This is a genomic window from Streptomyces sp. NPDC050145 (genome assembly GCF_044460245.1).
GTDB lineage: Bacteria > Actinomycetota > Actinomycetes > Streptomycetales > Streptomycetaceae > Streptomyces.
Window position 1 is genome coordinate 217,877 of record NZ_JBITJS010000011.1, and the last position, 56,740, is coordinate 274,616.

Sequence of the window (56,740 nt, forward strand, 5' to 3'; positions counted from 1 at the left end):
CGACGATCGCGGGGCGCGGGGCACCCGAGGGACGGCGCGGGCACGCCGTCGCGCTGGTCGCGGCCGGGATGTCCGCCGGAATCCTGCTCAGCCGGCTCGTCGGCGGCGCCCTCGCGGACGCCGTCGGCTGGCGCGGGATGCTGCTCGCGTTCGCCGCGCTCGTCCTGGCCTGCGCGGCCGCCGCCCGGCTGTGGCTGCCCGCCGAACGCCCCGCGCCCACCGGCACGTACCTCGCGACGCTCGTGGCGCTGCCCGGACTGCTGCACCGCCACCGCGCCCTGCGCCGCGCCGTCCTGAACGGCAGCCTCTGGTACTTCGCGTTCAGCCTGGTCTGGGTGGCGCTCACCGTGCGGCTCGGGCAGCCCCCGTACGGCCTGGACGCGGGGACGATCGGGCTCTACAGCCTCGCCGGGGTGCTCGGTTTCGCCGCGCTGCCCGTCGCCGGGCGGCTCGGGGACCGGTACTCGCCGCGCGTCGTGATCGCCGGGAGCATGGCCGTCGCGGCGGTGGGGGCGGCGCTGCTGTGCACGGGGCTCGACCGGCCCGTGGTCACCGCCGCCGGGCTCGCCCTCGTCGACGCGGGGTGCTTCACGGCACAGGCCGCGAACCAGGCCCGCATCCTCGCGATCGACCCGCGCCGGGGCGGCAGCCTCAGCGGGGTCTATCTCCTGCTCTACTTCCTCGCCGGCGCCCTGGGCGCCGGCCTGGCCAGCCCGCTGATCGAGGCCGGCGGCTGGACGGCCGCCGCGCTCGCGGTGCTCGCCGCGCTCGTCCCGGCGGGCCTGCTCGCCCTGCGCCGCGACGAGCGGGGAAAGACGAGCGCGTGAAACCGGTGGCGCGGGACCGACCGTGAGCCCCGGCAGGGCTCAGTGCTGGTCCTGACCGCCCTGGCGCTCCGCCTTCTCCGCGTGCATCTTCTTCACGCGGACGGTCTCCTTGCGGACCTCCGACTGCGTGGCGCGCTCCTTCTGCAGCCACTCCGGGTTCTCGTCCTTCAGCGATTCGATCTGGGCCGTGGTGAGCGCCTCCGTGACACCGCCGCGGGCCAGGCCCGCGATGGAGATGCCCAGCTTCCCCGCGACCACCGGGCGCGGGTGCGGGCCGTCGGCGCGCAGGGCGACCAGCCACTGCGGCGGGTCGGCCTGCAGCGCGGCCAGCTCGGCGCGCGAGACGACACCCTCCTGGAACTCTGCGGGGGTGGCGTCGAGGTACACACCCAGCTTCTTCGCCGCGGTGGCGGGCTTCATGGTCTGGGCGCTCTGGTGCGAAGTCATGAGGTCAAGGGTATCGAGCGCGGCGGAGAGCTCCGACCACGCCGGGTAGCCTGGGCTCTGTGACAGGCACGGAACAGACCCCCGCGGCGGACCCCTCGGCGACCCCCGGGTTCCGGCTCGCCTACGTACCCGGAGCGACCCCCGCCAAGTGGGTGCGGATCTGGAACGAGCGGCTGCCCGGGACCCCCCTGACCCTCGTCCCCGTGGCCGTGGCCGACGTGGACGGTGTGCTGCGCGGCGGGGAGGCGGACGCCGGTCTGGTGCGGCTGCCGGTGGACCGTACGTTCTTCAGCGCGATCCCGCTCTACACGGAGACCACCGTCGTCGTCGTGCCCAAGGACCACGTCGTGGCCGCCGTCGAGGAGGTCACGCTCGCCGATCTCGCCGACGAGATCGTGCAGCACCCGCTCGACGACGTGCTCGACTGGGAGCGCCCGCCCGGGCAGCCGGCCTTCGAGCGTCCCGCGACCACGGCCGACGCGATCGAGCTGGTCGCCGCCGGGGTGGGCCTGCTGATCGTGCCGCAGTCGCTCGCGCGGCTGCACCACCGCCGCGACCTCACCTACCGGACCGTGACGGACGCGCCCGGCTCCGCCGTGGCGCTCGCCTGGCCGGAGGAGCGCACCACGGACCAGGTCGAGGACCTCATCGGCATCGTGCGCGGCCGCACGGTGAACAGCTCCCGGGGCCGCACCCAGCCCCAGCCGGAGAAGAAGCCCCAGAAGGACAAGAAGCCCCAGAACAAGACCCAGAAGAAGCCGGCCACGTCCGGCCGCCCCCGCCCAGGCGCCAAGCAGCCCGGCCCCCGCCGAGGCGGCAAGCCCCGCAAGCGCTCGTAGTACGCCCCCCAGGGGCGTGGGGCGGTTTCGATCAGCAGCTCAGGCGCCAAGCCAACGGGTGCCCGCCGGGGCGGCAAGCCCTGCAGCACGCATAAGACGTCCCCTGGGGCGCACGAAGTGTGCCCTCAGGGGCGCGGGGAACTGCGCGAGAAGCCCCACCGGGCGGCACCCGGCGACGCACCCCAACAGGGCAGACGCGCCCCCCCGGAAACTTCGCTCAGGCGCTGAGCAGTCGGGTGCCCGCCGGGGCGGCAAGCCCTGCCAGCACGCATAAGACGTCCCCTGGGGCGCACGAAGTGTGCCCTTAGGGGCGCGGGGCGGTTTCGATCAGCGGCTCCGCCGCGTGGGCGCGAGAAGCCCCACCGGGCGGCACCCGGCGACGCACCGCAACATGGCAGACGCGCCCCCCAACCCCCGCTCAACCCGCGGAGCGCCCCGTTCGCAACCCGTCCATCACCAGATCGAGCAACCGCGCGGCCCGAGGCTCCCAGTCGGAATGCGGATCGATCTGCCACAGCCCGGCGATCGCCAGCATGAAGTCGTCCGGGCTGACGCCGGGGCGAATCGTGCCCGCGCGGTCGTTCGCCGCGAGCAGCAGCTCCAGCGCCTGCGTCAGCGGGCCCTGGGCCAGCGACTTGAACGCGCCGCGCGCACTCGTCGCCGCGCACAACGCCTCCGCGAGGCCCGCCTTCGCCATCGCGTACCGGGCCAGCCGGTCCATCCACTCGCGCAGCGCCACCTCGGGCGCCCGGGTCCGCAGGAGCTGCTCGGCCGCGTCGGCGACCTGCTGCACCTCGTAGCGGTACACCTCCAGGACGAGCGCCTCACGGCTCGGGAAGTTCCGGTAGAACGTGCCCTGGCCGACCCCCGCGAGCCGGGCGATCGTGCTGAGCGGGGCCTGCGCCGACCGCGTCAGCTCGGCGAGGGCCACTTCGAGGATGCGCGCGCGGTTGCGCTGCGCGTCCGCGCGCTGCGCGGGGCTCTTGTCCGGCTGCTGCCGCACGCCTCCTCCTTCGACCGTGGCGCGGAAACGTCCTTGCTGGGCGGGACAGTTGTCGATTACGTTACTGAACCGCAGAACGGACAACTGTCCGCTTAGCCCGCACTCTAACCCCGGCCCGGGCCGGCGACCACCGTCCGGCCCCCGCCCCCGCACCGCGCAGATGCGCAGATTCTCCTCGCAACAGACCCGCGAAAGAAGGCTGTTCATGCCATCGGCCGACCCCGCCACGTCCAGCGTCATCACCCTGCAGATCAACGGGGAGAAGCACACGCTGCCCGTGGACCACCGCACCACCCTGCTCGACGCCCTGCGTGAGCGGCTCGACCTGACCGGGACCAAGAAAGGCTGTGACCACGGACAGTGCGGTGCCTGCACCGTGCTGGTCGGCGGCCGCAGGACCGTCGCCTGTCTGCAGCTGGCCGTCGCCGCCGAGGGCCGGGAGATCACCACCATCGAGGGCGTCTCCGAGGGTGACGAGCTGCACCCGGTGCAGCAGGCGTTCGTCGACCTCGACGGCTACCAGTGCGGCTACTGCACCCCCGGCCAGATCTGCTCCGCGCTCGCCGTCATCGAGGAGCACGCGGCCGGCTGGCCGTCCGCCGTGACCGAGGACGTGAGCCCCGAGGCGGCACCGCCGCCGCTGACCCCCGAGGAGATCCGCGAGCGCATGAGCGGCAACCTGTGCCGATGCGGCGCCTACGTCTCCATCGTCCGGGCCGTCGCCCAGGCCGCCGCCGCGAGCCAGAAGAGCCAGAAGGAGACCGTCGCGTGAGGGAGTTCGGATACGAGCGCGCCCTGGACGTGTCCGGAGCCGTCGCCCTCGCGGGCGCCGACCCCGAGACCCGCTTCCTCGGCGGCGGCACCAACCTCGTCGACCTGATGAAGGCGGGCGTCGAACGCCCCGGCCGGCTCGTCGACGTACGCGAACTGCCCCTGGACCGCGTCGAGTCCACGCCCGACGGCGGCCTGCGCATCGGCGCCACGGTCACCAACAGCGACCTCGCCGCCCACCCGGACGTGCGCCGGAACTACCCCGCCCTGACCCAGGCCGTGCTCGCCGGCGCCTCCGGCCAGCTGCGCAACATGGCGACCGTCGGCGGCAACCTGCTCCAGCGCACCCGCTGCGGCTACTTCACCGACGTGACCAAGCCCTGCAACAAGCGGAACCCCGGCAGCGGCTGCCCCGCCCTCGCCGGCGAGCACCGCAACGCCGCGATCCTCGGCGCGAGCGACGCCTGCGTCGCCGTGCACCCCTCCGACATGGGCGTCGCGCTCGCCGCCTTCGACGCCGTCGTCACCTACGAGACCGCCGACGGGCCCGGGGAACTGCCGCTCGCCGACTTCTACCGCCCGGTCGGCGACACCCCGCACCTGGAGACGGCCCTGCCGGCCGGCGCGCTCGTCACGGGCCTCGTCCTGCCGCCCGCGCCCGTCGCCGCCCGCTCCCGCTACCGCAAGGTCCGCGAGCGCGCCTCGTACGCCTTCGCGATCGGCTCCGCGGCCGCCGCGCTCGAGGTCCGCGACGGCGTCGTCCAGGACGCCCGGCTCGCGTTCGGCGCGGTCGCCTCCCGCCCCTGGCGGGCCCGCGCCGCCGAGCAGGTCCTCATCGGCGCGCCCGCCACCGGCGAGACCTTCGCCGCCGCAGCCGACGCCGAGCTCGCCGCCGCGCGGCCGCTGTCGCAGAACACGTACAAGGTGCCACTGATGCGTAATCTCGTCGTGGCGCTGCTCACCGAACTCACCGAGGAGGCCGCCCGATGACGACCACGGCGAAACCCGACGCGGTCGGCGTCGCGCGCACCCGGATCGAGAGCCACGACAAGGTCACCGGCGCGGCCCGCTACGCGAGCGAGATCCCGTTCACCGACCTCGCGCACGGCTGGCTCGTCCTGTCCACGATCGCCCGGGGCCGGATCACGGCGATCGAGGACGCCGACGTCCGCGCGATGCCCGGCGTCCTCACCGTCCTGCACCACGGCAACGCGCCGCGGGTCAGCGCCGAGTTCTTCGGCGCGCTCGGCCAGCCCGACCCGATCGTCGAGGCGTTCCAGCACGACAGGGTGCCGCACGTCGGCTGGCCCGTCGCGCTCGTCGTCGCCGAGACCTCCGAGCAGGCCCGCGAGGCCGCCGAGGCGCTCGTCGTCCGCTACGAGACCGAGCCGCACGACGTCGTCTTCGCCGCGGACCGGCCCGGCACCTACACGCCCGAGGGCCGCGAGGACTCCAAGGGCGACCTGGCGGCCGAACTCGCCGCCTCCGCCGTCGTCGTCGAGGCCTCGTACACGACCCCCGAGCAGCACCACAGCGCCATGGAGCCGCACGCGGTCACCGTCCGCTGGGACGGCGGCCGCCTGGAGGTCTTCGACGCCAACCAGGGCAGCAAGTGGGTCGCCGACGACCTCGCCCGCATGTTCTCCCTCGACCCCGAGACCGTGCACGTGCGCTCCGAGCACGTCGGCGGAGCCTTCGGCTCCAAGGGTCTGCGGGCGCACCACATCGCCGCCGTCATGGCCGCCACCGAGCTCCAGCGGCCGGTACGCATCTCGCTGACGCGCCGCCAGGTCTTCGCGATCACCGGCTACCGCAGCCCCACCGCCCAGCGGGTCCGGCTCGGCGCCGACGCCGACGGACGACTGCGCGCCTTCGAGCACGAGGCCCAGTGCATGACCTCGAACCTGCGCGAGTTCGTCGAGGCCAGCGCCGGGTACGGGCACGTCATGTACGCGACCGACGCGCTGCGCACCGTCGACCGGGTCACGCCCGTCGACGTGGCGACCCCGACCTGGATGCGCGCGCCCGGCGAGGCGCCCGGCTCCTTCGCGGTCGAGTCCGCGATCGACGAACTCGCCGAGCGGCTCGGCCTGGACCCGATCGCGGTGCGCGTGCGCAACGAACCGACGGCCGGTCCGCTCTCCGGCCTCCCGTTCAGCAGCCGCAACCTGCTCGGCTGCCTGGAGGAGGGCGCCCGCCGCTTCGGCTGGAGCGAGCGCGACCCGCGCCCGCGCGCCCGCCGCGAGGGCCGCTGGCTCATCGGCACCGGTGTCGCCGCGTCCGCCTTCCCCTCCAACGCCGCGCCCTCGACCGCGTCCGTGACCGCCGAACAGGACGGCACGTTCACGGTGAAGATCTCCGCGGCCGACGTCGGCACCGGCGCCCGGACCGCGCTCACCTCGATCGCGGCCGACGCCCTCGACGTGGCGCCCGAGCGGGTCCACGTCCGGATCGCCGACAGCGACTTCGGGCCGGCCTGGGTCGCCGGCGGCTCCATGGGCACCCGCTCCTGGGGCTGGGCCGTCATGGCCGCCGCCGCGGAGCTGCGCGAGAAGCTCGTCACCGGGGTCGAGATCCCGGCCGACGGCATCACCGCCCGCACGGACACGGCCGCCCTGATCGCCGCCCTCGCCCAGAAGGAACGGCACGCGTTCGGCGCCCAGTTCGCCGAGGTCGCCGTCGACGTCACCACCGGCGAGGTACGGGTCCGGCGGCTGCTCGGCGTCTTCGCGGCGGGCCGCATCGTCAACCCGCTCACCGCGCGCAGCCAGTTCGTCGGCGGCATGACCTGGGGCCTGTCGATGGCGCTGCACGAGGAGGCCGTCCGCGACGAGGCGTCCGGCGGTCACGTCGGCGCCGACTTCGCCGGGTACCACGTCGCCGCCAACGCGGACGTGCCGGAGATCGAGGCCGTCTGGATCGAGGACCCGGACCCCGACGACCCCGTCGGCATCAAGGGCATCGGCGAGATCGGCATCGTCGGCACCGCCGCCGCCATTGCCAACGCGGTGCACCACGCGACCGGCGTCCGCCACCGCGACCTGCCGATCCGCCCCGACCGGGTGCTGCTCGCCGAGGCCGGAGGGGACGCCCCGCATGCTTGACCTCGCCGGGCCGCTCGGTGAATGGGCCGCGCAGGGCCGGGAGTTCGCCGTCGCCACCGTTGTCTCGGTGAGCGGCAGCGCGCCCCGGCCGCCCGGCGCGGCCCTCGCCGTCGACGCGGCGGGCGAGGCGATCGGCTCGGTGTCCGGCGGCTGCGTCGAGGGCGCGGTGTACGAACTGTGCGCCGAGGCGCTGCGCGACGGCACCGTGCGGCGCGAGCGCTTCGGGTACAGCGACGACGACGCGTTCGCCGTGGGACTCACCTGCGGCGGCAGCGTCGAGGTGCACGTCGTCCCGGTCCGGGCGGACTCGCCCGGCCGGGCCGCGCTCACCGAGGCGTTCGCGCTCGCCGCGCGGGGCGAACCGGTGGCGCTCGCCCGGGTCCTCGACGGGCCCGGCGAGCTGCCCGCCGACGGCCGCGTGCTCATGGTGCGGCCCGACGGTTCGACCGCCGGCGACCTCGGTTCGGCGGATGACGCCGCGCTCGCCGCGCAGACCGGCGCGCTCCTCGACCTCGGGCGGACCGGGGTGTGCGCGGTGCCGGAGAGCTCCGCGCGCTGCGGCGGCGACGTCTCTCTCTTCGTGGAGTCGTCGGTGCCGCCGGCGCGGATGATCGTGTTCGGCGCGGTGGACTTCGCCGGGGCGCTCGTCCGGGTCGGCAAACTGCTCGGCTTCCACGTGACCCTGTGCGACGCGCGCGCCGTGTTCGCGACGCGCACCCGCTTCCCGGAGGCGGACGAGGTCGTCGTCGAGTGGCCCGACCGCTATCTGCGGGCCACGCACACCGACGAGCGGACCGTGCTGTGCGTGCTCACGCACGACGCCAAGTTCGACGTGCCGCTCCTCGAGGAGGCGCTGCGCCGGCCGGCCGCGTTCATCGGGGCGATGGGCTCGCGCCGGACGCACGAGGACCGCCTGGAGCGGCTGCGGGAGGCGGGCCTGACCGACGCCGAACTGGCACGGCTCCGCTCGCCGATCGGGCTCGACCTCGGTGGCCGTACGCCGGAGGAGACGGCCGTGTCGATCGGGGCGGAGATCGTCGCCGCCCGCCGGGGCGGGACGGGCGCTCCGCTGAGCGGCTTGGCGGGGCCGATCCACCGCACATGAGCGGAGCGGCCCGGTAGGATCCGGGCGGGCGGGTGTAGCGCAGTGGTCGTCGCGCCTCACACAGCATGAGAGGAGGACGCCGGTTCGAATCCGGCCACCCAGCCCACCCGAGCGAGGAAGCCGCGGGTCGACGCGGCGTCACACCGGCAGCAGCCTCCCCACCAGCGCGCTCAACTGCCGGGCGTTGCGGCACTCGTACATCGGCACCACGTCCGCGTACACGCCCGCCGCGGAGTCCCCCGTGTCCCAGAGCGACTTCGGCTCCGGGTTCAGCCAGTAGGTGCGGCGGGCCGTGCGGGCGATGCGGCTCAGGGACGGCACGTTCGGGTTCTGCTGGTTGTTGCGGGCGTCGCCGAGGACGAAGACCGTCGTGCGCGGGCCCACCGCCGCCTCGTAACGTTCGACGAACTCTCCCAGCGCCGTGCCGTAGTCGCTGCTGCCGTGCCACCCCGTGATCGCCGCCTCCGCCGTGATGCGGGCGCCGAGGCCGTCCGGGTCCGCCGTGCCGTGGTCGAGGAGGCCGGTGACCTCGTCGATCCGGTTGACGAACGCGAACACGCGGACCTTGCTGAACTGGTCGTGCAGGGCCTGGACCAGGAGCATCGTGAAGTTCGCGAAACCCGCCACGGAGCCCGACACGTCGCAGAGCAGCACCAGTTCGGGCCGGGCCGGGCGGCGCCTGCGCAGGACCGGGCGCATCGGCACCCCGCCCGTCGACAGCGAGCCGCGCAGCGTGCGGCGCAGGTCGATGTGGCCGCGGGCCGCCCGGCGCCGGCGTGCCGCGAGGCGTGTGGCGAGCTTCCGGGCCAGTGGATGGACGGCCCGGCGCAGTTCGGCGAGCTGGGCCTTGCCCGCGTACAGGAAGTCGGCCCGGTCCGCCGTCCGCACCGCCATGCGGCGCGCGATCTCGTCCGTGCCGCGCCGCTCGGCGACCCGGCGGCGGGCCTCGGCCCGCACCAGCTCGCGGAAGTCCTCGATCCGGGCCCGGACCTCGTCGGCCGCGATCCGGTCGGTGAACGCGCCCGAGGCGGCGGACCCGGAACCCGCCATGATCCGGGCCAGCAGGGTCTGCGGGCGCAGGCGGTCCAGCGTCTGGTGCGCCGAGTACCCGTCCGAACCCGGCGTCGAGCCGTAGCCGCCGAGCCCGTCCACCGCCTCGGCCGCGAGCCCGGCGAGCGCCGCCCGGTCGTTCGCCGCGAGGGCCTCGGCGAGCCGCTCGCGCAGCTCGTCCCGGTCGAAGCCCTCGCCCGGCTGCCCGGGGGCGCCGATCCCGCGCGGGAAGTACAGCTCGAAGACGGGGTCGAACACGGCCCGCTGGCCCTGGTCGTGCAGCAGCGCCGAGGCGAGGCCCTCGCGCAGGTGCTCCCGGTTGTCGAGGCCCAGCTCGGCGACGGCACGCGCCGCGTCCACGCTCTCGCCCGTGCCGATCCGGACGCCGTGCGTGCGCAGGGCCCGTACGAGATCGGTCACCCGGTCGGCGACCGACGGGGCGGTGCTCACACGGCGTCCAGGTCGAGCTTGGCGGCGGCCGTGCGCACGTCCTCCTGGTGCTTGAGGACGACGCCGAGCGACTGCCGGACGACCTCCTCGTCGAGCCGGTCCGCGCCGAGCGCGAGGAGGGTGCGCGCCCAGTCGACCGTCTCCGCGACCGAGGGCGCCTTGCGCAGGTCCATCGCCCGCAGTGCGCCCACGACCCGGACCAGCGACTCGGCCAGCACCGCGTCGAGTTCGGGCACCTTCAGCGCGACGATCCGGCGCTCGAGCTCGGCGTCGGGGAAGTCGATGTGCAGGAACAGGCAGCGGCGGCGCAGCGCCTCCGACAGCTCCCGGGACGCGTTCGAGGTCAGCACCACGAACGGGCGGCGCTCCGCGGTGATCGTGCCCAGCTCCGGCACCGTCACCTGGAAGTCGCTGAGCACCTCCAGGAGCAGGCCCTCCACCTCGACGTCGGCCTTGTCCATCTCGTCGACGAGCAGCACCTTCGGGTCCGTGCCCCGGATCGCGGTCAGCAGCGGCCGCGTCAGCAGGTACTCCTCGCTGAAGATGTCCGAACGCGTCCGGTCCCACGTCTCGTCACGGCCCGCCGTGATCCGCAGCAACTGCTTCGCGTGGTTCCACTCGTACAGCGCGCGGGACTCGTCGACGCCCTCGTAGCACTGGAGCCGCACGAGCCGGGCGTCGGTGATCTCCGCGACGGCCTTCGCCAGCTCGGTCTTGCCGACGCCCGCCGGGCCCTCGACGAGCAGCGGCTTGCCGAGCCGGGCGGCGAGGAAGACGGTGGTGGCCACCGCGGGCGAGGCGAGATAGCCGGTCTCGGCCAGGCGCGCGGTGACATCGTCCACGGACGCGAACAACGGGGCCTCCAGCGTGATGCGATACGGAATCCCAGCTGACCAGCACGGACGCCGCCCCACAAGGGGCGCCGCCGCTTCATGGTGAACGTCACGTCAGGCGGGCCGCCGTGTCACCCCCGCACCGCCAGCCGCAGACTCTCCTCATGGAGGGGGTCCCTCATGTGGGGCAGGACCGGGTCCGTGAGGCCGTTCCACCAGGCCGTGTCGCCCTCTATGCGGCGCAGGAGGATGCCCTCGCGGATCGCCCAGGGGCACAGGGTCAGTTCGCGGACGTCCATCAGCTTCATCGCCGTGTGTCCTACCAGCGCCCCGGCGAGCGACTGGGCCGCGCGGGGGGCCGAGATGCCGGGGAGCGCGGCGCGGTCGGGCGCGGGGAGCACCGAGAGTTCGGAGATCGCGGTGCGCAGCGCCTTGCGGCTCAACCGGCGTTCCGTGAACGGGCCGTGGCGGCCCGGGGCCGCCCCGCACAGCCGTGCCAGCTGCGTGAACGTACGTGAGGTGGCCGCCACGGTGAGCGGGCCCTCCCAGCGGATCCGCGCGGCCACGTCCCGGAGCTGGTGGCGGACGTGACGGCGCAGCGCCTTGAGGGACTCCTCCGTCGGCGGGTCCTCGTCCTGCGGCAGGTGCTCGCGCGTCAGCCGGCGCGCCCCCAGCGGCAGCGACACCGCGAAGCTCGGCTCCCGGCCCCGCCCGAACGCGACCTCGAGCGAGCCGCCGCCGATGTCGAGCACGCCGAGCGGTCCGGCCCGCCAGCCCAGCCAGCGGCGCGCCGCGAGGAACGTCAGCTCCGCCTCGACCTCGCCGGGCAGCACCCGCAGCCGCAGGCCCGCGCCCTCCTGCACGGCGCGCAGCACCTCGTCCCGGTTCGGCGCGTCCCGGACGATCGCCGTGGCGAACGCGAACGGCTCGTCGCTGCCCCAGCGCCGGGCCTCGTCCCGCGCTCCGGCGACCGCCTCGACGATCTCCGACACCGCCTCGGGGCCGAGCCGCCGGTCGTCGTCGACCCGGTCGGACAGGCGCAGCCGCCGCTTCGCCGTGTGCACCGGCAGCGGCGCCCCGTCGGCCGCGTCCGCGATCGCGAGACGCACCGTGTTCGACCCGACATCCACCACACTGATCCGCATGATCGTCGGAGTACCCCTCTGCTCGCCGGTCAATGCCGTGCCGTCGACGGCGTGTCCAGCGCCGAGAGTAGCCAGGTCCGGGAGGCGGCCGGGTCGATGACCCCGTCGATCTCCAGCGCGGCCGCTGCATTGACCGCCTTGCCGTGCTCGTACAGCTCGGCGACCCGCTCCTGGAAGGCACGCTCCCGCTCGGCCGGGTCGTCGATCGCCGCGAGCTCCCTGCGGTAGCCGAGCCGCACCGCGCCCTCCAGACCCATCCCGCCGAACTCGCCGCTCGGCCAGGCCGCCGTCGCGAGCGGCGCCCGCGTCGACCCGCCCATCATGGCCATCGCCCCGAGCCCGTACGCCTTGCGCAGCACCAGGCACACCAGCGGCACGGTGAGCCGTGCCCCGGCCACGAACAGATCCGCGAACTGCCTTACCGTCGCGGTGCGTTCGGCGTCCGGGCCGACCATGAAGCCCGGGGTGTCGCACAGCGAGAGCACCGGAAGCCCGAAGGACTCGCACAGCCGCAGGAAGCGCGCCGCCTTGTCGGCCGCGTCCCGGTCCAGAGCGCCGCCCAGATGCCCGGGGTTGTTCGCGATCAGCCCCATCGGCCGGCCCTCGACCCGGATCAGCGCCGTCACCACGCCCACCCCGAACCCGCGCCGCAGTTCGAGCACCGAGCCGGCATCGGCCAGCCCGTCGACCGCGGCCCGCACGTCGTAGGCCCGCCGCCGGTTCTCCGGCACGACATGCCGCAGGAGCCGCTGGTCCGGCGCCTCCCAACTTCCCTGCGGGCCCTGGAAGTACGACAGGTAGGCGCGGGCCGTCCGCACCGCCTCCGCCTCGTCGGCGACCGGCAGGTCGACCACCCCGTTCGGCACCTGCACCGACAGCGGCCCGATGTCCTCGGGCCGGTGCACGCCGAGTCCGCCGCCCTCGATCATCGCCGGGCCGCCCATCCCGATGTTCGCCTCCGGCGTCGCGATGATCACGTCGCAGGAGCCGAGCAGCGCCGCGTTCCCCGCGAAGCAGCGGCCGGACGCGATACCGACCAGCGGAACCCGCCCGCTGAGCCGCGCCATGTGATGGAACGTCGTCACGTTCAGGCCCGCGACCGCCGTCGAGTCCGTGTCCCCGGGCCGTCCGCCACCACCCTCCGCGAACAGCACGACCGGCAGCCCGCGCCGCTCCGCGACCTCCAGCATCCGGTCCGTCTTGGCGTGGTTGTTCATGCCCTGCGTCCCGGCGAGCACCGTGTAGTCGTACGACATCGCGACGACCGGCGCGCCGCCGACCCGGCCCGTGCCGGTGACCATGCCGTCGGCGGGCGTGTCCCGGATCAGCTCCTCCACCGGGCGCCGCCGCCGCTGCGCCGCCACCGCCAGCGCGCCGAACTCGGTGAACGTTCCCGGGTCGCAGAGGTCCTCCAGGTTCTCGCGCGCCGTGCGCCGACCGGCCGCATGCCGCTTGTCGACCACCGCCGGACGGTGCTCGTCGAGCCCGAACGCGTGCCGCGCCACGACCTCCGCGAGATCGGGCCGCACCGCGTCGAGGTCCACCGGCCCGGCGTCCTCCCGCTCCGCGGGCCCTGCCTCCCGGCCCGGTTCGAGCAGCACCAGCTCGGCGCCCTCGGCGACCGTCTCCCCGACCGACACGCGCAACTCCCGTACGAAACCGGCCTGTTCTGCGCGCACCACGTGCTCCATCTTCATGGCCTCCAGGACCACGAGCACGGCGCCCGCCGCGACCGCCCGGCCGGGCTCCGCCTCCACCGCGACGACCGTGCCGCTCATCGGCGCGACGAGCGTGCCCGCGTCCGTCTCCGGCCGGGGTGCCTCGGGCGGCGCCAGCTCGGCGAGATGCCGCTCGACGAAACCCGTGTCGACGCCGCCCGCCGTGAACCCGGGGTGGTCGAGCAGCGCGCGCAGCAGCGGCACGCCCGTCGACACCCCCTCCACCACGAACTCGTCCAGCGCCCGCCGGGCCCGCCCGCACGCCGCGTCCAGGCCGCCGCCGGGCGCGTGCGCGACCACCTTGGCGAGCAGCGAGTCGAAGCGGGTGCCGATCTCCGTGCCGGTGCGCACCGCCGTGTCCACCCGCACCCCGGGCCCCGTCGGCACGTCGAAGCGGGTGATCCGCCCGGCGGAGGGCCGCACCGCGCCGTCCGCCGCCGTGACCTCCGCGTTCACCCGCACCTGCACCGCGAAGCCGCGCGGCGCGGGCGGTGCGCCGGCGAGCCCCAGGTCCGCGAGCCGCGCGCCCGCCGCGATCCGCAGCTGCGCCGCGACGAGATCGACGCCGGTGATCTCCTCGGTCACCGTGTGCTCGACCTGAAGGCGCGGATTGGCCTCCATGAACACGAACTCCTCGCCCCGCACCAGGAATTCGACCGTCCCCACGCCCTCGTAGCCGGCCGCGCGGGCGAGCCGCAGCGCGCTGTCGAGCAGCCGGTCCCGCAACCCCGCGTCCAGCCCGGGCGCGGGCGCGATCTCCACCAGCTTCTGGTGCCGGCGCTGCGCGCTGCAGTCCCGCTCCCAGAGATGCCCCACCGCACCGGCGCCGTCCGCGAGGATCTGCACCTCGATGTGCCGGGCGCCCTCCCACAGCCGCTCCACGTACAACTCGGCCCGCCCGAAGGCCTGTCGGGCCTCCGAGGCGCACCGCTCCCAGGCCTCGTCGAGCTCCGCCGCCGTGCGCACGACGCGCATCCCGCGCCCGCCGCCCCCGCCGAGCGCCTTCACCATCACGGGCCCGCCCGCGAGGAACCCCCGCGCCTCGTCGAGCGAGGTCGCGCCGAGCGTGCCCGGCAGCACCGCCACCTCCGCCTCGACGGCGAGGGCCCGCGCCCGCGCCTTGTCCCCGAACAGGTCGAGGACCTCGGGGGAGGGGCCGACGAAGACGATCCCGGCCTCGGCGCAGCGCCCGGCCAGCTCGGACGACTCGCTCAGGAACCCGTATCCCGGATGCAGATACCCGCAGCCCGTGCGTCGCGCGGCGTCCACCAGCGCGGCCGCGTCGAGACAGCCCCCGGCCGCGAGCGCCACCTTCTCGTCGGCGGCCCGCACATGCGCCTCGTCACCCGGCTCGTGCACGGCGACCGTGCGCATCCCCAGCTCGGCGGCCGCGCGCAGCACCCGTACGGCGATCTCCCCGCGATTGGCGACGAGGACGGCGGCAGACCCCATGAGCTCCTCCGGAATGAGTCGTGGTCGGACGGACGGCTGTGGACGGATGTCCGTCAGCTTCATTGACATTGACGTCAACGTCAATACTCTGGGCCTCGTGGCACGCAGACAGCAGACGCAGCAGGAATGGGCGACCCGCACGGCCCGCGACCGCACGGACGCACCGGCCCGGGGCCGGCTCCTCGACGCGGCCGAGACCGTGTTCGCGCGCCTCGGCCACGGCCCGGCGACCATCGCCCACATCACCGTCGAGGCCGAGGTCTCCCGGGCCGGCTTCTACGTGTACTTCGCCTCCAAGGACGAGGTGTTCCGGGTGCTCGCGGCGCGGGTGCGGGACACGTTCCTCGCCGCGCAGGACGTGCCGGGCGTCGACACCGACGACGTACCGGCCGTCGCCGCCGCCTCCACCGCCGCCTTCATCACCGCCTACGCCCACCACCTGCCGCTGCTCTCCCTGATCGAGCAGCAGGCGCGCACCGACACCGAGGTGCGGGAGCTGTGGGAGGAGATCCGCGAGCGTCCCGTGCGCCGCGCCGCGCGCTACGTGCGCCGCGTCGCCGCCCAGGGGCTCGCCCACCCCGTCGTCGACCCGCTCACCCTGTCCCGCGCGGTCGGCGGCATGAGCGTGGAGTTCGCCCGGCTCGTCGCCGAGCGGCCGGCCGCCCGCGACGACGCGGTCCGCGACGTGACCGCCATGTACCTGCACCTTCTCGGCATCGGAGCAGCACCGCAGCAGTAGCAGCACACCATGAGTAGGGAGCCGCACGTTGACCACCGGCACACACGTCGAGGCGTACCTGAACGACCTGCGCGCACGGCAGGCGAAGTCCCGCGCGGGCCGCCAGCCGGCCCGCACCGTCCACCCCGCGGGCGAGCTCACCGTCCCCGCCCACATATCCCGCTGGGCCGGGCTCCACCCCGACCGCCCCGCCCTGGTCACCGACGACGGCACGCTCGACTACCGCACGCTGGACGACCTGTCCGCCCGGGTGGCCGGCCGGCTGCACGACGAGGGTGTACGGGCCGGCGACCGCGTCGGGGTCTTCCTGCCCAACGGCGCGCGCTTCGTCGTGACGATGCTCGCCGTGCTGCGCCTCGGCGCCGTGCACGTGCCCGTCAACCCGATGTTCCGCGCCGCCGAGTTGCGGCACGAACTGACCGACGCTGCCCCCGAGGTCGTCGTCACCCACGACCCGCTGCTGCCCGTCCTCGACGAGGTGCGCGCCGACACCCCGGTGCGCACCGTCCTCGCCGACGCCGACTGGCCCGCCGCGACCGCGCACGCCCGGCACGAACCGATCGCCGACGACCTCGACGCGCTCGCCGCCCTCAACTACACGGGCGGCACCACCGGCATGCCCAAGGGCTGCGAACACACCCAGCGGCACATGGTCTACACGGCCACCGCCATCGAGAACGGCCGCGCCGCGGACCCCGCCGCCCGCACCGAGCGCATCGTCTCCCTCTGCTACCTGCCGGTCTTCTGGATCGCCGGCGAGAACCTCGGCATCCTCGCCCCGCTCGTCTCCGGCGGCACCAGCGTGCTCCTGACCCGCTGGAACGCGGGCGCCGTGCTGCGCGCCATCGGCGAGCACGGTGTCACCACGCTCGCCGGCACGGTCGAGAACTACCTCGAACTCCTCGACCACCCCGAGCTGGACCGGCACGACCTGTCCACGCTGACCGCCCCGCTCACCGTGTCCTTCATCCGCAAGCTCACCCCCGACATCCGGGCCCGCTGGAGGGCGGCCGTCGGCGAGCACAGCGTCCTGCGCGAGGCCTCGTACGGGATGACCGAGACGCACACCAGCGACACGAACACGCTCGGCTTCCAGGACGGCGACCACGACCTGGTCAGCGACCCCGTCTTCTGCGGACTGCCGGTGCCCGGCACCGACTTCATGGTCGTCGACTTCGTCACGGGGGACCCGCTGCCGATCGGTGAGCGCGGCGAGATCGTCGTCCGCGGCCCCTCCGTCCTCACCCGCTACTGGCGCGCGCCCGCCGCCACCGGGAGCGCCCTGCGTGACGGCTGGCTGCACACCGGCGACATCGGCGCCCTCGACGAGGACGGCTGCCTGCACTACCTGGGCCGCAACAAGGACATGATCAAGGTCAAGGGCATGAGCGTCTTCCCGACCGAGGTCGAGACGCTGCTCGGACAGCACCCCGAGGTGCTCGCCGCCGCGGTCGTCGCCGTGCCCGACCCGGACAGCGGCGAGCGCCCCCACGCGTTCGTACGGGTCGCCGAGGGCTCCGCGCTGACCGGCGAGGCGCTGCGCGCGTGGGCCGCCACGACCATGGCCGGCTACAAGATCCCGCAGGTCGTCGAGGTCGTCCCCGAGCTGCCGCTCACGCCCACCGGGAAGATCAGGAAGACGGAGCTGAGCGCTCGAGCCACTCGCACGCGGCCCGCGCCGTGAACTCCTCCTGACCGCCCTTGAACAGCAGGTCCACCGTGGTGAACGCGGGGTCGCCGGCCTGCGCGGCGACGTACGGCACGGCGATGCAGCGCATGCCCGCCGCGTGCGCCGCCGCGGCCCCCGGCGCCGCGTCCTCCAGGACCACGCAGTGCCCCGGCGCCACCCCGAGGCGGCGGGCCGCCTCCAGGAACACGTCGGGGGCCGGCTTGCCGTGCTCCACCTCGTCCGCCGACACGTACCGCGACAGCAGCCCGGTGAGCCCCGTGCCCGCGAGGATCGCGTCGATGGTCTCCGGGGACGAACCCGAGGCGACGATCATCGGCACGCCCTCCGCGTGCAGGTGCTCCACGAACAAGCGCATCTGCGGGAACACGTGCGTCTCGGCGCGGGCCAGCTCCAGGTAGCGGGCGTTCATGTCGGCGAGCAGCTCGTCCGCGGGCGCCGTGATGCCGTAGCGCCGCTTCCAGATCCCGATGGTCTCCAGCGTGGAGATGCCGACGTACTTCTCGTGGTCGGCCCAGGTGAAGTCCGTGACGCCGTACCGGGCGAGCGTGCCGATCGCCGCGCGGAAGTAGTTGGGCTCGCTGTCCACGAGGGTGCCGTCCAGATCGAAGACGACGGCCGTGGTGCCGAGCCGGTACGCGGGCAGGTGGTCGCTCATGTCTTCCAGCATGCAGGAACCGGCGGCCCGGATCACCTGCGCTCGGCGGCCGCGCGTCCGATCGCCTCGACCAGCGGGAGCACCCGGTGCGGGACCCGCTCGCGCAGCGCCACCTCGGTGCGGGTGCGGACGACTCCGGGCAGCCGGTTGAGCTGCTGCACGATGTCCTCCAGATGCCCCGCGTCGCGCGCCGCGACCCGGGCGAGCAGGTCGCCGCCGCCCGTGATCGAGTACGCCTCGATGATCTCGGGCACGCCCGCCAGGTCGTCGCCGACGTCGGCGAGATGCCCCTGGGTGACCTGGATGTGCACGAACGCCAGCACCGGGTGGCCGAGGGCGGCGGGGGAGAGGGTCGGGGCGGTGCCCGTGATCACCCCGTCCCGCTCCAGGCGGTCGAGCCGGGCCTGGAGCGTGCCCCGGGCGACCCCGAGGATCCGCGCGTACTCACGCACACTCGTCCGCGGCTGCTCCAGGAGCAGCCGCAGAATCCGGGTGTCGAGCTGGTCCACGGCCATTGGCGGTGTGCTCCCTACGGCAAGGTGGCAGGTGGTACGGGTCGGACGCCGCCGACTGTACCAATGGCCCGATGCGCCTGCCCGGCCAGGGAGCCCGGCGAGGGAGCGCGGTCAGGCAGCTTGGCGGGGGAGACCGGCCCGGAAGCCGAGTTGGCGGGCAGCCCCGTCAGGCAGTCCGGTGTCGGGACGCCCGGTCGGGGCAGCTCGGTCAGGAAGTGCGGTCACAGAGCCTGGCCGGGCAAGCAGGGCCAAGCTGCTCGGTCCGGCAGCCGGGTCATGGGGACGGGCCAGGCAGCCCTGTCAGGGAGTCCGGTGTCGGGACGCCCGGTCGGGGCAGCTCGGTCAGGAAGACCCATCAGACAGCTCGGTGTCAGCAAGCCGGGCCATAAAGCCCGGTCACGCAGCCCGGTCAGGACCGCGCCGTCAGGACCCGCCGGTAAGGGCCGGGCTGCGTGAGGACCCGCCCGTCAGGACCGCCCTGTCAGGACCGCCCCGTGACCCCGGGCCCGGATGCCGTCGAGCCGCGCACCACCAGTTCCGGCATGAACACGAACTCGGTGTGCGGGGTGGGCGTTCCGCCGATCTCTTCCAGGACGGCGCGGACCGCGGCCTGGCCCATGGCCTGGACCGGCTTGCGTACCGTCGTCAGGGGCGGGTCGGTGAACGCGATCAGCGGCGAGTCGTCGAAGCCGACCACCGACACGTCGTCCGGGACCTCCAGGCCCCGCCGGCGCGCCTCGCGGATCGCGCCGAGCGCCATCATGTCGCTCGCGCACACGATCGCGGTGCAGCCGCGGTCGAGCAGGTCGGACGCCGCCGCCTGGCCGCCCTCCAGGGTGTAGAGGGAGTGCTGGACGAGCTCGCGTTCGATGTCTTCGGGCGCCAGAGAGAAACGGTCCTGCATCGCGCGCACGAAGCCCTCGATCTTGCGCTGCACCGGCACGAACCGCTTCGGGCCGAGCGCGAGCCCGATCCGGTTGTGCCCGAGCGCCGCGAGATGCGTGACGGCGAGCTGCATCGCGGCCCGGTCGTCCGGCGAGATGAACGGCGCCCGCACCTTCGGCGAGAAGCCGTCCACGAGCACGAACGGGACGCCCTGGGCGCGCAGTTGCTCGTAGCGCTGGGTGTCGGCCGTGGTGTCGGCGTGCAGCCCGGAGACGTAGATGATGCCGGTGACCCCGCGGTCGACGAGCATCTCGGTCAGCTCGTCCTCGGTGGAGCCGCCGGGAGTCTGCGTGGCGAGCACCGGCGTGTAGCCCTGCCGGGTCAGCGCCTGGCCGATGACCTGCGCGAGCGCCGGGAAGATCGGGTTCTCCAGCTCCGGCGTGATCAGGCCGACCAGGCCCTCGCTGCGGCGGCGCAGCCGGACCGGCCGCTCGTAGCCGAGCACGTCGAGGGCGGCGAGCACGGACTGCCGGGTGGCCGAGGCGACGCCGGGCTTCCCGTTCAGCACGCGGCTGACCGTCGCCTCGCTGACACCGGCCTGCGCCGCGATGTCGGCCAGGCGGGCGGTCGCGGGCGGGGACGGCACCGGCCGGCGGGCGGCCTGTGCGGGCAGCTGCGTCATCGCACTCCTTGCAGAACAACAGGACAAGACCTCAGATGATCCCTGTGTGACGGCTCCGTGGCAAGACCTTGCAGAGCCTTGCAGCCGGGCAACTGGCAGCAAAACCAGGCAAACCGCATAACGCTTGCAGCTCGGGCTGCAAAATTTTTCAGCAAGGTCTTTCGTACGGCTTACCGCGCTGTTACGTTCACGTCGCCCGGCGGCCGCAGCGGCCCAGTCGGCAGAGCCAAAACGGGCTTACACCCCTCTAGGAGATCTCATGCGGCGTGGCATAGCGGCCACCGCGGTGGTGGCGTCCCTCGCACTCGCGGCGACGGCCTGCGGCGGAAGTGACGAGGACGGCGGCAAGGCGTCGGGCCCGGTCACCATCACCTGGTGGGACACCTCGAACGCGACGAACGAGGCCCCCACGTACAAGGCCCTGGCCAAGGAGTTCGAGAAGGCGAACCCCGGCATCAAGGTCAAGTACACCAACGTGCCCTTCGACCAGGCGCAGAACAAGTTCGACACCGCCGCCGGCGCGAGCGGCGCCCCGGACGTGCTGCGTGCCGAGGTCGGCTGGACGCCCGCGTTCGCGAAGAAGAGCTACCTGCTGCCGCTCGACGGCACCGAGGCCCTCGCCGAGAAGGACAAGTTCCAGCCGAGCCTGATCAAGCAGGCCCAGTTCGACGGCAAGACCTACGGCGTGCCGCTGGTCACCGACACCCTGGCCCTCGTCTACAACAAGGCGCTCTTCGAGAAGGCGGGCATCACCGAGGCGCCCACCACCTGGGAGGAGCTGAAGGCCGACGCGGCCAAGGTCAAGGACAAGACCGGCGTCGACGGCTACTGGGCCTCCACCGCGGGCTACTACGCCCAGCCGTTCCTCTTCGGCGAGGGCACCGACACCGTCGACGCCCAGGGCAAGAAGATCACCATCTCCTCCGCCGCCGCCAAGAAGGGCCTGACCACCTGGAAGGGCATGTTCGACGGCAAGGGCCTGCACAAGGCCGACGCCACCGCCGACGCCTACGCCCACATCCAGGACGCGTTCGTCAGCGGCAAGGTCGCCGCGATCGTCCAGGGCCCCTGGGAGATCACGAACTTCTACAAGGGCTCGGCGTTCAAGGACAAGGCGAACCTCGGCATCGCCACCGTCCCGGCCGGTTCCAGCGGCAAGGCGGGCGCTCCGACGGGCGGACACAACCTGTCCGTCTACGCGGGCTCCGACAAGGCCCACCAGGAAGCGTCGCTCAAGTTCGTCAAGTGGATGACCTCCGCGAAGACGCAGGAGCAGATCGCCCTGAAGAACTCGACGCTGCCCACCCGCGAGGACGCGTACACCGCGAAGGTCACCGCCGACCCGGGCATCGCCGGCTACCAGAAGGTGCTCCCCGCCGCCCAGCCGCGCCCCGAGCTGCCCGAGTACAGCTCGCTGTGGACGCCGATGGATCAGGAGCTCCCGAAGGTCGCCACCGGCAAGGAGTCCCTCGACAAGGGCCTCGGCAACCTGGAGACCGCCTTCACCAAGCTGGTCCCCGGCTTCACCAAGTGACCCCGGCGGTCCAGTACTGACCCCGGCGGTCCCGTAGCGCAAGTGGCCGGTTCGCGCCCCGAAGGGGGAGGGCGCGGACCGGCGTCGAACCGCCCCGCCCCATGCAGAAGGTGCCCGCATGACCCTCGCCGTCGACCGACCGGCCACCCAGAGCCGCCCGCCGCGCCCCGGACCGATCCGGCGCCTCAAGGACTCGTACCGCAAGTACTGGTACGCGTACGCGATGATCGCCCCGGTCGTCGTCGTGCTCGGCGTCCTCGTCGGCTACCCGCTCGCACGGGGCTTCTACCTGACGCTCACCGACGCCAACAGCCTGAACTCGGCGCGCACCATCGGCGTCAACCACATCGACGCCACGTACCAGTTCATCGGCCTCGACAACTACGCCGACATCCTGTGGGGCCCCGCCTCCTACGACCGCTTCTGGTCCCACTTCATCTGGACCGTCGTCTGGACGGCCGTCTGCGTCGCCCTGCACTACGTCATCGGCCTCGGCCTCGCGCTGCTGCTCGACGAGAAGATGCGCGGCCGCACCCTGTACCGGCTGCTGCTCATCCTGCCCTGGGCGGTGCCCACCTTCGTCACCGTCTTCGCGTGGCGGATCATGCTCGCCGACTCCGGGATCATCAACGCCACGCTCGGCTCGCTGCACCTGCCGCAGCCGCAGTGGCTCGAGGACCCCACGTTCCAGCGGATCGCCGCGATCCTCGTCAACACCTGGTGCGGCGTGCCCTTCATGATGATCTCGCTGCTCGGCGGACTCCAGTCCATCGACTCCTCGCTCTACGAGGCCGCCGAGATGGACGGCGCGAACGCCTGGCAGCGCTTCCGGCACATCACCCTGCCGGGCCTCAGGTCGGTCAGCTCCACCGTCGTGCTCCTCGGCGTGATCTGGACCTTCAACCAGTTCGCGATCATCTTCCTGCTGTTCGGCAACACGGCGCCGGACGCCCAGATCCTCGTCACCTGGGCCTACCGCCTCGGCTTCGGCCAGCAGCCGCGCGACTTCGCCCAGTCCGCCGCCTACGGCGTGCTGCTGCTGTCGATCCTCACCGTCTTCACGACCTTCTACTACCGCTGGTTGAAGCGCAATGAGCAGCTCGCCGTCTGACGCCGCAGGAGCCCCCACCATGAGCACCACGACCGCACCGCAGATCCCCGCGGCACCGACCACGTCCGAGGACGACCGACCGGCCGGCAAGGCACCCAAGGTGCGCCGCCGGGGCGAGCGCGGCCCGCTGGGCAAGGCGGTCGCGCACGGCGTCCTCGGCATCGCGAGCCTCGTCGCCCTGTTCCCGATCGTCTGGCTCGTCTACCTGTCCTTCGGCCCGGACAAGGACGACTACCTGCACCCGGGAGGCATCGCCGGCAAGGCGACGTTCTCCAACTACGCGCAGGTGCTCCAGCACACCAACTTCTTCCAGTGGATGCAGTCGACGCTGATCATCGCGCTCGGCACCACGCTCGTCGGCGTCCTGTTCGCCGCGACGACCGGCTACGCGGTCTCCCGCATGCGCTTCCCCGGCTACCGGCCGCTGATGTGGGTGCTGCTGCTCACGCAGGCGTTCCCCATCGCCGTCCTCATCGTGCCGATGTACGAGATCTTCTCGGAGCTGGGCCTCATCGACACCTACCAGGGCGTCATCCTGGTCAACTGCACCACGATCGTGCCCTACTGCACCTGGCTGATGAAGGGCTACTTCGACACCGTCCCGATCGAGATCGACGAGGCCGGCCGGATCGACGGGCTCAGCCCCTTCGGCACCTTCTGGCGGCTCATCCTGCCGCTGGCCAAGCCGGGCATCGCCGTCGCCGCGTTCTACAGCTTCATCACGGCGTTCGCCGAGGTGCCCTTCGCGTCCACGTTCCTGCTCGACGACTCCAAGTACACCTTCGCGGTGGGCCTGCAGAGCTTCATCAGTGAGCACGACGCCCAGTGGAACCTGATGGCCGCCACCGCGGTGTTGATCGCCATTCCGGTCACCGCCTTCTTCTACCTTGTCCAGAAGCACCTGGTCACCGGCCTCACGGCAGGCGGCACCAAGGGCTGAACCCCCACCCACGACCGACCAGTTGCCAGCTCCTTCCCGCAGCAAGGACACCATGAGCCAGCACCCCACCGACACCGCACCGGCCGGCGCCATGACCACCCGCGAGGCCGCGGACTGGTGGCGCGACGCCGTCATCTACCAGGTCTATCCGCGCAGTTTCGCCGACAGCGACGGCGACGGCACCGGCGACCTCGAAGGCATCCGGCAGCGCCTGCCGTACCTGCGCGACCTGGGCGTGGACGCGGTCTGGCTGAGCCCGTTCTACGCCTCCCCGCAGGCCGACGGCGGATACGACGTCGCCGACTACCGGGCCGTCGACCCCATGTACGGCACCCTCCTCGACGCCGACGCCGTCATCCGGGACGCCCACGGGCTCGGCCTGCGGGTCATCGTCGACCTCGTGCCCAACCACTCCTCCGACCAGCACGAGTGGTTCAAGCGCGCCGTCGCCGAGGGCCCCGGCTCGCCGCTGCGCGAGCGCTACCACTTCCGCCCCGGAAAGGGCCCGCACGGCGAACTGCCGCCCAACGACTGGGAGTCCATCTTCGGCGGCCCCGCCTGGACCCGGCTCCCCGACGGCGAGTGGTACCTGCACCTCTTCGCCCCCGAGCAGCCCGACCTGAACTGGGAGCACCCGGCGGTCGCCGACGAGTTCCGCTCCATCCTGCGGTTCTGGCTCGACATGGGCGTCGACGGCTTCCGCATCGACGTCGCCCACGGCCTCGTCAAGGCCGAGGGCCTGCCCGACCTCGGCGGCCACGACCAGCTCAAGCTGCTCGGCAACGACGTCATGCCGTTCTTCGACCAGGACGGCGTCCACGCGATCTACCGCTCGTGGCGCCTCATCCTGGACGAGTACGACGGCGACCGCATCTTCGTCGCCGAGGCGTGGACGCCGACCGTCGAGCGCACCGCCAACTACGTGCGCCCCGACGAGCTGCACCAGGCCTTCAACTTCCAGTACCTGGGCGCCCCCTGGGAGGCCGAGGAGCTGCGCCGCATCATCGACAGCTCGCTCGACGCCATGCGCCCCGTCGGCGCCCCGGCCACCTGGGTCCTGTCCAACCACGACGTCACCCGGCACGCCACCCGCTACGCCAACCCGCCGGGCCTCGGCACCCAGATCCGCACCCCCGGCGACCGCGAGCTCGGCCTGCGCCGCGCCCGCGCCGCCACCCTGCTGATGCTGGCCCTGCCCGGCTCCGCCTACGTCTACCAGGGCGAGGAGCTCGGCCTGCCCGACGTCACCGACCTGCCCGACGAGGTGCGCCAGGACCCGTCGTTCTTCCGCGCCCAGGGCCAGGACGGCTACCGCGACGGCTGCCGGGTGCCGATCCCGTGGACCCGCGCCGGATCCTCGTACGGCTTCGGCAGCGGGGGCAGCTGGCTGCCGCAGCCCGAGAGCTGGGGCGAGCTCAGCGTCGAGGCGCAGACCGGTGTCGCCGGCTCCACCCTGGAGCTGTACCGCGCCGCGCTCGCCGTGCGCCGCGACGAGCCGGGCCTCGGCGCCGGCACCGACGTGACCTGGGACGAAGAGGTGCCGCCCGGCATCCTCCGGCTCGACCGGCCGGGCTTCGCCTGCACGGTCAACACCACCGGGACCGCCGTGCGCATCACCGCCCCCGGCCGGGTGCTCCTCGCCTCGGCGCCGGTCACGGTCGCGGACGGCCTGGTCGAGCTGACCGCCGACACGACCGTGTGGTGGGCCACCGCGTAGGACAGCTGGACAGGGAATGGGGGGCCGGTGCACTCCGCACCGGCCCCCCTCTCCCGATCTCCCGATCCGCTAGCCGTGGAAGGCGATCGCGCCCTTCGCGGGCACGGTCAGTTCGGCCTTGCCGCCGGAGACGGTGACCGAGGTCGCGCCGCCGTCGATCACGTTCGCGTACGTGCCGTCGGGCAGACCCGTCGTGTACGTGGCCGTGTGGGCGTCCGACGTGTTGTTGAGCGCGACGAAGCCCTTGTCACCACGGCCGAAGCCGATGACGTTCCCGGCGGGGGACTGCCAGTTCGCCACGCCCGCGTCCCCGACCGCGTTGTGCCAGCCGACCATCCCGGCCACGGCCGCGTCCCGGTCCACGCAGGCCCAGCCGCTGCCGCAGTCCGTGCCGGTGACGAAGCCGTTTCCGTCGTTCGGCGGCGCCTGGTCGCTCTGGTCGAAGGTCCAGGCGGCGTACACCGACGGGCGGCCGTATCCGCGCGCCAGCTGGAACACGTTGGCCAGCGTCGCCGTCGCGCCGTCCTTGTAACTGAGCGAGTAGCCGTTGCGCTCGGTGTCGTGGTTGGTGACGAAGGAGTTGGAGTGCGCCTCGTCGGCGAGCCCCCAACTGCTGCCGAACGACGCAAGGTTGGCGATGTCGCCGCCCTGGAACTGGGACTTCATCGCGGCGGCGTACGTGAAGTCGAGGACGTCGCCGTTGTTGTAGTAGTCCCCGAGGGCGGGCGGATTGCCCGGGTAGACCTCCTGCGTGACGTAGGGGGCGTCGCCCGCCTTCGTGGTGTGCAGAGCGCCCACGATCGCGTTCAGGTCGCCCGTCTCGATGTGCTTGGCGGCGTCGACGCGGAAGCCGTCGACACCCAGGTCGATCTGCGTGTTGAGGAACCCGGCGATCTTGTCGCGGACGCCCTGCTCGCCCGTGTCGAGATCGGGCATGCCGAGCAGTTCGCAGTGCTGGACCTCGTACTGGTCGGACCAGTTGGCGATGGTCTTCCTGCAGTCGTCGCTGTCGGCCGGGTCGTAGTCCGGGGTGTCGTAGCGGTCGCCGATCGTGGTGCCGGCGTACCCGGTACCGGTCTGCGCGGCCGTGTGGTTGACGACCGCGTCCGTGTAGACCTCGATGCCCGCCGCGTGGCAGGTGTCGATCATGTCCTTGAAGTCGCCCGCGCTGCCGAAGCGGCTGTCGAGCTTGTACGAGTACGGCTGGTAGACGTCCCACCAGTAGAAGTTCTGCTGCTTGAGGGACTCCTCGGGCGGCGCGACCTGGACGGCGCCGTAGCCGGCCGGGTCGAGGACGTCCGTGCACTCCTTGCCGACGGACTTCCAGTTCCACTGCCACAGGTTGGCGATCACATCGCCGTTCGCCACGCCCGTGTCGGCGGCGGCGGGCTGCGCGGGCAGCGTGACGACGCCGCCGAGCGTCAGGGCGCCCAGGGCGAGCGCGGTCGCGCCCGCCCGGCGGCGCCGGGCACGTGTGGGGGATCGATGCATGTGCGGCTCCTGAATGGGGGGATTCCGGCCCTTTCGTCAGGGCCGGAGGGAGGGCAACGCTCCGTGAGCCTGCGGGAGTTGAGAAGGCCACGTCAAGAACCCTGCTGAAAGTTCTTGCTGTTGCTTGCAGAACTCTTGCAGTCGGCTTCCAGCAAGCGGTACCGTCACGCGGCGGACCGGGGCTCCTCCCCGCTGCCCCGGTCCCCAAGGCCCCGGCCCCCGTCGGCCCGCGCCTCCCCAAGAGCCCTGATTCCGCGAGGAGTTCACGCCTTGAGCCGCACCCGTCCCATCCCGCACAGACGGGCCGCCGCGTACACTGCGGCCGCCGCCCTCCTCGTCACGCTCGCCCAGCCGCTCGCGGCCCGCGCCGCGGCCCCGCCCGCGCCGCCCTCCGACGCGAAGCTCGCCGCCGCGCCCGCCCGCCACGACCTCACCCGCGAGCAGTACTACTTCGTCCTGCCGGACCGCTTCGCCAACGGCGACAGCGCCAACGACAAGGGCGGACTCACCGGTTCGCGGCTCTCCACGGGCTACGACCCCACCGACAAGGGCTTCTACCAGGGCGGCGACCTCAAGGGCCTCACCGAGCGGCTCGACTACATCAAGGACCTCGGCACCACCGCGATCTGGATGGCGCCGATCTTCAAGAACAAGCCGGTGCAGGGCGAGGGCGACAACGCCTCGGCCGGCTACCACGGCTACTGGATCACCGACTTCACCCGGGTCGACCCGCACTTCGGCACGAACGCGGATCTGAAGCGCCTCATAGCGAAGGCGCACGCCAAGGGCATGAAGGTCTTCTTCGACGTCATCACCAACCACACCGCCGACACCGTCGACTACGCCGAGAAGCAGTACGGCTACCGCCCCAAGGGCGCCTACCCCTACCTCGACACCGGCGGCCGCCCCTTCGACGACAGCGCGGGCGTCACCGCGAAGGTCGACCGGGACTCCTTCCCGTACACGCCGAAGAACACCGGCGAGATGGTCCCGGACTGGCTGAACGACCCGACGATGTACCACAACCGCGGCGACTCGACCTGGGAGGGCGAGTCCACGACGTACGGCGACTTCTCCGGGCTCGACGACCTGTGGACCGAGCGGCCCGAGGTCGTCCGGGGCATGGAGAGGATCTACGAGACCTGGGTGCGGGACTTCGACGTCGACGGCTTCCGCATCGACACCGCCAAGCACGTGAACATGGACTTCTGGACCCAGTGGGCCACCGCTCTCGACCGGTACGCGGCGGCCCGCGGCCGGAAGGACTTCTTCATGTTCGGCGAGGTCTACTCCGCCGACACCGACGTCACCGCGCCCTACGTCACGCGCGGCCGGCTCGACGCGACCCTCGACTTCCCGTTCCAGGACGCCGCCCGCGCCTACGCCTCCCAGGGCGCCGGCGCGGACAAGCTCGCCAAGGTCTTCGCCGACGACTACAAGTACGCCACCGACCAGGCCAACGCGTACGAGCAGGTCACCTTCCTCGGCAACCACGACATGGGCCGCATCGGCACCTTCCTCAAGGCCGACCACCCGAAGGCATCCGACAAGGAACTCCTCCAGCGCGACCGGCTCGCCCACGAGCTGATGTTCCTCTCGCGCGGGAACCCCGTCGTCTACTACGGCGACGAGCAGGGCTTCACCGGCGCCGGCGGCGACAAGGACGCCCGCCAGACCCTCTTCCCCTCGAAGGTCGCCGACTATCTGGACGACGACGAGCTCGGCACCGACCGCACGCACGCCGACGCCGCCTACGACGAGCAGCACCCCCTCTACCAGGACATCGCCGCGCTGGCGAAGCTCCGCGAGCAGAACCCGGCCCTCACCGACGGCACGCAGAAGGAGCTCTACGCCAAGGACTCCGTGTACGCGTTCTCCCGCACCGGCGACGACCGCGAGTACGTCGTCGCCGTGAACAACGCGCAGGAGGCCAAGACCGTCGAACTGCCCGTGGAGTCCGCCGCGTTCGGCACCCTCTACGGCGGATCGGGCCGCGTGAAGGCCGACGGCGGACGCGTCGAGGTGACCGTCCCCGCGCTCTCCTCCCTCGTCCTGCGCGCCGACGCGAAGCTCCCGAAGGCCGGCACCGCACCGCAGGTCTCCCTCACGGCCCGGGCCGCCGGCGCCACCGGCACCGTCACGCTCAGCGCCGACCCCGGTGCGACCGCGTCCCCGCGCGTGGTCTTCGCCGCCCAGGTCGGCGACGGGACGTGGCGCACGCTGGGCTCGGTCGACCACGCCCCGTACAAGATCACGCAGTATCTTCCGGACACGGTGAAGGCGGGCACCGACCTGCGCTACAAGGCCGTCGTCGTGGACCGGGACGGGCGCACCGCGAGCGCCCTCGCCTCCTCGACCGCCGGGCAGGCCCCGGCCCCCGAGAAGCCGACCGCCGTCGACCGCGACCACGTCGTGGTCCACTATCAGCGCACCGACAAGGACTACACCGGCTGGACCCTCAAGTCAGGTGACAGCAAGGGCGAGTTCGTCGGGCGGGACGCCTACGGCGCCTTCGCCTGGGTGAAGGTCCCCGACGGCGCCGGATCGCTGAAGTACACCGTCGAGAAGGACGGCACCGCCGACGGCCCCGAGCGCACGATCGACCTCGGCAGGACCGGAGAGGTCTGGATCGAGCAGGGCGCCGACGGACAGAAGTCCACCCGGCCCGACGGGGTGTACCCGCCGCAGGACGCGACCAAGGCCGTCGTCCATGTGCGCCGCGCCGACGGCGACTACGACGGCTGGGGTCTGCACACCTGGACCGGCGCCGCGAACCCCACCGACTGGGCGAAGCCGCTCCAGCCGACCGGCAAGGACGCGTTCGGCCTCGTCTTCGAGGTGCCGCTCGCCGAAGGCGCCACCAGCCTCGGCTACATCCTCCACAAGGGCGACGAGAAGGACATCCCCACCGACCGCTCCCTCGACTTCGGCACGTACGGCAAGGAGGTGTGGCTGAACGCGGGGGAGAGCGGCTACCTGCTGCCGTCCCAGAGCGGCGGCGGCGACCTCGACCTTGGCAAGGCCGAGGCGCAGTGGATCGACGCCGACACCGTCGTGTGGAAGGTGAAGGCCGGCTCCGGCACCAGCGCACAGCTCGTGTACGCGCCCGACGGCGGCATCACCGTCGAGGACGGAGCGCTGAGCGACGAGGGGCACTGGCTGCGGCTGAACCCGGGCGCGCTCACCGACGCGCAGAAGGCCAAGTACCCGCACCTCAAGGACTACCCCGCGTTCACGATCGACCCCCGCGACCGCGACCGGGCGCGCGACGCCCTGCGCGGGCAGCTGATCGCGACCCAGCGCGCGGCCAACGGCGCCCTGCTCACCGCGACCGGCGTCCAGCTCCCCGGCGCGCTCGACTCCCTGTACGGGACGGCCGCCGCGAAGACCGGGCTCGGACCCGTGTTCAAGGGGGACAAGGTCACTCTGTCCGTGTGGGCGCCGACCGCCCAGGACGTGTCCCTCGACCTCGACGGGCGGACCGTGCGCATGCGCCGCGACGGTGCGAGCGGCGTCTGGTCCGCCACCGGCCCGGCCGACGCCTGGCGCGGCAAGCCGTACCGTTACGCCGTGCGCGTGTGGGCGCCGAGCGTCGGCAAGCTCGTCACCAACAAGGTCACCGACCCGTACTCGGTCGCTCTCACCGCGAACTCGCAGCGCAGCCTCGTCGTCGACCTCGCCGACCGGGCGCTCGCCCCCAAGGGCTGGTCGGACCTGAAGAAGCCGAAGGCCGTCGCGATGAAGGACGCGCAGACCCAGGAACTGCACGTCCGCGACTTCTCCGTGGCGGACACCACCACCCCGAAGGACGACCGCGGCACCTACCGCGCCTTCACCGACCGCGACAGCGCGGGCTCCAAGCACCTGCGCGCCCTGGCCGCCGCCGGCACCTCGTACGTGCACCTGCTGCCCGCCTTCGACATCGCGACGATCCCCGAGAAGCGGTCCGAGCAGGCCACCCCCGACTGCGACCTCGGTTCGTACGCGCCCGACAGTGACCGGCAGCAGGCCTGCGTCACGAAGAGCGCCGCGAAGGACGCCTTCAACTGGGGCTACGACCCGCTCCACTACACCGTCCCCGAGGGCTCCTACGCCTCCGACCCGGACGGCACCCGGCGCACCGTCGAGTTCCGGCAGATGGTCCAGGCCCTCAACCAGGACGGCCTGCGCGTCGTCATGGACGTCGTCTACAACCACACGGCGGCCGCGGGCCAGGACGACAACTCCGTCCTCGACCGGATCGTCCCCGGCTACTACCAGCGGCTGAACGCGGACGGCTCGGTCGCGAACTCGACCTGCTGCGCCAACACCGCGCCCGAGAACACGATGATGGGCAAGCTCGTCGCCGACTCCGTCGTCACCTGGGCCAGGCAGTACAAAGTCGACGGCTTCCGCTTCGACCTCATGGGCCACCACCCCAAGGCCAACATCCTGGCCGTCCGCAAGGCACTCGACGCACTCACCGTCGCGAAGGACGGCGTCGACGGCAAGAAGATCATCCTCTACGGAGAGGGCTGGAACTTCGGCGAGGTCGCCGACGACGCCCGCTTCGTCCAGGCCACGCAGAAGAACATGGCCGGCACCGGCATCGCCACCTTCTCCGACCGGGCCCGCGACGCCGTCCGCGGCGGCGGCCCCTTCGACGAGGACCCCGGCGTCCAGGGCTTCGCCAGCGGCCTCTACACCGACCCCAACACCTCGAAGGCCAACGGCACCCCCGCCGAGCAGAAGGCCCGGCTGCTCCACTACCAGGACCTGATCAAGGTGGGCCTGTCCGGGAACCTGGCCGACTACTCCTTCACCGACACCGCCGGGAAGCAGGTGAAGGGCTCCCAGGTCGACTACAACGGCGCCCCCGCCGGGTACGCCGAGGCCCCGGGCGACGCGCTCGCCTACGCCGACGCGCACGACAACGAGTCCCTCTACGACGCCCTCACCTACAAGCTGCCGAAGGAGACCTCGACGGCCGACCGGGCCCGTATGCAGGTCCTCGCGACGGCCACCGCCACGCTCTCGCAGGGCCCCGCCCTCTCCCAGGCCGGCACCGACCTGCTCCGGTCGAAGTCCCTCGACCGGAACTCCTTCGACAGCGGCGACTGGTTCAACGCGATCCACTGGGACTGCCGCACGGGCAACGGCTTCGGGCGCGGCCTCCCGCCCGCCGCCGACAACGAGGCGAAGTGGCCGTACGCGAAGCCGCTCCTGGCCTCCGTCCCGGTCCCGGGCTGCCGTGACATCGACGGCGCCTCCGCCGCGTACCAGGACCTGCTGAAGATCCGCACGGCCGAGCCCGCCTTCCACCTCGACAGCGCCGCCGAGGTCCAGAAGGAGCTGTCCTTCCCGCTCTCGGGAACCGACGAGACCCCGGGCGTGGTCACCATGCGCCTCGGCGACCTCGTCGTCGTCCTCAACGCGACGCCCGAGGAGCAGAAGCAGACGGTCGGGCAGCTGGCCGGCACGGCGTACGGCCTGCATCCGGTGCAGGAGAAGGGAGCGGACGAGGTCGTGCGCACGTCCTCGTACGAGAAGGGCTCGGGCACCTTCACCGTCCCGGCCCGCACGGTCGCGGTCTTCACCCGCGGCTGACGGCACCGCTCCGATGGTGCGCATGATGTCCGGGACGACTGGAAGCGGCGGCTCGACGGGGGACGCTTGACCCTCACACCGTGTGAGCCCGTGTACTCGGAGACACCATGTTCACCATCGGAGACTTCGCCCGGCACGGCCGGGTCTCGGTCCGGATGCTGCGTCACTACGACGCGACCGGACTGCTGCGCCCGGCCCATGTCGACCCCGCCACCGGATACCGCCACTACACCGCCGCCCAGCTCGCCCGGCTCAACCGGCTGATCGCCCTGAAGGACCTCGGCTTCACCCTCGCGCAGGTCGGGGAGATCCTCGACGAGAAGGTGGACGCCGGGGAACTGCGGGCGATGCTGCGGCTGCGCCGCGCCGAGCTGGCCGCGGAGATGGCGGCGACGGCGGCCCGGCTCGGCCAGGTCGAGGCGCGGCTCCGGTCCATCGAGAGCGAGGGACTCATGCCCGGCGACGACATCGTCATCAAGCACCTGCCCAGCCGCCGCGTGGCCGAACTGACCGCGGTCGCACCGGACTTCGACACCATCGGCCCGGTGATCCAGCCGCTGTACGGGGAGCTGTTCCGACGGCTCGGAGCGGCCGGCATCGCACCGACCGGGCCCGGCGTCGCCCGGTACGAGGACGCGCCGGGTGGCGGTGTCCTCGTCCACGCTGGCGTCGAGGTCGCCGCGGCGCCCCGCGAGGAGGACGGCCTGCGCGTGCTCGACCTGCCGCCCGTCGAGCGGGCGGCCACGGTCATCCATCGCGGCTCCATGGAGGCGGTCCTGCCGGCTGTCCAGATGCTGGCCCACTGGATCGAGGCGCACGGTCATCGCTCCGCCGGATACCCCACGGAGGTAAACCTGGAGTGTCCGGAGAACCGTGACCACTGGGTCACCGAACTCCAGGAACCCCTGCTCTGACCTGCGGATTCATCAACTTCACACTTGCGTGGAACAGACCCCGCCGGGCCCGTCCGGCGGGGTTATACGCGTCCCCCCGCTTGGTATACAAGCTTGTCCCGTTGTGACTCATGTCACGGAGTTTCGGACGCCTGGAAACCGTTGACCTCTGGAAAACCGGCGTCGTAACGTCCAGTTCACATTCTTTGGAACTGTGTTTTCGCACAGCGGAAATTGCACGGCGGAAAGTTGAGGGGTCCCCATGGCCACTGCTCAGCAACGGCCCCCAGCCCAGACGGGGCCGGTGGAGGTGGCGGGCGTCGACATCAGCCCGCGGCTCTACAACAGCGACCTTGCACCGACCAAGACCCAGGGGCGCAGTTGGGGCGCCTACAACGTCTTCACCCTCTGGGGCAACGACGTCCACAGCCTGGGCAACTACGCCTTCGCGATGGGCCTGTTCGCCCTCGGGATGAGCGTGTGGGACATCCTCATCGCCTTCGCCGTCGCGTCCGGCATGCTGTTCGTCCTGCTCAACCTGTCCGGCCGGATGGGCTCGCGCACCGGCGTCCCGTTCCCCGTGATGAGCCGGATCGCCTTCGGCGTCCGCGGTTCCAAGCTGCCCGCCGCGGTCCGCGGCGCCGCCGCCATCGCCTGGTTCGGCATCCAGACCTACCTCGCCTCCCAGGTGCTGCGCACGCTGGTGACGGCGCTGTGGCCGGGCGCCGCCGACTACGACAAGAACTCGATCCTCGGCCTGTCCACGCTCGGCTGGATCGCGTTCCTCGTCCTGTGGGCCGTTCAGGTCCTGATCGTCAGCTACGGCATGCAGGCCATCCGCCGGTACATGGCGCTCGCCGCGCCGACCGTCCTGGTGACCGTGCTCGCGCTCGCCGTCTGGATGTTCGTCAAGGCCGACGGCTCCATCGCGCTGGACAACGGCACCCCGTTCCAGGGCGGCACCCAGTGGCTGCACATCTTCGAGGCCGCCGCCCTGTGGGTCGTCGTCTACGGCACCTTCGTCCTGAACTTCTGCGACTTCACGCGCTCCGCGAAGTCCAACCGCGCCATCTCCCGCGGCAACCTGGTCGGCATCCCGGTGAACATGCTGTTCTTCGCCGCGATCGCGGTCGTGCTCAGCGGCGCCCAGTTCCGCATCGACGGACAGGTCATCACCAGCCCCACCCAGGTCGTCCAGGACATCCCCAGCACGATCCTGCTGGCCCTCGCCTGCCTCGCCCTGCTGATGCTGACCGTCGCCGTGAACCTCCTGGCGAACTTCGTCGCGCCGGTGTACATGCTGGTCAACATGTTCCCGCAGCGCCTCACCTTCCGTAGCGCCGGCGTCGTCAGCGCGCTCATCGGCCTGGTGATCCTGCCTTGGAACCTGTACGACAGCCCGGTCGCCGTCACGTACTTCCTCGGCGGACTCGGCGCCCTCCTCGGCCCCGTCTTCGGCATCGTCATGGCCGACTACTGGCTGCTGCGCAAGGCCCGGATCCACGTGCCGCACCTCTACACCGAGCACCCCGAGGCCACGTACCACTACCGGCGCGGCATCAACATGAAGGCCGTCGGCGTCTTCGTGCCCGCCGCCGCCCTCTCCGTGATCATCGCGCTCGTCCCGTCCTTCTCCGGCATCGCGGGCTTCTCCTGGTTCATCGGCGCCGGCATCGCCGCCGGGCTGTACTGGCTCGTGAACGACCGCAAGCAGACCTTCGAGCACGTCGACGGCGAGAGCATCGCCGTCGCCGCCGAATGATCCACACCCCTTGGAGTACCACCCCCATGCGCATCCTCGTCGCCAACGTCAACACCACCGAGTCGATGACGAAGGGCATCGCCGACACGGCCCGCGCCGTCGCGGCGCCCGGCACCGAGATCGTGCCGCTCACGCCGGACTTCGGACCGGAGTCCTGTGAGGGCAACTACGAGAGCTACCTCGCCGCCATCGCCGTCATGGAGAAGGTGCGCGCCTACCCCGAGCCCTTCGACGCCGTCATCCAGGCCGGCTACGGCGAGCACGGCCGCGAGGGCCTCCAGGAGCTGCTCGACGTCCCCGTCGTCGACATCACCGAGGCGGCCGCCAGCACCGCGCAGTTCCTCGGCCACAAGTACTCGGTCGTCACGACCCTCGACCGGGCCGTGCCGCTCATCGAGGACCGGCTCAAGCTCGCCGGGCTCACCGACCGGCTCGCGTCCGTGCGCGCCAGCGGCATGGCCGTCCTCGAGCTCGAGAGAGACCCCGACGCCGCGGTCGCCGCGATCGTCGAGCAGGCCGCGGCCGCCGTCGAGCAGGACCACGCCGAGGTCATCTGCCTGGGCTGCGGCGGCATGGCGGGCCTGACCGAGCAGGTCGTCGCCCGCACCGGTGTCCCGGTCGTGGACGGCGTCGCCGCCGCGGTCACCATCGCCGAGTCGCTGGTCCGCCTGGGCCTGACCACGTCGAAGGTGCGCACCTACGCGCCGCCGCGCCCCAAGGCGATCCGCAACTGGCCGCCGCGCACGGCCTGACCGGACCCGGCCACACCTGACCGTGGCCGTCCCCCTACGGCTCTCACCGGAGCGCTACGGCGCCGGCTGGTGGGAGCCGTACAGGTCTGTATAGCCGTCGTCGTCGCTGTCGTAGTCCACGGTGCCGCGGACGACCTGCCCGGCGAGGCCGAGCAGCAGGAAGAGCACCAGGAGCACCTTGGCCCCGGTGTCGAGCAGCAGCGGCCGGGTCCCGGAGCGGACCTCGGCGGGCGGCACCGGAGCGTCGCCGAACAGGCCTTTCGGGTACGCCGGGGTCAGCAGGTGCCAGTACGCGGCCGTGCGGAAGCTGAACCGGGCCACGGCCGCCGTCGCCGCGTACAACGGCTCGGGGAGCCGCCCCAGGACCAGGGCGATCAGCCAGAACACCCAGGACAGCGCGGCCCAGCCGCTCTGGGCCAGCGAGGTCACGATCGCCGCGGGGATCACCAGGATCAGCCGGAACAGCACGGCGAGCCGGTTCAGCGGTGTCGGACGCAGCTCGATCTGCACGGGGTGGTCCGGCGCCGAGAACGCGAACGGCGGATACCGGTCCACGAGAAGCGTGGCGCTCGCGTTCACCCGGGTCGTGTACACGAGCACGGATCCCAGGAAGCGGTAGATCCCGTCGGGCAGCCGGCCCAGGAACAGCGCGGCGAACCAGCCGGCGATCGCGACGAACACCGCCGCGATCGTCAGTACCGCCAGGACGACGAACTGCGGGAGCAGCAGCAGCCAGCGCAGCAGCACGGTCCAGCGGCGCTGGCGCCCCGGCGGCGGGATGTCCAGGACGGGCAGGAACTCGCGGGCCGCCTCGGGCGCGGGGCGGGGGTCCCAGGTTGCGGCCACGATGCCTCCTCAGGAGGAGAGATGGGCGGTGACGACGACGTTGCCCTTGTACCGTCCGCGCTCCTCGTCGTAGCCGCCACCGCAGGTGATCAGCCGGAGCTCGGGGCGGCCGGTGTCGCCGTACACCTTCCGGTCGGGGAAGTCGTCGGACGCGTACACGTCCACGGAGTCGACGGTGAAGCGGGCGGTGCGGTGGTCGGCCCGCGTGATGTCGACCGTCGTGCCGGGTTTCAGCGCGCCGAGCCCGTAGAACACGGCGGGGCCGTCCGGGATGTCGACGTGACCGGCCACGATCGCCGTGCCGCGGGTGCCCGGGACCGGGCCGTCCGCCCACCAGCCCGCGAGGTTGTCGTCGTCCTCCGGCGGCGCGGCGAGCCGGCCGTCGTCCTGGAGTCGCAGCTTCGTCAGCGGGGCGTCCACGCGCAGCTCCGGGATCACCACGCGCAGCGGCCGGGCGGCGGGCATCGGCGCGACCGCCCGACCGCCCACCACCGTCCCGGAGACGGCCCCCGGCTGAGGGGGCCCGGTCCGCGCGTCCGCCACCGTGAACGCGAACGCGCCCGCCGCGACCAGACTCAGGAGCAGCCCTTCGCCGGCCCGGCGCAGCCGTGTCCGCGGCCGTCTCCCGGGTGAGCGGTGGGCGTCGGGCACGGGCTGTCTCCTGGGCGGACGGGGCGGGCGGGGCGAACGGTCAGTTCTGGCGGTTGCCGCGGCGGCGCAGAGCGAAGCCGGCGGCGGCCGCGAGGGCCAGGCCGCCGGTCGCGGCCAGCGCGGGGACACCCGCCGGGTCGGTGCTCGTCGAGCCGGACCCGGTGTGCATGGCACCGCTCGGCTTGTCCTTCATCGGCGCCGTCGGCACCGGCGTCGCGGGAGCGGTGTGCTGCGGCCGGGGCTTCTGGGTCGTCGGCGCGGTCGGCGAGGCGGACGTCGAGGGGGACGCCGACGGGTTCGCGACGCTGTCGCCGCACAGGCGCTGCGCCTCGGAGGCCGTGGAGTTCGCGTTCTGCTCGCCCGCGGCGAGCTGCTCCTTCGTGACGTTGACGTGGTCGCCGCCGTCGTACTGCTTCTTCATCGCGTCGTAGTCGGCCTGGGCCTCGACCGCCTGCGACTTGGCCGCCTCACAGCCGGCCGGTGAGCCCGCGCCGGCGGCGTGCGCGGCGGTCGGTGCGGCGAGCAGCAGGGCGGAGCAGGCGAGCACGGTGCCGGTGGCTATCTTCAGCGAACGCATCAGGAATTCCTCCAACGGATCCAGCGGGGGAGCGGTCGCGGCACGTCGTGCGCCGTCGTCGGGACCGCCGCCCACGACCCAACCCGCGGTCCACCCGGACCGCAGTCCCGCCGGCCTGCCCCGGTGCCGGCCACCGACCGCGAGCCGGTAAACCGGTGCAGGTCAGTGCCGTCGGTGTGGTTCCTTGGGGTGAACTCCGGCGCGCCTGCGCCGAACAGGGGGAAGGACCTGCTTGTACGTCTTCGAGTGCGCGGGGTGCGGTGCGGAGCTCACCGTCCCGCTCCGCCGCGTCGCGCTGCCCGTCCACGCCCACCAGAAGTACGGGAACGGCATCCAGCTCCCGGTGCTCATGGAACCCGGCACGTTCGCCGTCGACCCCGAACCGTCGGGGCCGCCCTGGCGGGTCTGGGAGGACCTGGCCCCGGGCGAGGCCGCCGCCCGCGGGATCCACGCCCCCCTGTACCACCTGTCGTTCGGGGCGCCCGGCGCGGTCGTCATCGCCCCCGGCGACGTGCGCGGCACCGAACTCGTCCCCGAGCGGGCCGGCGGCTACTGCTGCGGCCTGGACGGCGCCGACGGGCCGAACATGGCCTGCATCGGGTGCGGCCGGGCCGTGGCGACGCGGATCGACGACTGCTCGCTGTGGCAGGCGGTGTGGCTCGCGCCCGACGCCGTCCGCCGCCGCCGTGTCGAGGGCACCGACACCACGCCCCCGACCTGGGCCGAGCTGCTCGCCGAGGGCCTGCGGACGCCCCCGTTCCAGCCGCGCGCGGACTGGGCGGCGACACCGGGCATCCGGCGCTGGTGGGCCTGGAACCCGGAGTGGGAGGCGGCGGCGGGCCGCGCCCTTGCCCACTTCCTGGCCGCGTCCGAGGGCCGCCCCGTGACGATCCTGAGCGGCGGCCCGCTCATGGCGACGGTCCTGCAGCGCGGCCTCGACATCCTGCTCCCCACCCGGGGCACCGCCCGCCGGGCGGCTCTCGCGGGACCGGGCCTCCCGCCCCCTCGCGACTCCGCGGACATCCTGATCGTCCCGACCCATTCCCGTACGGGTGCCCTCTGGTCCGCCGACGGCCCCGGTGCGGCCCACCGGGTCCCGCTCCCGTTCGGCGTCTGGCTGGAGCTGGCCTTCCCGAGCGCGCACCTGCCGGCCCCCGCGTCGGGCCGTCTTCCCGACGGTGTCCTGCGCGACGACCCGGCACCCCCGTCGGCCGCCCGCCATCCCTTCCGCGCGGACCCCCAGGCCTTCCGCGAGGCGCTGGTCCGCCGCCCGGAGGTCCGCACCCCGTGGTTCAGCGAACTCCTGACCCGTCTGACCCGCGAGACCCACCTGCGCGTCTTCTGACCCGCGGGCTCACAGGCGCGAGGGCGCGGAGCGGTCGAACAGCAGGCCGGCGGCGAAGCCGAGGAAGGCGACCCCGGTGGCCTGTTCGAGGCGGCGCCGGAACGCGGGCCGGTGGATCCGCTCGCCGAGCGCGGAGGAGGCCCGGGCCAGAATCCCGTACCAGACGGCGAGTTCGACCACGTCGACGGCCGTGAGGAGCAGCGTCGTGCCGAACAGCCCCGCGCCCGGCGGCACGAACTGCGGGATCAGGCTCATGTAGAAGACCCCGGCCTTGGGATTGAGCAGATTGGTCGCCACTCCCCGCCGGAACGCCACCGCCCGTCCACGGCCCCCACCGCCCACCCCGTCCGGCTCCGGCGACGGCGCCCCGGCACGCCGCAGCGCCGCGACCCCGAGGAACACGAGATACAGGGCGCCGCACACCCGCAGCACGTCGTACGCCGCCCGGGACGCGGTGAGCAGGGCCGTCAGCCCCACGGCGGTGGCCACGCCCCACCCCGCACACCCGACGAGCACCCCCGCCGCGGCGGCGCCCCCGACGCGCCGCCCCTCGGTGACGGACGCCCGCACGACGAGCAGCGAATCGGGCCCGGGCGCCACATTGATCAGCAGCGCGACTCCGGCGAAGGCGAGGACGGCGGTGAACAGATCGGTGTGCGTTCGGGGCCCCCTGAGACAGCGGACGGACGGCGCGAGCGCGTGCCCTTCAGCGTTCAGGGTGGACCAGCGGGCCCCTAGGATCCAGAGGCCGGCCGCCCCGGATCTCACTCCTCGAAGGACAGCACCTCCGTGACCGGGCGGCGGGGGGTGGCGCGGCCGTGGGGGCCGTAGCCGAGGCGCAGGACGATGTGGACGTGGCCGGTCGTGGAGGAGGGGTCACGGGTCAGGGTGCGCAGTTCGGGCCACTCCATGGGCTGCGACATCAGGGAGGTGGAGAGGCCGTCCAGGGTGGCCTGGAGCAGGACGCGCTGGAGCGCCTGACCGGCGCGCAGCCAGTCCACCGGTCCGTCCTCGACCGTGCCGAGCAGGGCGATCTGCGGATGCTTCTCGAAGGGTTCCGCCGTGCGCCCGGCGACCTGACGCCCGGTGTCGAAGTCCCGCACCGGTGAGGTGACGTCGTACTGGCGCGGGCCGAGCGCGTAGGCGGGGATGCCCTCGTCCGACAGCGCCTCGTCCGACGCCCCGGTGCGCGTCCACGCCGCGATCTCGGCCCGTACCGACTCGTCCGCCGCCTCGAACAGCTCCGAGGTGCGGATGAGCCCCATGACCGTCTCCGTGTGCCATGCGCCCGGCACGACGAGCCTGCAGCCCTCCAGGACGGCGGCCGCGCCCAGCCCGTCCAGGATCTCCGGCGGCACCTGCTCCTCCGTGAACGGGTACCGGCTCGTGTGCCGCTCGCGCAGCGCCGGACGCAGCACGGCCAGCTCGTCCTCACCGGAGCCGGCCTCCTCGAACCGGACGTCGGCGAAATGCCACGGATCGGCGGGATCCGGCAGCAGCTCCACCACGGCCCGCAGCTCTCGATCCGCCGCGGCCACCCGCAGCCCGAACAGCGCGGCCCCGCACCCGAGGTGCAGCTCCCGCCGGTCCGGGTCCTCCCGGGGCAGCTCGCGCGCCGGGTCACCGTGCAGCTCCACGGTGCCGGAGACCTCGCGGTACACGAATCTCCACGGCTGCGCGTTGTGCATCGACGGGGCCGTGACGGCGTCCTCGACCAGCGAGGTCACGACGGAGCGGGGCACAGAGATGGTGGTCACGATTCCTCCCGTCCCGGGCACGAGGTCTCCATTGTCCCTCCTGTGCCCTTCCGGGGCTTTCGTTTGGCAGTGCGCCCGTTTCTCGCCCAGGCTGGAAGGAGGCATCCAGAAGGGACGCGGCCATGGACACGCAACAGGGGGCGGCACGGATCGTGGTGGGCCTGGACGGCTCCCCCTCCTCCCAGGCCGCACTGCGCTGGGCCGTGCGGTACGCGGGGCTCGTCGGCGGACAGATCGACGTGGTCACCGCGTGGGAGATCCCCGGTGAGGCGTCGTGGTCGGCCCCGGCGGCGGACGGCGAGTTCGACCAGGAGGACGCCGAGCGGCGCCTGGTCGAGGAGGTCAGGACGGTACTGGGCCGCGAGGCCGGTGCCGCCGACGCGGGGCCGCCCGTGCACGAGCGCGTCGTGCACGGCCACCCGGCCGAGGTGCTGGTCGAGGCGTCGGAGGGCGCCGACCTCCTCGTGGTGGGCAGCCACGGCCGCGGCGCGTTCCGCCGGGCCCTGCTCGGCTCGGTGAGCCAGCAGGTGACGCAGCACGCCGCCTGCCCGGTGACGATCGTGCGCCAGGACCTGTCCGGCACCTGACCCTGTACGGGGCGCGGCAACGCGACGCACTCTGTACCCCTCGACCGTCCACCACTACGTTCGCCGCGAGCATGCCGCCGCAGACGCGGGCCGTCGCAGGCGGCGACGAACAAGGACGGTGACCGCCGTGAGCCGTACCACCATGCGCGCCTTTCGCATCCCGGAGTGGGAGCATCCCGCCGAGGTCGTCGAGGTGCCCGTGCCCGCACCCGGTCCGGGGCAGGCGCTGGTCGAGGTCGCCGGCTGCGGCCTGTGCCACTCGGACTTCACGATGCTGGGTGTGCCCGCCGAGTTCGGCCGCGCCCTGGGCTGGTCCATGCCCTTCACGCTCGGGCACGAGACCGCCGGCCGAATCGCCGAACTCGGCCCCGGCGTCACGGGGTTCACCCCCGGCGACCCGGTCGCCCTGGTGTCCCCCGCGTCCTGCGGCACCTGTACCTACTGCGTGCGGGGCCTGGACGCCAACTGCCCGAACGCACCGGCGGGGCGCGGCTTCGGGCGCGACGGCGGCCTCGCCGAGTACGTGCTCGTCGACGACCCGCGCGCCCTGCTGCCCCTGGGCGGCCTCGACCCGCGCACCGCGGGCCCGCTCACCGACGCCGGCGCCACCTCGTACCACGCGGTGCGGCGGGCGGTGCCCCGGATCCGGCCGGGCGGCACCGCCGTGGCCATCGGCGCGGGCGGACTCGGCGCGTTCGCGGTCCAGTTCCTGCGCCTGCTCACCGGCGCCCGGGTGGTCGCCGTCGACACCGACGAGGCCCGTCTGAAGGTGGCCACGGAACTGGGCGCGCACGACACGCTCGTCGGCACCACCGAAGAGACCGCCACCGAGATCCGGGCCCTGACGGACGGGCACGGAGCCGACGCCGTCCTGGACTTCGTGGGGGTGGACGCCACCGTCACGGCCGGCGTCGCGGCGGTCCGCCCGGCGGGCGTCTTCGGGCTGGTCGGCGCCGCGTCGGGCCGCCTCCAGGCTCCCTGGTACGGCGGACTGCCGCGGGACGGCGAGGTGTTCACCTTCCAGGGCAGCGGCATCGCCGACGTCCAGGAAGTGCTGCGGCTCGCCGAGTCCGGCCGCATCCGCAACAACGTCGACCTCTTCCCGTTCGCCCAGGTCGAGGCGGCGTACAAGGCGCTGCACGACGGCACCCTCCAGGGTCGCGCCGTCGTCACCTTCGGGGACTGAGCGACCCCGCCGCAGGAATTCGTGGCTACTCGCCGCACTCGTGCGTGGCGGGATCCACCACGACGCGGTCGAGCAGGCCCCGCAGCAGGGTCTGCTCGGCCTCGGTGAGATCGCCGAACAGCTCACGCTCGGCCACGCTCACCGCCTCGTCGATCCGCTCGAGGGCCTCCTCGCCGGCCGGGGTGATCTCCACGATGTGACGCCGCCGGTCGGCCGGGTCGCGGCGCCGCTCGCACAGCCCCGAGGACTCCAACTCGTTGAGGATCGCGACCAGTTGGCTGGGGTCGACCTCCATCGTGACCGCCAGCTCGCGCTGGCTGGTGGCGCCCGGCGCGAGGTGCATCAGGGTCATCGCGTTGCGCGGGTGCAGCCCGGCGACGGCCACGGCGGCGCGGATGCGCGCGCCGGTGAGCTCTCCGCGGAAGGAGAGAAGGAATCCGAGGCGGTCGTTCGGGTGCGCTGCTGCCATGCCGTCCACCGTAACAGTGGGTTCATTATGGATCGACATAAATCATTGTTACTCTTCAACGGTTGTCGTCCTCAGATCGTTGGAGTGTTCCCATGTTCATTGGCTACGTGATCGTCGCCGCGCTGCTCGCGCTCGCCTCCGCCGGGTCCGCCTTCGCGACCTTCACCCGCAAACCGCAGGTCGTGAGCGGCATGACGAAGGTGGGTGTACCCGATTCCTGGCTGCCCCGGCTCGCCACCGCGAAGGCGGCGGGCGCGCTCGGCCTGCTCGCCGGCCTGGTCGTCGCGCCGCTCGGCATCGCCGCCGCCGTCGGCCTGGTGCTCTATTTCATCGGCGCGGTGATCTCCCACGTGCGGGTGAAGGACTTCGCGGTGGCGCCGGTCGTCGTCCTCACGCTGCTGGCCGCGGCCGCCCTGGTGCTGCGTATAGCCTCCGCCTGACCTGGTACTCACAGCCCCGCGTCCGGCGCCGCCAGGGCCGCGGCGAGCGGGGCGACGGCGGCGGGATCGGCGGCGCCGAAGTCGACGTAGTCGAGCCCCAGGTCCCGCTGCCGCTGCCGGAGCTGTTCGACGCACTCCTCCACGGTGCCGACCAGCAGCCCCGTCGAACGCCGGCCGACCTCCGGGTCGACCCCGTAGGTCCGGCACACCTCGGCCAGTGCCCGCGGGGTCTCCCGGGGGCTGTCGACGACCCGGCAGGTCCAGGTGACCGACAGACAGGACAGGGCGTCGGGGTCCCGCCCGGCCCGCTCCGCGGCCTCCCGCACCCAGCCGATCTTGGCCGCCATCCGCTCCGGGACCATGTCCTCGATGACGGCCGCGTCGTACGCCGTACCGTGCCCCAGATTCGAGTGGATCCCGGCGATCTGCGCATGGCGCCCGGCCAGGGCCAGCATCCGCTTCCCACCGCCGCCGATCACCAGCGGCGGATGCGGCGTCTGGACCGGCGCGGGCGACCCGGTCAGACCCGACACCTCGTAGTGCGGGCCGCTGTGGTGGACCGGGAGGCCGCCGAACAGCGCCTTGATGAGGTCCACCGACTCCGTCAGCCGGTCCACCCGCCGGCCCGGCGGGTCGAAGGGCAGACCGGCGGCCGCGTACTCGGCGGCCAGGTAGCCCGCCCCCAGCCCCAGATCGAGCCGCCCGCCGGACAGTGCGTCGACGGTGGCCGCCGCATGGTGGGTGAGCACCGGATGGCGGTAGTCGTTGCACAGGACCAGTGCCATCAGGCGCAGCCGCCGCGTGCTCGTCGCGAGGGCGGCCAGCGTGGCCACGGGATCCTGCACGCCCGCCTGGAAGTGATCGGACACCGAGACGGCGGTCAGGCCGCTCTCGTCGAGCAGGCGCAGCCGGCGCCGCCAGGCGTCCACGTCCCGTCCGATCGGCGGTGCGTACACGGCGGTTCTGATGGGTGGAGTCGGCATGGCCTGGACCTCGGAACCTTTCCGGTGCGGGGGAGTGACGGGTCAGCGCGGAGCGGCTTCGGCTTCGGCGTCGACGGCGGGGGCGAACCGCGAGGCGAACGCGTGGATGCTCGCCACCACGTGGTCGAGCTCCTCGTCCGTCGTGCCGTGGCTCATGCCGAGCGACATCCCGCGCTCGAACACCGCGTCGGCCTCGGGCAGCCCGCTCTCGGGGACGCGGTACTCGACGTCCCGCATCATCGGGTGCCGGGTGATGTTGCCGCTCCACACGGTACGGGTGTCGATGCCCGCCGACTCCAGCGACTCCTGGAGGTCGCCGCGCGCGAACCCGGCGTCGGGCCGCACCGTCACCGGGTAGCACAGCCAGGCGGTGTGCCACTCCGGCAGCTGACGCGGCAGCGAGAACAGCGACGGGTACGCGCCGAACGCCTTGGTGAACGCCTCGAAGATCTCCGCCCGGCGCTCGAAGTTCCGGTCGAGCTTCTTCAGCTGCTGCAGCCCGAACGCCGCCCCCAGCTCCGAGGGTTCGAAGTTCCACGGCAGCACGTCGAAGATGAAGTCGTTGTCGTACGCGACCCCGTCGAGGTCCTCGCGGAACACCCGGCCGGTCCGCGCCGAACCGAACAGGTGCGGCTCGGACCGCCGCCCCCACCGGCGCAGCATCAACGCCTTGTCGCGCAGCGCCTCGTCGTCCAGGCACACCATGCCGCCGTTGCCCGCGCAGGTGACGATGTGCGCCATGGCGAAGCTCGTGACGGTGATGTCCGAGCGGCTGCCCGTCCTCGTCCCGCGCAGCGTGGTGCCGATGCAGTCGCACGAGTCCTCGATGACCTTCAGGCCGTGCCGGTCGGCGATGTCCCGGATGGCGTCCCAGTCGGGTGCGTTGCCCGCCAGATTGGGGATGAGGATGGCCTTCGTCCGCTCGGTGACCAGCTCCTCGATCTTGCTCACGTCCACGTTGTACGTGTCCGGCTCCACGTCCACGAAGACGGGGACCCAGCCGCCGCGCACGATGGGGCCGACGTCCGTGGAGAAGGTCAGCGGCGAGGTGATGACCTCCGAGCCCTTGGGCAGGTCGAGCAGTTCCAGGGCGAGATAGAGGGCGGAGGAGCCGGAGTTGCACATGACGCCGAGCCGCTTGCCGTACAGCTCGGCGACGGTCGACTCCATCTCCGCCACGTTCTTGCCGATCTTCAGGCCGAAGGGGCCGCCGCGCAGCACCTCCAGGCAGGCGTCGATCTCGGCGTCGTCGTGCACACTGCGGGCGTAGACCACACGCGGGCTCATGGGTTGCTCCTTTGCTGGTGACGGATTTCTCTGAAGGCGTGCATCTGCGGGTCAGCGGGCCGGGGGCGTCGTGGGGCGCCCGCGCTCCAGTCGGTCGGTGAGCCCGGCGGCGAGGCTCCGGTCGAGGAGTTCGAAGACCTGGCCGAGCGGGTCCCGGTGGTACGTGGCGCCGGCCGGGCTGATCCCGTCCCGCACCCCGGCCATCCACACCGGCGCCCCCGCCGACTCCGCCGCGCGGGCCGCGGCCGGCAGGTCGTCCACCACGAAGCCGAGATGGTGGATGCCCGGTGCGGCCCGCCAGATCTCGGACCCCGGTACCTCACGCAGGAGTTCGAGGTGGGGCGCCCCGCCGGCCGAGAGCCCGATGCGCTGCGTCCCGGCGTGCTCGACCCCGCCGATCCGGCACACGAACCGCGTCTCGTCGAAGACCGTGACGGACAGGCCGTAGATCCGCCGGACGTCCTCGGCGGCCTTCTCGATGTCCGCCACGACCACGCCGACGTGGTGCAGATCGGCCAGGGACCAGTGCTGCGCGAGTGACATCGCCGCCCCTCTCATCCAGGGCCGTCGCGGCCCGTCGGAGAGCAGTAGTAATGCCGATTGAACGCTTGCTCAATGGGGTGTCCCACCCAGTGGGATCCGGGCCGAGGAGCACCCCATCCGTACAACTGCCCAGGTCAGAGTTGTATTTGGAGAGATTTCGAGCGAACCGATTGACCGCCGCGCGGAGAGCCGTCTAGCTTCCGTTGAGCAAGCGATCAATCAAGTGGAGGACGCAGATGCCCACTGTCGAGATCCGCCGGGCGGACATCCTGAAAGCCTCCGCGGAGCTGTTCGCGGCCAAAGGCGTCGCGACGACCACGGTGCGCGCGATCGCGTCGGAGGTCGGGGTCCGGTCCGGTGCGCTGTACCACTACTTCCCGTCCAAGGACGCGATCGTCCAGGAGCTGCTGCACACCTACGTGCGGGGGTTGAAGGCCCGTTACGACGAGGAGGCTCCCCGCAGTCTCGATCCGCGGGCCCGGCTGCGGGCGATCGTCGAGGTCTCGCTGCGCACCGCGGCGGACGACCCGCACACCACGACGGTGTACCAGAGCGAACTGACGAACCTCCTTGATGTGCCGGAGTACCGGCACATCAAGGAGCTGGCCGACAAGGCGCAGCAGTGCTGGCTGGAGGCCATCGACGACGGCAAGCGGGCCGGGGTGTTCCGGGACGACATCCCCTCGAAGGTCTTCCACCGTTTCATCCGTGACGCGGTGTGGCTGTCGGTCAAGTGGCGCCACCCGGAGGACGCGTACACGAGCGAGGACCTCGCCCGGGACTGCATGGCGATCTTCCTCGACGGCTTCGCGGCCTGACCCGAACCGAACGCGGTGCCCGAACCGAACGCAGTGAACGACCCGACGCAGTGAACGAACCGACGAAGAGGTGGAGTTGTGACCGAGCAGCTGGTCGACCTGACGGGCAAGATCGTCGTCGTCACCGGAGCCGCGCAGGGGCAGGGGGCCGAGCACGCCCGGCTGTTCGCGCGGCTCGGTGCGCAGGTGGTCCTCACGGACCTCGAGGCGAGTGCCGTGCGGGCCGTCGCGGACGAGATCGGCCCGGCCGCGCTGGGACTCCCGCTCGACGTCGGCAGCGAGAACGCGTGGCGCGAGGTCATGGAGCAGGTCCAGGAGCGGTTCGGGCGCGTCGACGTGCTGGTCAACAACGCGGCGGCCTATCGCAAGGTGCCGCTGGCCGAACTGAGCGAGAAGGAACTGCTGACCACCCTGCAGATCAACCTCGTCGGCCCGATCCTCGGCATCAAGGCGGTGACCCCGCTGATGAGCGAGCACGGCGGCTCCGTCATCAACATCTCGTCGACCGCCGGCCTGAACGGTTACGCGGGCGGTCTCGCCTACAGCGCCTCCAAGTTCGGCCTGCGCGGCGCCTCCAGGTCGGCGGCCAAGGAGCTGGGCCCGCTCGGCATCCGCGTCAACTGCATCTGCCCCGGCGCGATCGACACCGCGATGATCAGCGAGGAGACCCGGTCCGGCGGCGGCGCCGTGGCCCACCTCCCGATCCCGCGCCCGGGCCGCCCCGCCGAGGTCTCCGCGCTGGTCGCCTTCCTGGCCAGCGACGCGGGCAGCTACTGCACGGGCCAGGACTTCGTGGTCGACGGCGGCCAGACGGCCTGAGCGCGATCGGGCACGGCCGGGCCCCGGGATCTCGGGACCGAGCGGCACGAGCTGCCCACCGCGGTCCGGCACGCCACGAGCTGCGCTCCGGCCGGCATCGGCGCACTCTGGAAGCGTGGCCGGTGCGGGGCTGCGCGCATCCATGCGGGGCAGTCCGAGCGGCGGCAGTCGGGACGGTGTTCATGGCCCTCGCCGACAAGAGCACACGGGACGATGCCGAGGAGCAGGCGCGGCAGGCGATCGAGCGGGGCGCCCATGTCCTCGTCTACAAATTCATCGACCCGATCACCGACAGCTTCGTCACCGCGCCGATGCTCGGGATCTCCCCCCAGATCGAGGCGGTCGAGGCGCTCGGCTGGCAGCTCGACCGCTTCAGCGCCGTGGAGGGGAAGGTCGGCGACGGCGAGCACATCGCCGTGATCTGCCTCTTCCGCCGCTGACCCGGATCAGCCGGCTTCCAGGGCGTCGGCCCGTCGCCGCAGGTCCGCCGCGATGTGGTCCCAGTCCGGCCCGTGGAGCCACAGGTTCTCGGCGGCCCGGCGCAGCAGCGCCGGCTCGTCGGGCCGCTGCAGCAGCACCAGCCGGTAGGCCAGATTTCGTACCCAGACCGGCAGTCGGCCGTCCACGGCGTGCGGGCTGAGCTCATCCAGCATGGCGAGGATCTCGTCCGCGTCCGCGAAGGTCAGCTCCTCGACGAAGTAGTGCTCCCGGTGTTCCGCGCCGCACTCCGGCGTGGGCCGGTACTCGTCCCCGTAGAGGCAGCGGGCGTGCTCCGTGAGAGTGCTGTGCATGGGCCGGCGCCTAGGCCCCGGTGGACGCGGAGACGGCGAACAGGGCGTGCACGGAGGCGCTGACCTGGGCGGCGACCAGCTCGGGGGAGGACGCGTCGAGCTTGCCGTCGAGGTGCAGGAACGCCAGGCCGTGGACGAGGGCCCACACGGTCGTCGCCAGTGCGTCCGTCTCGCCGGCCCCGGGGAACGCGCCGCGGACGATGGCGTGCACGTACTCCGTGATGGCGGCGGTCGCGGCGGCCCGCTCCGCGTCGGCCGGGTCGCAGGGCTCGGCGAACATGGCCCGGAACAGCGCGGGGTGGTCGAGCGCGAACCGCACGTACGCCACGGCGACCGCCGCCAGCTCGTCCGGGCTCGAGGGGGCGGGGTGCGCGGCCGCGAGACTCTCGGCGAGCTCCACGTATCCCTGCGCGGCGACCGCGGACACCAGCGCCTCACGGTCCGCGAAGTGACGGTACGGGGCCGTGGCGGACACTCCGGCCCGGCGCGCGACCGCGCGCAGCGAAAGGCCGGCGCTCCCGTCCTCCTCCAGCAGCTCACGGGCCGCGCGCAGACAGGCGGCGCGCAGGTCGCCGTGGTGATAGGCGCCGATCTGCGGCACAGGTCACACCCCTCAATGTTTACGGTGCTTACTCTCGCCCTCTAATGTGAGGGGTGTACACATCGTAGGGGACGGACCAGGAACGAGGGAAACGGAATGACCAGCGAGTTGTTCGCGCCGCTGACGCTGCGCTCCGGGCAGGTACTGGGCAATCGCGTCGCCAAGGCGGCGATGGAGGAGAACATGGCCGGTGACGGCCAGCTTCCCGGCCCGGACCTGCTCGCGCTGTACCGCCGCTGGGCCGCGGGCGGCGCCGGACTGCTGATCACGGGCAACGTGATGGTGCACGCCGAGGCGCTCACCGGCCCCGCGGGCGTCGTCCTCGACGAACACGCGCCGCTGGAGCCCTTCACCGCCTGGGCCGAGGCCGCGAAGTCCGGCGGCGGCGCCGTCTGGATGCAGATCAACCACCCCGGCCGCCAGGTGTCCTCCGGCATGCCCGGCGTCGTGTGGGGCCCCTCCGACCTGGCTGTCTCCCTCGGGAAGCACAGCGGCCGCTTCGGCCGCCCCACGGCCATGACACCGCGCCAGATCGAGGACACCGTGACCCGGTACGCCGTCACGGCCCGCCGGGCGGAGGAGGCCGGCTTCGACGGTGTCGAGATCCACGCGGCGCACGGCTACCTGCTGTCGCAGTTCCTCTCCCCGCTCGTCAACACCCGCACCGATCAGTGGGGCGGATCGCTGGAGAACCGGGCCCGCATGCTGCTGGACATCGTCCGCGCCGTCCGCGCCTCCGTCTCCCCGCCCTTCGCCGTCGCGGTGAAGCTCAACTCCGCCGACTTCCAGCGCGGCGGCTTCGACGCCGACGACGCGCGGCAGGTCATCGAGATGCTCGCCCCGCTCGGCGTCGACCTCGTCGAGCTCTCGGGCGGCAGCTACGAGAGCCCCGCGATGACCGGCCGCCCCGCCGACGACCGCACCCAGGCCCGCGAGGCCTACTTCCTCGACCTCGCCGAGGACCTGGTGGGGACGAGCCCGGTCCCGCTCATGCTCACGGGAGGCATCACCCTGCGCGAGAGTGCGGAGCGGGTCCTCGACGGCGGCGTCGCCGTCGTCGGCATGGGCACGGCGCTCGCCGTCACCCCCGACCTCCCGGCCCGATGGCGCGAGGGCCGCGAGGCCGACCGCGCCATGGAGCCGGTGACCTGGTCCGACAAGGCCCTCGCCTCGGCCGCGAGCATGGCCAAGGTCCGCCACGCCATGCGCCGCGTCGCGCGCGGCGGCCGTGCCAGGCCCGGCACCCACCCTGCGCTGGCCCTGGTCTGCGAACAGCGGCAGGAACGACGGGCACTGCGCCGCTACCGGGCCTGGCTGTCCACGGAGCGGAGCGCCGCCGGGGCTCCCTGACGGGCGGGCCGCGACCGCCGCCTACAGTCGTCCCCATGAATCGATGGCAGGAACTGACCGGTGGCGTGTCCGGGGACGAGTACGCCGCGCGGTTCGCGGAACTGGCCCGCAGCGGCAAGGACGTGCACGGCGAGGCGCGGTTCTGCTCGGCTCTGCTGCCGGCCGGGGCGCGGGTGCTGGACGCCGGGTGCGGGACCGGCCGGGTCGCGATCCGGCTGGCGGAGCTCGGGCACGACTGCGTGGGGATCGACCTCGACGACTCGATGCTGGACGTCGCGCGGGCCCAGGCGCCCGAACTGCCCTGGTACCGCACCGATCTCGCCGCGTTCGACCCGGCCGCGCTCGGCGTCGCCGCCGACTTCGACCTCGTGGTCGCCGCCGGAAACGTCTTCCCGCTGCTCGCCGCCGGCACCGAGGCCACGGTGGTCGAGCGCCTGGCGGGAGCGCTGCGTCCCGGCGGCCTGCTGGTCGCGGGCTTCGGCCTGGACGCCGCCCACCTGCCCGTGCCGCCGGGCATCACGCTCGCGGAGTACGACGCGTACTGCGCCGCGGCCGGCCTCGCCCTCGTCGACCGGTTCGCCACCTGGGACGCCGACCCCTACGACGCGGGCGGCTACGCCGTCAGCGTCCACACCCGTGTCAGCCCTGCGCCGGAGTCCACGCCGGAGTCCCCAGACGCGTGAGAGCGCGGTCGTGCGCGCGGCTGAGGAGCAGGAGCGAGCAGGTGGCACCGATCAGCGCGCAGAACATGTCCCACTGGGTGTCCCAGACATCGCCCTGCGTGGCCAGGAACGCGTCGGCCGCCTGACCTCCGGTCACGGCCGCCAGCCACTCCAGCATCTCGAACACGGCGCTGAAGGCCAGGCACGCGCAGACCGTCAGCGGCGCGAGCCAGCGGCTGCCGCGCAGGGGTGAGGTCCGGACGAGGAGTTCACGGACCAGGATCGCCGGCACGAACCCCTGCATGAGGTGCCCGAAGCGGTCGTACGGATTGCGCTCGAGCCCGAACCAGTCGCGCACCCAGTCCCCGGCGGGCACCTCCGCGTACGTGTAGTGCCCGCCGACGATCAGCACCGTGGCGTGGACGGCGAGCAGCCCGCACAGCAGACCGCTCAACGGGAACCGCCGGCGCAGCAGGACGAGCAGCGGCAGGCCCAGCATCACCCACACGGTTTCCAGCACCCAGGTGGCCGGGTCCTTCGCGCCGAACGCCGACCCCACGAGCGCGGCCGCGACGAGCACCGCGAGGACCGCGGGAAGCCGGCGGCCGGGACCGTCGGTGGCTGACGGCGCGCGGGACGACGTTCTGGCGAACACGGGGTGGGCGGACATCGCGGGCTCCTCTGCCTGGGCTGTGCCGCCATCCTCGGGCGCCCCCGGGGACCCCCGCGTGAGTACCGCTACTCAACTCGGTGATGAGTGCGCGCCCCGTGCCGTCACACCGGGTCGTCGTCCGGACGCTTCCAGGAGCGCGCCCGCGCGGAACCGCACAGTCCGGTCGGGCGCCGGGTCGCGGCGCGCGATGGTCCGTTGGTCCAGGGGTGGCCGAAGGGTTCGCGTCTGTGCTGCTCCAATGGCTCACCCTTTCCGGGCTCTGTTGAACCGGATGCCGGGCCGATGGTCAAATGGGCGTGTCGATGGCGCTGCGGATCCTCAGGGGATCTCCGCGGCGCCTTTCTCATGTCGGGGCACCCGCGGGTGCTGAAGGGGCGGGGCAACTTGCTGAAGAGGGCGTTCACCGCGCCGGATCCGGGACGGATGCGGTTGCGGTTCGCGAGCCGGGCGGTGCTGGGCATCGGCCTGGCCGTCGTGCTCTGCGGGGCGGTCGGCCATTCGCTCCAGGCCGCCATCACCGGCGGACTGGCCGCGCTGCTCGCCCTGTTCACGGTGACGGACCCGACCGTGCGGGGGCAGGCGGTGACCACGGCGCTTCTCCCGGTGGTGGGCTTGCCGACGCTGGCTCTCGCCGCGGCGTTGCACGACGTGCCGCTGGCGCGCGACCTGGCATTTCTCGGAGTCGTGGGGGCCGGCGTGTACGCCCGCCGCTGGGGCCCGCGCGGGCACTCCCTCGGCGTGTTCGCCTTCATGACCTTTTTCGCGACCCAGTTCCTGCACACGGTGCCGTCCCAGCTGCCCGAGCTGTACGAGGCAGTGCTGCTGTCGCTGGCGGCCGCGGCCGTGGTGCGGTTCGGCGTGTGGTGCTACGAGCGCCGGCTGCCGGCTCCGGCGGCGGTCGCCGTGCCGGCCGGCGGGACCGGGCTGAAGCGGATCACGACGCGGCAGGCCGTGCAGGCGACGCTCGGCGCGGCGTTCGCGCTCGGCATCGGGCAGGTGCTCTCCGACCAGCGCTGGTACTGGGCCGTGGGCGCCACCTGGTGGGTGTTCGTGGCGACGACCTCGCGCGGCGAGACCATCGTGCGCGGCTTCCGGCGCTTCCTCGGCACCGTGCTCGGGATCGTCCTCGGGTTCGCGATCGCGGTCCCGCTTCATCACGTGCCGGTCGTCGCCGCCGTGGTCATCGCCCTCAGCGTCTTCGGGATCTTCTACACCGCCCATGTCTCGTACACGTGGATGATGCTCGCGGTGACGGTCATGGCGAGCATGCTGTACGGGCTGCTCGGCGTGCTCGACGCGGGGCTGCTCGCACTGCGGGTCACCGAGACCGCCACGGGCGCGCTCGGCGCCGTGCTCGCCGTGCTGCTCGTACTGCCCGTGACCACGCACTCCGTGACCGAGGCCTGGGTCGAGCGGGCGCTGCGCTGCGTGCACACCTGCACCGCGCAGGCCGCCGCCCGCCTGGCCGGCGACCCGGACGCGGACCCGGCGCCGCGCGTCGCCGAGCTGGAGGCGATCCTCGGCCGCGTACGGCTGTCGCTGAGCCCGCTCGTCCACCCGCTGAGCCCGATGAAGGCCCGCAAGGGACGGGCCCGGCAGATCCTCGCGCTGCTCGACGACTGCGCCCGCGAGGTGCGCGGACTCGCGTCCGTCGCCGCCGACCCCGAGGCCTCCCACGACGCCCGGCTCGCCGCCGCCTGCTGGCGCGTCGAGGCCGCCGTCGAGGCCCTGACCGCGCCCGCACCGTACCCGCGCGGCCGCGTCGCGACCGCCCCGCACACCGCCGACGGCGAACCGGTCCTGGCCCATCTGCACGCCCTGGAACACGCCCTCGTCGAGCTCGCCGTCCCGCTGCGCGGAGCGAGCCGGGTGACCCTGGGCGCCTGACCGCAGCGCGCCCGGCCGGTCTGGTCTAGACCCGCTGCTACGGTCGGCGCACGGGCATCCGCGCCCGTGCGCCGAAAGGGGAAGCAGTGAGCGGCAGCAGCCAGACAGGACGCGCGTACATCGGATCCTTCACCGCCGCGGGCGGGCCCGGCGTCGTCACGGCGGCCGTCGACCCGGCCGACGGCGCGCTCACGCTCCTCCACACCACCGACGCCCTGCCCGACCCGTCGTACCTGGCGCTCGACGGCGGGTTCCTCTACGCGGTCAGCGAGACGACCGCGGGGGCCGTCGCCGCGTTCCGCACAGACGCCGTGTCCACGACCCTCGCCGCGCCCGCCGCCCCCGTCGACGGCGCGGGCCCCACCCATCTGACCGTGTGGGGCAACCACATCCTCACCGCCAACTACGGCTCCGGCAGCGTCAGCACCGTGCCGCTGCGCGCCGACGGCACCCCCGACCCCGCCCTGCGCGATGTGCTGCACCACACCGGCTCCGGCCCGCACCCGCAGCGCCAGCAGGGCCCGCACGCCCACCAGATCGTGGTCGACCCCAGCCGCGGCTGGGCCGTCAGCGTGGACCTCGGCACCGACTCGGTCCGCGTCTGCGCCCTCGTCGACGGGCACCTCACCCCGCACCACGAGACGGCCCTGCGCCCCGGCTCGGGCCCGCGCCACCTGGCCTTCCACCCCGGGGGCGAGTACGCGTACGTCCTCAACGAGCTCGCGCCGACCCTCACCGTGTGCCGCTGGGACGCCGCCGGAGGCATCCTCAAGCCGCTCACCGAGGTCCCCGTGCTGCCCGGCGCCCCCCGCGGCGACGCCTATCCGTCCGAGGTCGTCGTGGCCCCCGACGGACGCTTCCTGTGGACCGCCACACGCGGCGAGGACGTCGTCTCCGTCTTCGCCCTCGACGCCACCGGCGAACAGCCCACGCTGCGCGCCACCGTCCCCAGCGGCGGCCACTGGCCCCGTGACCTGACCCTCCACCCCGTCGGCCGGTTCCTGTACGCGGCGAACGAGCGCTCCGGCGACGTCACCTGGTTCACCGTGGACCAGGAGACGGGCGAGCCGGTCAGGGGCGGATCGCTCCGGGTGCCCGCTGCGTCCTGCGTGGTGTTCGGCCCGCCCGCGTAGACCGGCCTGAAACGACACGGAGGGGGGGGGGGGGGGGGGGGGGGGGGGGGGGGCGGGGCGGGGCGGGGGGGGGGCGGGCGGGGGGGGGGGGGGGGGGTGGGGGGGGGGGGGGGGGGGTTGGGGGCGGGCGCCGGGCGCCCCCGCCCCCCCCCCCCCCCCCCCCCCCCCCCCCCCGCCGCCCCCCCCCCCCCCCCCCCCCCCCCCCCCCCCCCTCCGTGCTGCGGCTCAGCTGCCGGAGACGGCCGGCTGCGGCGTGATGCCCAGCGCGCTCGTGTACTTGGACAGCGCCAGCTTGCCCATCGCCGGGTACGCGCCGAGCGGCTCGGCGGCGGCGCAGCCCGCGTCCTTGACGGCGGCCTCGAGGACGCTCGGGTCCAGCTCGGGGCCGATCAGGTACGGGGCGAGGGCCAGGTTCTGGGAGCCGGAGGCGCGCAGCTGCTCGGCGGTCGCGGCGACGGCACCGTCGGCGTCCAGCGCGGCGGCGATCACCGGGACGGCGAGACGCGCGGCGAGCAGCATGCCCGTGATACCGGCTGCCTGCACGGCCTCCTCGCCGCCCACTGCGGCGAGGATGATGCCGTCGGCGGCCGTGGCCACGGTGAACAGACGGGCGCGGTCGGCGCGGGCCAGGCCCGCCTCCGACAGGCGCACGTGCAGGCCCTCCGCGAGCAGCGGGTGCGGGCCGAGCACATCGGTCAGCTCGGCCGGGACGCGGCTGTCCACGATGCCCTGGCGGATCTGCCGGATCTGCGCGTTGTCCGGGCCGGCGAGCAGCGGCACGACGACCGCGACCGGGCCCTCGGGCGCCTTCGCCTCGACGCCGGCGGCGACGGCCTGCTCGTAGCGGGCGGTGCGCTCCTTCGCGGCGTGCGCGAGCACGGACGCGAGGGACGGGAACTCGGCGGACACCGGGAAGTCGGTGACCTCACCCTCGACGAACCCCACGCGGGCGTCCAGGCCGGGCAGCTCCGAGCGCGCGATGCTGACGACCTCGTCGGCCAGCATGCGCGTGGCGGCGCTGGGCGTGCCGGGCACGGCCAGAACGAGGGACGGTGCGCCCTCGGGGGCGGCCACGGGTTCCGGCCGGCGGTGCCGTCCGGGCTGACGGGGTCGCGGCATTCGTACAGGCAGGCCGGATGCGGGCCCAGTGGGGGAGCTCATGCGGCCGCATGCTACTGGCTCTCCGGGCATCGTTGTTCGGCCAGGGGGCGGCTGAGCGGTATCCGTCCGCGATTGTCCGTTCCGTCGCGGAGAACGTAAATGTCCAGGTCCGAGAGGTGTATGGGGGAGTAGAGGGAGGCGTCCGCTTCGGTGCGGGTGGGACGGGAGTTGTTCGAGAGACCTGATTCGGGGTGCCTGGTCCGAGTGCCCTACGGCACGTACAGCAGGCGTCCGTCGTGTGGCAGGCGGAGCCCTTCGCTCGCCAGGGCCGACGCGATCACCAGGGCGCCGTGCAGGGGGTCGCCCGCCGCGGGGGTGAGCGCGGCCTTGGGGAGCTGTGCCGTGAGTTCCGCTTGGAGCGGGTCCAGGAGGGGGGCGCCCATGTGGAAGAGGCCGCCGGTCAGGGCCACCTCGCCGCCGTCCGCCGGGCACACCGCCGCCGCCGACTCCGCGATGTGCCGCGCCGCGTCCCGCAGGA

Annotated in this window: 51 protein-coding genes and 1 tRNA gene (2 of these 52 cut by a window edge); 28 read left to right on the plus strand and 24 right to left on the minus strand. The window is 72.9% G+C overall.

The genetic code is table 11. The features are described 5' to 3' along the window. Positions 1–827, plus strand: the 3' portion of a protein-coding gene (locus tag ACIBTU_RS23400; protein ID WP_399128297.1) for an MFS transporter. Its footprint begins 343 nt before the window's first position; only the last 827 of its 1,170 coding nucleotides appear in the window; the start codon falls outside the window, past its left edge; the stop codon is at positions 825–827. Between the two features lie 39 nt (positions 828–866). Here the strand turns inward: ACIBTU_RS23400 and ACIBTU_RS23405 are convergent, their stop codons facing one another. Beyond that, a complete protein-coding gene (locus ACIBTU_RS23405) occupies positions 867–1,274 on the minus strand; it encodes a DUF5997 family protein (protein ID WP_399128298.1) in 408 nt (135 codons plus the stop codon). 59 nt (positions 1,275–1,333) lie between these two features. Between ACIBTU_RS23405 and ACIBTU_RS23410 the strand changes: the two genes are divergently transcribed. Next, entirely contained in the window at positions 1,334–2,113 is a 780-nt protein-coding gene (locus ACIBTU_RS23410) for a LysR family transcriptional regulator substrate-binding protein (protein ID WP_399128299.1), read from the plus strand. Positions 2,114–2,531: 418 nt separating this feature from the next. On the opposite strand, the gene ACIBTU_RS23415 is transcribed toward ACIBTU_RS23410, so the two are convergent. Beyond that, entirely contained in the window at positions 2,532–3,116 is a 585-nt protein-coding gene (locus ACIBTU_RS23415; RefSeq protein ID WP_399128300.1) for a TetR/AcrR family transcriptional regulator, read from the minus strand. Between the two features lie 205 nt (positions 3,117–3,321). On the opposite strand from ACIBTU_RS23415, the gene ACIBTU_RS23420 reads away from it, so the two are divergent. From ACIBTU_RS23420 to ACIBTU_RS23440, 5 genes are all read left to right on the plus strand, one after another. Continuing rightward, positions 3,322–3,888, plus strand: coding sequence for a 2Fe-2S iron-sulfur cluster-binding protein (locus ACIBTU_RS23420; RefSeq protein WP_399128301.1), 567 nt, complete (start codon positions 3,322–3,324; stop codon positions 3,886–3,888). After that, on the plus strand, positions 3,885–4,877 hold the full coding sequence (locus tag ACIBTU_RS23425; RefSeq protein ID WP_399128303.1) for an FAD binding domain-containing protein: 993 nt from the start codon (positions 3,885–3,887) through the stop codon (positions 4,875–4,877). The genes ACIBTU_RS23420 and ACIBTU_RS23425 overlap by 4 nt, the downstream gene beginning before the upstream one ends. Beyond that, positions 4,874–6,991: a xanthine dehydrogenase family protein molybdopterin-binding subunit gene (locus ACIBTU_RS23430; RefSeq protein ID WP_399128304.1), complete on the plus strand. Its 2,118-nt coding sequence runs from the start codon at positions 4,874–4,876 to the stop codon at positions 6,989–6,991. The genes ACIBTU_RS23425 and ACIBTU_RS23430 overlap by 4 nt, the downstream gene beginning before the upstream one ends. Beyond that, a complete protein-coding gene (locus tag ACIBTU_RS23435; RefSeq protein WP_399128305.1) occupies positions 6,984–8,096 on the plus strand; it encodes an XdhC family protein in 1,113 nt (370 codons plus the stop codon). Before ACIBTU_RS23430 ends, ACIBTU_RS23435 begins: the two co-directional genes overlap by 8 nt. Positions 8,097–8,124: 28 nt before the next feature. Next, a tRNA-Leu gene (locus tag ACIBTU_RS23440) sits at positions 8,125–8,200 on the plus strand. 34 nt (positions 8,201–8,234) lie between these two features. Here the strand turns inward: ACIBTU_RS23440 and ACIBTU_RS23445 are convergent. The 4 genes from ACIBTU_RS23445 to ACIBTU_RS23460 all read right to left on the minus strand — a co-directional run bounded on the left by ACIBTU_RS23445 (position 8,235) and on the right by ACIBTU_RS23460 (position 14,744). Continuing rightward, on the minus strand, positions 8,235–9,596 hold the full coding sequence (locus ACIBTU_RS23445) for a VWA domain-containing protein (RefSeq protein WP_399128306.1): 1,362 nt from the start codon (positions 9,594–9,596) through the stop codon (positions 8,235–8,237). After that, the gene (locus ACIBTU_RS23450; protein ID WP_399128307.1) at positions 9,593–10,450 is read right to left on the minus strand and encodes an AAA family ATPase; all 858 of its coding nucleotides are present in this window, start codon (positions 10,448–10,450) and stop codon (positions 9,593–9,595) included. The genes ACIBTU_RS23445 and ACIBTU_RS23450 overlap by 4 nt, the downstream gene beginning before the upstream one ends. A gap of 110 nt (positions 10,451–10,560) precedes the next feature. Next, on the minus strand, positions 10,561–11,574 hold the full coding sequence (locus tag ACIBTU_RS23455) for a Ppx/GppA family phosphatase (RefSeq protein ID WP_399128308.1): 1,014 nt from the start codon (positions 11,572–11,574) through the stop codon (positions 10,561–10,563). A 29-nt stretch (positions 11,575–11,603) separates the two neighbouring features. Further along, positions 11,604–14,744 (minus strand): carboxyl transferase domain-containing protein, encoded by a 3,141-nt coding sequence (locus ACIBTU_RS23460; RefSeq protein ID WP_399128309.1) that lies wholly within the window; start codon positions 14,742–14,744, stop codon positions 11,604–11,606. A gap of 97 nt (positions 14,745–14,841) precedes the next feature. On the opposite strand from ACIBTU_RS23460, the gene ACIBTU_RS23465 reads away from it, so the two are divergent. After that, the gene (locus ACIBTU_RS23465; RefSeq protein WP_399128310.1) at positions 14,842–15,483 is read left to right on the plus strand and encodes a TetR/AcrR family transcriptional regulator; all 642 of its coding nucleotides are present in this window, start codon (positions 14,842–14,844) and stop codon (positions 15,481–15,483) included. Positions 15,484–15,511: 28 nt separating this feature from the next. Next, positions 15,512–17,167, plus strand: coding sequence for an AMP-binding protein (locus ACIBTU_RS23470; RefSeq protein ID WP_399128311.1), 1,656 nt, complete (start codon positions 15,512–15,514; stop codon positions 17,165–17,167). Here the strand turns inward: ACIBTU_RS23470 and ACIBTU_RS23475 are convergent. The 3 genes from ACIBTU_RS23475 to ACIBTU_RS23485 all read right to left on the minus strand — a co-directional run bounded on the left by ACIBTU_RS23475 (position 17,115) and on the right by ACIBTU_RS23485 (position 19,910). Further along, positions 17,115–17,828: an HAD family hydrolase gene (locus ACIBTU_RS23475; protein ID WP_399128312.1), complete on the minus strand. Its 714-nt coding sequence runs from the start codon at positions 17,826–17,828 to the stop codon at positions 17,115–17,117. The two genes, ACIBTU_RS23470 and ACIBTU_RS23475, sit on opposite strands and share 53 nt — an antisense overlap. A gap of 32 nt (positions 17,829–17,860) precedes the next feature. Continuing rightward, positions 17,861–18,343, minus strand: coding sequence for an Lrp/AsnC family transcriptional regulator (locus ACIBTU_RS23480; protein WP_399128313.1), 483 nt, complete (start codon positions 18,341–18,343; stop codon positions 17,861–17,863). Positions 18,344–18,824: 481 nt separating this feature from the next. Next, positions 18,825–19,910 carry a LacI family DNA-binding transcriptional regulator gene (locus tag ACIBTU_RS23485; RefSeq protein WP_399128314.1) on the minus strand — a complete coding sequence of 362 codons (1,086 nt, stop codon included), beginning with the start codon at positions 19,908–19,910 and terminating at the stop codon, positions 18,825–18,827. A 259-nt stretch (positions 19,911–20,169) separates the two neighbouring features. Here ACIBTU_RS23485 and ACIBTU_RS23490 point away from each other — a divergent pair, with 259 nt between their 5' ends. From ACIBTU_RS23490 to ACIBTU_RS23505, 4 genes are all read left to right on the plus strand, one after another. Continuing rightward, positions 20,170–21,444 (plus strand): extracellular solute-binding protein, encoded by a 1,275-nt coding sequence (locus ACIBTU_RS23490; RefSeq protein ID WP_399128316.1) that lies wholly within the window; start codon positions 20,170–20,172, stop codon positions 21,442–21,444. 118 nt (positions 21,445–21,562) lie between these two features. Continuing rightward, positions 21,563–22,555, plus strand: coding sequence for a carbohydrate ABC transporter permease (locus ACIBTU_RS23495; protein WP_399128317.1), 993 nt, complete (start codon positions 21,563–21,565; stop codon positions 22,553–22,555). Between the two features lie 19 nt (positions 22,556–22,574). Next, the gene (locus ACIBTU_RS23500; RefSeq protein ID WP_399128318.1) at positions 22,575–23,495 is read left to right on the plus strand and encodes a sugar ABC transporter permease; all 921 of its coding nucleotides are present in this window, start codon (positions 22,575–22,577) and stop codon (positions 23,493–23,495) included. Positions 23,496–23,547: 52 nt separating this feature from the next. Further along, the gene (locus tag ACIBTU_RS23505; protein WP_399128319.1) at positions 23,548–25,212 is read left to right on the plus strand and encodes a glycoside hydrolase family 13 protein; all 1,665 of its coding nucleotides are present in this window, start codon (positions 23,548–23,550) and stop codon (positions 25,210–25,212) included. Between the two features lie 69 nt (positions 25,213–25,281). Here ACIBTU_RS23505 and ACIBTU_RS23510 read toward each other — a convergent pair whose 3' ends face one another. Continuing rightward, positions 25,282–26,703, minus strand: a complete 1,422-nt coding sequence (locus ACIBTU_RS23510; protein WP_399128320.1) for an alpha-amylase family protein — start codon at positions 26,701–26,703, stop codon at positions 25,282–25,284. Between the two features lie 270 nt (positions 26,704–26,973). Between ACIBTU_RS23510 and pulA the strand changes: the two genes are divergently transcribed. The 4 genes from pulA to ACIBTU_RS23530 all read left to right on the plus strand — a co-directional run bounded on the left by pulA (position 26,974) and on the right by ACIBTU_RS23530 (position 35,696). Then, a complete protein-coding gene (pulA, locus tag ACIBTU_RS23515; protein ID WP_399128322.1) occupies positions 26,974–32,289 on the plus strand; it encodes a pullulanase-type alpha-1,6-glucosidase in 5,316 nt (1,771 codons plus the stop codon). Between the two features lie 107 nt (positions 32,290–32,396). After that, a complete protein-coding gene (locus ACIBTU_RS23520) occupies positions 32,397–33,203 on the plus strand; it encodes a MerR family transcriptional regulator (protein WP_399128323.1) in 807 nt (268 codons plus the stop codon). Between the two features lie 241 nt (positions 33,204–33,444). Next, on the plus strand, positions 33,445–34,944 hold the full coding sequence (locus ACIBTU_RS23525) for an NCS1 family nucleobase:cation symporter-1 (RefSeq protein ID WP_399128325.1): 1,500 nt from the start codon (positions 33,445–33,447) through the stop codon (positions 34,942–34,944). Between the two features lie 26 nt (positions 34,945–34,970). Next, entirely contained in the window at positions 34,971–35,696 is a 726-nt protein-coding gene (locus ACIBTU_RS23530) for an aspartate/glutamate racemase family protein (RefSeq protein WP_399128326.1), read from the plus strand. Between the two features lie 54 nt (positions 35,697–35,750). Here the strand turns inward: ACIBTU_RS23530 and ACIBTU_RS23535 are convergent, their stop codons facing one another. Genes ACIBTU_RS23535 through ACIBTU_RS23545 form a run of 3 tightly spaced genes read right to left on the minus strand, consistent with a single transcriptional unit; the run spans position 35,751 to position 37,770 of the window. After that, positions 35,751–36,545, minus strand: coding sequence for a DUF4389 domain-containing protein (locus ACIBTU_RS23535; protein WP_399128404.1), 795 nt, complete (start codon positions 36,543–36,545; stop codon positions 35,751–35,753). A 6-nt stretch (positions 36,546–36,551) separates the two neighbouring features. Beyond that, a complete protein-coding gene (locus tag ACIBTU_RS23540) occupies positions 36,552–37,193 on the minus strand; it encodes a class F sortase (protein WP_399128327.1) in 642 nt (213 codons plus the stop codon). A 40-nt stretch (positions 37,194–37,233) separates the two neighbouring features. Further along, a complete protein-coding gene (locus tag ACIBTU_RS23545) occupies positions 37,234–37,770 on the minus strand; it encodes a hypothetical protein (RefSeq protein WP_399128329.1) in 537 nt (178 codons plus the stop codon). A gap of 232 nt (positions 37,771–38,002) precedes the next feature. Here ACIBTU_RS23545 and ACIBTU_RS23550 point away from each other — a divergent pair, with 232 nt between their 5' ends. Next, positions 38,003–39,115 (plus strand): hypothetical protein, encoded by a 1,113-nt coding sequence (locus ACIBTU_RS23550; RefSeq protein ID WP_399128330.1) that lies wholly within the window; start codon positions 38,003–38,005, stop codon positions 39,113–39,115. A 9-nt stretch (positions 39,116–39,124) separates the two neighbouring features. Here ACIBTU_RS23550 and ACIBTU_RS23555 read toward each other — a convergent pair whose 3' ends face one another. Beyond that, complete coding sequence (locus tag ACIBTU_RS23555) at positions 39,125–39,883, minus strand: LysE family translocator (RefSeq protein WP_399128331.1); 759 nt, start codon at positions 39,881–39,883, stop codon at positions 39,125–39,127. Then, positions 39,880–40,872, minus strand: a complete 993-nt coding sequence (locus ACIBTU_RS23560; protein WP_399128332.1) for an Acg family FMN-binding oxidoreductase — start codon at positions 40,870–40,872, stop codon at positions 39,880–39,882. The genes ACIBTU_RS23555 and ACIBTU_RS23560 overlap by 4 nt, the downstream gene beginning before the upstream one ends. A 122-nt stretch (positions 40,873–40,994) precedes the next feature. Between ACIBTU_RS23560 and ACIBTU_RS23565 the strand changes: the two genes are divergently transcribed. Both ACIBTU_RS23565 and ACIBTU_RS23570 read left to right on the plus strand, forming a co-directional pair. Beyond that, a complete protein-coding gene (locus tag ACIBTU_RS23565) occupies positions 40,995–41,459 on the plus strand; it encodes a universal stress protein (protein WP_399128334.1) in 465 nt (154 codons plus the stop codon). Between the two features lie 127 nt (positions 41,460–41,586). Beyond that, complete coding sequence (locus ACIBTU_RS23570) at positions 41,587–42,645, plus strand: alcohol dehydrogenase catalytic domain-containing protein (protein WP_399128335.1); 1,059 nt, start codon at positions 41,587–41,589, stop codon at positions 42,643–42,645. Positions 42,646–42,670: 25 nt separating this feature from the next. Here ACIBTU_RS23570 and ACIBTU_RS23575 read toward each other — a convergent pair whose 3' ends face one another. After that, positions 42,671–43,114 (minus strand): MarR family winged helix-turn-helix transcriptional regulator, encoded by a 444-nt coding sequence (locus ACIBTU_RS23575; protein WP_399128336.1) that lies wholly within the window; start codon positions 43,112–43,114, stop codon positions 42,671–42,673. Between the two features lie 92 nt (positions 43,115–43,206). Between ACIBTU_RS23575 and ACIBTU_RS23580 the strand changes: the two genes are divergently transcribed. Next, entirely contained in the window at positions 43,207–43,554 is a 348-nt protein-coding gene (locus ACIBTU_RS23580; protein WP_399128337.1) for a DoxX family protein, read from the plus strand. Positions 43,555–43,562: 8 nt separating this feature from the next. Here ACIBTU_RS23580 and ACIBTU_RS23585 read toward each other — a convergent pair whose 3' ends face one another. The 3 genes from ACIBTU_RS23585 to ACIBTU_RS23595 are packed head-to-tail and all read right to left on the minus strand — an operon-like array spanning position 43,563 to position 46,367. Further along, complete coding sequence (locus tag ACIBTU_RS23585; protein WP_399128338.1) at positions 43,563–44,537, minus strand: TIGR03621 family F420-dependent LLM class oxidoreductase; 975 nt, start codon at positions 44,535–44,537, stop codon at positions 43,563–43,565. Between the two features lie 42 nt (positions 44,538–44,579). Then, a complete protein-coding gene (locus ACIBTU_RS23590) occupies positions 44,580–45,824 on the minus strand; it encodes a DegT/DnrJ/EryC1/StrS family aminotransferase (protein WP_399128339.1) in 1,245 nt (414 codons plus the stop codon). A gap of 51 nt (positions 45,825–45,875) precedes the next feature. Continuing rightward, on the minus strand, positions 45,876–46,367 hold the full coding sequence (locus ACIBTU_RS23595) for a VOC family protein (RefSeq protein WP_399128341.1): 492 nt from the start codon (positions 46,365–46,367) through the stop codon (positions 45,876–45,878). A 236-nt stretch (positions 46,368–46,603) separates the two neighbouring features. Between ACIBTU_RS23595 and ACIBTU_RS23600 the strand changes: the two genes are divergently transcribed. The 3 genes from ACIBTU_RS23600 to ACIBTU_RS23610 all read left to right on the plus strand — a co-directional run bounded on the left by ACIBTU_RS23600 (position 46,604) and on the right by ACIBTU_RS23610 (position 48,444). Beyond that, positions 46,604–47,185 (plus strand): TetR/AcrR family transcriptional regulator, encoded by a 582-nt coding sequence (locus tag ACIBTU_RS23600; protein ID WP_399128342.1) that lies wholly within the window; start codon positions 46,604–46,606, stop codon positions 47,183–47,185. A 78-nt stretch (positions 47,186–47,263) separates the two neighbouring features. Then, positions 47,264–48,004, plus strand: a complete 741-nt coding sequence (locus ACIBTU_RS23605; RefSeq protein WP_399128344.1) for an SDR family NAD(P)-dependent oxidoreductase — start codon at positions 47,264–47,266, stop codon at positions 48,002–48,004. Positions 48,005–48,186: 182 nt separating this feature from the next. Further along, on the plus strand, positions 48,187–48,444 hold the full coding sequence (locus ACIBTU_RS23610; protein ID WP_399128345.1) for a hypothetical protein: 258 nt from the start codon (positions 48,187–48,189) through the stop codon (positions 48,442–48,444). Positions 48,445–48,450: 6 nt separating this feature from the next. On the opposite strand, the gene ACIBTU_RS23615 is transcribed toward ACIBTU_RS23610, so the two are convergent. After that, positions 48,451–48,795 carry a hypothetical protein gene (locus ACIBTU_RS23615; RefSeq protein ID WP_399128346.1) on the minus strand — a complete coding sequence of 115 codons (345 nt, stop codon included), beginning with the start codon at positions 48,793–48,795 and terminating at the stop codon, positions 48,451–48,453. Between the two features lie 10 nt (positions 48,796–48,805). Next, positions 48,806–49,396, minus strand: coding sequence for a TetR/AcrR family transcriptional regulator (locus ACIBTU_RS23620; protein ID WP_399128347.1), 591 nt, complete (start codon positions 49,394–49,396; stop codon positions 48,806–48,808). Between the two features lie 96 nt (positions 49,397–49,492). Here ACIBTU_RS23620 and ACIBTU_RS23625 point away from each other — a divergent pair, with 96 nt between their 5' ends. Next, positions 49,493–50,746 carry an NADH:flavin oxidoreductase/NADH oxidase family protein gene (locus ACIBTU_RS23625; protein WP_399128348.1) on the plus strand — a complete coding sequence of 418 codons (1,254 nt, stop codon included), beginning with the start codon at positions 49,493–49,495 and terminating at the stop codon, positions 50,744–50,746. Positions 50,747–50,781: 35 nt separating this feature from the next. Beyond that, positions 50,782–51,429, plus strand: coding sequence for a class I SAM-dependent methyltransferase (locus ACIBTU_RS23630; RefSeq protein WP_399128349.1), 648 nt, complete (start codon positions 50,782–50,784; stop codon positions 51,427–51,429). Here ACIBTU_RS23630 and ACIBTU_RS23635 read toward each other — a convergent pair. After that, positions 51,386–52,078, minus strand: a complete 693-nt coding sequence (locus ACIBTU_RS23635; protein ID WP_399128351.1) for a DUF2238 domain-containing protein — start codon at positions 52,076–52,078, stop codon at positions 51,386–51,388. The two genes, ACIBTU_RS23630 and ACIBTU_RS23635, sit on opposite strands and share 44 nt — an antisense overlap. 387 nt (positions 52,079–52,465) lie before the next feature. Between ACIBTU_RS23635 and ACIBTU_RS23640 the strand changes: the two genes are divergently transcribed. Together ACIBTU_RS23640 and ACIBTU_RS23645 are read left to right on the plus strand one after the other, a co-directional pair. Next, positions 52,466–53,968, plus strand: coding sequence for an FUSC family protein (locus tag ACIBTU_RS23640; protein ID WP_399128352.1), 1,503 nt, complete (start codon positions 52,466–52,468; stop codon positions 53,966–53,968). An 86-nt stretch (positions 53,969–54,054) separates the two neighbouring features. Beyond that, the gene (locus ACIBTU_RS23645; RefSeq protein ID WP_399128353.1) at positions 54,055–55,101 is read left to right on the plus strand and encodes a lactonase family protein; all 1,047 of its coding nucleotides are present in this window, start codon (positions 54,055–54,057) and stop codon (positions 55,099–55,101) included. A 225-nt stretch (positions 55,102–55,326) separates the two neighbouring features. Here the strand turns inward: ACIBTU_RS23645 and ACIBTU_RS23650 are convergent, their stop codons facing one another. Then, entirely contained in the window at positions 55,327–56,262 is a 936-nt protein-coding gene (locus tag ACIBTU_RS23650; RefSeq protein WP_399128354.1) for a sirohydrochlorin chelatase, read from the minus strand. Positions 56,263–56,471: 209 nt separating this feature from the next. After that, a protein-coding gene (locus tag ACIBTU_RS23655; RefSeq protein WP_399128355.1) for an N-acetylglucosamine kinase crosses the window boundary here: on the minus strand, positions 56,472–56,740 show its end. 709 nt of this gene lie beyond the right edge of the window; only the last 269 of its 978 coding nucleotides appear in the window; its start codon lies beyond the right edge, outside the window; its stop codon occupies positions 56,472–56,474.

Coding starts and splice junctions, on each gene's coding strand:
- ACIBTU_RS23500 (WP_399128318.1), top strand. CDS start 22,575: ATGAGCACCACGACCGCACCGCAGATCCCCGCGGCACCGACCACGTCC.
- ACIBTU_RS23520 (WP_399128323.1), top strand. CDS start 32,397: ATGTTCACCATCGGAGACTTCGCCCGGCACGGCCGGGTCTCGGTCCGG.
- ACIBTU_RS23625 (WP_399128348.1), top strand. CDS start 49,493: ATGACCAGCGAGTTGTTCGCGCCGCTGACGCTGCGCTCCGGGCAGGTA.
- ACIBTU_RS23585 (WP_399128338.1), bottom strand. CDS start 44,537: ATGCCGACTCCACCCATCAGAACCGCCGTGTACGCACCGCCGATCGGA.
- ACIBTU_RS23590 (WP_399128339.1), bottom strand. CDS start 45,824: ATGAGCCCGCGTGTGGTCTACGCCCGCAGTGTGCACGACGACGCCGAG.
- ACIBTU_RS23435 (WP_399128305.1), top strand. CDS start 6,984: ATGCTTGACCTCGCCGGGCCGCTCGGTGAATGGGCCGCGCAGGGCCGG.
- ACIBTU_RS23460 (WP_399128309.1), bottom strand. CDS start 14,744: ATGGGGTCTGCCGCCGTCCTCGTCGCCAATCGCGGGGAGATCGCCGTA.
- ACIBTU_RS23595 (WP_399128341.1), bottom strand. CDS start 46,367: ATGTCACTCGCGCAGCACTGGTCCCTGGCCGATCTGCACCACGTCGGC.
- ACIBTU_RS23575 (WP_399128336.1), bottom strand. CDS start 43,114: ATGGCAGCAGCGCACCCGAACGACCGCCTCGGATTCCTTCTCTCCTTC.
- ACIBTU_RS23600 (WP_399128342.1), top strand. CDS start 46,604: ATGCCCACTGTCGAGATCCGCCGGGCGGACATCCTGAAAGCCTCCGCG.
- ACIBTU_RS23530 (WP_399128326.1), top strand. CDS start 34,971: ATGCGCATCCTCGTCGCCAACGTCAACACCACCGAGTCGATGACGAAG.
- ACIBTU_RS23475 (WP_399128312.1), bottom strand. CDS start 17,828: ATGAGCGACCACCTGCCCGCGTACCGGCTCGGCACCACGGCCGTCGTC.
- ACIBTU_RS23480 (WP_399128313.1), bottom strand. CDS start 18,343: ATGGCCGTGGACCAGCTCGACACCCGGATTCTGCGGCTGCTCCTGGAG.
- ACIBTU_RS23510 (WP_399128320.1), bottom strand. CDS start 26,703: ATGCATCGATCCCCCACACGTGCCCGGCGCCGCCGGGCGGGCGCGACC.
- ACIBTU_RS23430 (WP_399128304.1), top strand. CDS start 4,874: ATGACGACCACGGCGAAACCCGACGCGGTCGGCGTCGCGCGCACCCGG.
- ACIBTU_RS23495 (WP_399128317.1), top strand. CDS start 21,563: ATGACCCTCGCCGTCGACCGACCGGCCACCCAGAGCCGCCCGCCGCGC.
- ACIBTU_RS23650 (WP_399128354.1), bottom strand. CDS start 56,262: ATGAGCTCCCCCACTGGGCCCGCATCCGGCCTGCCTGTACGAATGCCG.
- ACIBTU_RS23630 (WP_399128349.1), top strand. CDS start 50,782: ATGAATCGATGGCAGGAACTGACCGGTGGCGTGTCCGGGGACGAGTAC.
- ACIBTU_RS23455 (WP_399128308.1), bottom strand. CDS start 11,574: ATGCGGATCAGTGTGGTGGATGTCGGGTCGAACACGGTGCGTCTCGCG.
- ACIBTU_RS23615 (WP_399128346.1), bottom strand. CDS start 48,795: ATGCACAGCACTCTCACGGAGCACGCCCGCTGCCTCTACGGGGACGAG.
- ACIBTU_RS23505 (WP_399128319.1), top strand. CDS start 23,548: ATGAGCCAGCACCCCACCGACACCGCACCGGCCGGCGCCATGACCACC.
- ACIBTU_RS23525 (WP_399128325.1), top strand. CDS start 33,445: ATGGCCACTGCTCAGCAACGGCCCCCAGCCCAGACGGGGCCGGTGGAG.
- ACIBTU_RS23565 (WP_399128334.1), top strand. CDS start 40,995: ATGGACACGCAACAGGGGGCGGCACGGATCGTGGTGGGCCTGGACGGC.
- ACIBTU_RS23635 (WP_399128351.1), bottom strand. CDS start 52,078: ATGTCCGCCCACCCCGTGTTCGCCAGAACGTCGTCCCGCGCGCCGTCA.
- ACIBTU_RS23420 (WP_399128301.1), top strand. CDS start 3,322: ATGCCATCGGCCGACCCCGCCACGTCCAGCGTCATCACCCTGCAGATC.
- ACIBTU_RS23545 (WP_399128329.1), bottom strand. CDS start 37,770: ATGCGTTCGCTGAAGATAGCCACCGGCACCGTGCTCGCCTGCTCCGCC.
- ACIBTU_RS23405 (WP_399128298.1), bottom strand. CDS start 1,274: ATGACTTCGCACCAGAGCGCCCAGACCATGAAGCCCGCCACCGCGGCG.
- ACIBTU_RS23580 (WP_399128337.1), top strand. CDS start 43,207: ATGTTCATTGGCTACGTGATCGTCGCCGCGCTGCTCGCGCTCGCCTCC.
- ACIBTU_RS23485 (WP_399128314.1), bottom strand. CDS start 19,910: ATGACGCAGCTGCCCGCACAGGCCGCCCGCCGGCCGGTGCCGTCCCCG.
- ACIBTU_RS23610 (WP_399128345.1), top strand. CDS start 48,187: ATGGCCCTCGCCGACAAGAGCACACGGGACGATGCCGAGGAGCAGGCG.
- ACIBTU_RS23490 (WP_399128316.1), top strand. CDS start 20,170: ATGCGGCGTGGCATAGCGGCCACCGCGGTGGTGGCGTCCCTCGCACTC.